The 57,671-nt window shown below is 49.3% G+C and carries 30 protein-coding genes, 6 tRNA genes and 1 pseudogene (1 of these 37 only partly in view); 2 read left to right on the top strand and 35 right to left on the bottom strand.

All coding sequences use genetic code 11. The features are described from left to right. From ACOMG9_RS11455 to ACOMG9_RS11375, 17 genes and pseudogenes are all read right to left on the bottom strand, one after another. On the bottom strand, positions 1-9,097 hold the start of the coding sequence (locus ACOMG9_RS11455) for a VCBS domain-containing protein (protein WP_494530269.1). Its footprint begins 10,703 nt before the window's first position; only the first 9,097 of its 19,800 coding nucleotides appear in the window; it begins with the start codon at positions 9,095-9,097; its stop codon lies off the left edge, out of view. Positions 9,098-9,469: 372 nt separating this feature from the next. Further along, a complete protein-coding gene (locus ACOMG9_RS11450) occupies positions 9,470-10,858 on the bottom strand; it encodes a type I secretion C-terminal target domain-containing protein (RefSeq protein WP_448216991.1) in 1,389 nt (462 codons plus the stop codon). A 382-nt stretch (positions 10,859-11,240) separates the two neighbouring features. Further along, positions 11,241-16,853, bottom strand: coding sequence for a SwmB domain-containing protein (locus ACOMG9_RS11445; protein ID WP_494530390.1), 5,613 nt, complete (start codon positions 16,851-16,853; stop codon positions 11,241-11,243). Positions 16,854-16,892: 39 nt separating this feature from the next. Then, positions 16,893-19,775, bottom strand: a pseudogene (locus tag ACOMG9_RS11440) (VCBS domain-containing protein); the annotation flags it as partial. A gap of 672 nt (positions 19,776-20,447) precedes the next feature. After that, positions 20,448-20,540: transfer RNA gene (locus ACOMG9_RS11435), tRNA-Ser, on the bottom strand. A 41-nt stretch (positions 20,541-20,581) separates the two neighbouring features. Then, positions 20,582-20,658: transfer RNA gene (locus ACOMG9_RS11430), tRNA-Arg, on the bottom strand. Positions 20,659-20,680: 22 nt separating this feature from the next. After that, positions 20,681-20,757: transfer RNA gene (locus ACOMG9_RS11425), tRNA-Arg, on the bottom strand. A 19-nt stretch (positions 20,758-20,776) separates the two neighbouring features. Then, positions 20,777-20,869, bottom strand: a tRNA-Ser gene (locus ACOMG9_RS11420). Positions 20,870-20,908: 39 nt separating this feature from the next. Next, a tRNA-Arg gene (locus tag ACOMG9_RS11415) sits at positions 20,909-20,985 on the bottom strand. A 174-nt stretch (positions 20,986-21,159) separates the two neighbouring features. Next, positions 21,160-25,017, bottom strand: coding sequence for an autotransporter outer membrane beta-barrel domain-containing protein (locus ACOMG9_RS11410; RefSeq protein ID WP_494530268.1), 3,858 nt, complete (start codon positions 25,015-25,017; stop codon positions 21,160-21,162). A 1,226-nt stretch (positions 25,018-26,243) separates the two neighbouring features. Next, a tRNA-Ser gene (locus ACOMG9_RS11405) sits at positions 26,244-26,336 on the bottom strand. Between the two features lie 209 nt (positions 26,337-26,545). After that, positions 26,546-26,749, bottom strand: coding sequence for a carbon storage regulator CsrA (gene csrA, locus ACOMG9_RS11400; RefSeq protein ID WP_422133656.1), 204 nt, complete (start codon positions 26,747-26,749; stop codon positions 26,546-26,548). Positions 26,750-27,158: 409 nt separating this feature from the next. Then, a complete protein-coding gene (locus tag ACOMG9_RS11395) occupies positions 27,159-28,403 on the bottom strand; it encodes an aspartate kinase (RefSeq protein WP_422133655.1) in 1,245 nt (414 codons plus the stop codon). Between the two features lie 124 nt (positions 28,404-28,527). Next, entirely contained in the window at positions 28,528-31,149 is a 2,622-nt protein-coding gene (alaS, locus tag ACOMG9_RS11390) for an alanine--tRNA ligase (RefSeq protein ID WP_448218636.1), read from the bottom strand. A gap of 132 nt (positions 31,150-31,281) precedes the next feature. Then, positions 31,282-31,734: a regulatory protein RecX gene (locus ACOMG9_RS11385; protein WP_422133654.1), complete on the bottom strand. Its 453-nt coding sequence runs from the start codon at positions 31,732-31,734 to the stop codon at positions 31,282-31,284. A gap of 3 nt (positions 31,735-31,737) precedes the next feature. Then, entirely contained in the window at positions 31,738-32,793 is a 1,056-nt protein-coding gene (recA, locus tag ACOMG9_RS11380; RefSeq protein WP_422133653.1) for a recombinase RecA, read from the bottom strand. Between the two features lie 97 nt (positions 32,794-32,890). After that, positions 32,891-33,385 carry a CinA family protein gene (locus ACOMG9_RS11375; RefSeq protein ID WP_422133652.1) on the bottom strand — a complete coding sequence of 165 codons (495 nt, stop codon included), beginning with the start codon at positions 33,383-33,385 and terminating at the stop codon, positions 32,891-32,893. A gap of 179 nt (positions 33,386-33,564) precedes the next feature. Here ACOMG9_RS11375 and mutS point away from each other — a divergent pair, with 179 nt between their 5' ends. Beyond that, complete coding sequence (mutS, locus tag ACOMG9_RS11370) at positions 33,565-36,171, top strand: DNA mismatch repair protein MutS (RefSeq protein ID WP_448216989.1); 2,607 nt, start codon at positions 33,565-33,567, stop codon at positions 36,169-36,171. Between the two features lie 187 nt (positions 36,172-36,358). After that, a complete protein-coding gene (gene fdxA / locus ACOMG9_RS11365; RefSeq protein ID WP_257281113.1) occupies positions 36,359-36,682 on the top strand; it encodes a ferredoxin FdxA in 324 nt (107 codons plus the stop codon). A gap of 136 nt (positions 36,683-36,818) precedes the next feature. Here fdxA and rpoS read toward each other — a convergent pair whose 3' ends face one another. The 18 genes from rpoS to lpxA form a co-directional block, all read right to left on the bottom strand. Further along, positions 36,819-37,850 carry an RNA polymerase sigma factor RpoS gene (rpoS, locus tag ACOMG9_RS11360; RefSeq protein ID WP_448216988.1) on the bottom strand — a complete coding sequence of 344 codons (1,032 nt, stop codon included), beginning with the start codon at positions 37,848-37,850 and terminating at the stop codon, positions 36,819-36,821. A 100-nt stretch (positions 37,851-37,950) separates the two neighbouring features. Further along, positions 37,951-38,736 carry a peptidoglycan DD-metalloendopeptidase family protein gene (locus ACOMG9_RS11355; RefSeq protein ID WP_494530267.1) on the bottom strand — a complete coding sequence of 262 codons (786 nt, stop codon included), beginning with the start codon at positions 38,734-38,736 and terminating at the stop codon, positions 37,951-37,953. A 331-nt stretch (positions 38,737-39,067) separates the two neighbouring features. Beyond that, positions 39,068-40,003 carry a polyprenyl-phosphate transporter gene (locus ACOMG9_RS11350; RefSeq protein ID WP_448216987.1) on the bottom strand — a complete coding sequence of 312 codons (936 nt, stop codon included), beginning with the start codon at positions 40,001-40,003 and terminating at the stop codon, positions 39,068-39,070. A 103-nt stretch (positions 40,004-40,106) separates the two neighbouring features. Next, positions 40,107-40,775, bottom strand: a complete 669-nt coding sequence (locus ACOMG9_RS11345; RefSeq protein ID WP_448216986.1) for a protein-L-isoaspartate(D-aspartate) O-methyltransferase — start codon at positions 40,773-40,775, stop codon at positions 40,107-40,109. Position 40,776: 1 nt separating this feature from the next. Next, positions 40,777-41,520, bottom strand: a complete 744-nt coding sequence (gene surE / locus ACOMG9_RS11340; RefSeq protein ID WP_448216985.1) for a 5'/3'-nucleotidase SurE — start codon at positions 41,518-41,520, stop codon at positions 40,777-40,779. Next, positions 41,501-42,559, bottom strand: a complete 1,059-nt coding sequence (truD, locus tag ACOMG9_RS11335) for a tRNA pseudouridine(13) synthase TruD (RefSeq protein ID WP_448216984.1) — start codon at positions 42,557-42,559, stop codon at positions 41,501-41,503. The genes surE and truD overlap by 20 nt, the downstream gene beginning before the upstream one ends. Before the next feature lie 34 nt (positions 42,560-42,593). After that, entirely contained in the window at positions 42,594-43,094 is a 501-nt protein-coding gene (ispF, locus tag ACOMG9_RS11330) for a 2-C-methyl-D-erythritol 2,4-cyclodiphosphate synthase (RefSeq protein WP_422137104.1), read from the bottom strand. Then, positions 43,094-43,825 carry a 2-C-methyl-D-erythritol 4-phosphate cytidylyltransferase gene (gene ispD, locus ACOMG9_RS11325; RefSeq protein ID WP_448216983.1) on the bottom strand — a complete coding sequence of 244 codons (732 nt, stop codon included), beginning with the start codon at positions 43,823-43,825 and terminating at the stop codon, positions 43,094-43,096. Before ispD ends, ispF begins: the two co-directional genes overlap by 1 nt. A 185-nt stretch (positions 43,826-44,010) precedes the next feature. Then, positions 44,011-44,283: a septum formation initiator family protein gene (locus ACOMG9_RS11320; protein ID WP_422133643.1), complete on the bottom strand. Its 273-nt coding sequence runs from the start codon at positions 44,281-44,283 to the stop codon at positions 44,011-44,013. Positions 44,284-44,465: 182 nt separating this feature from the next. Further along, positions 44,466-45,758 carry a phosphopyruvate hydratase gene (gene eno, locus ACOMG9_RS11315; protein WP_448216982.1) on the bottom strand — a complete coding sequence of 431 codons (1,293 nt, stop codon included), beginning with the start codon at positions 45,756-45,758 and terminating at the stop codon, positions 44,466-44,468. Positions 45,759-46,294: 536 nt separating this feature from the next. Further along, on the bottom strand, positions 46,295-47,149 hold the full coding sequence (gene kdsA, locus ACOMG9_RS11310) for a 3-deoxy-8-phosphooctulonate synthase (protein WP_422133641.1): 855 nt from the start codon (positions 47,147-47,149) through the stop codon (positions 46,295-46,297). 8 nt (positions 47,150-47,157) lie between these two features. Further along, positions 47,158-48,789, bottom strand: coding sequence for a CTP synthase (pyrG, locus tag ACOMG9_RS11305; protein WP_448216981.1), 1,632 nt, complete (start codon positions 48,787-48,789; stop codon positions 47,158-47,160). Between the two features lie 138 nt (positions 48,790-48,927). Further along, positions 48,928-50,337: a tRNA lysidine(34) synthetase TilS gene (gene tilS / locus ACOMG9_RS11300; RefSeq protein WP_494530266.1), complete on the bottom strand. Its 1,410-nt coding sequence runs from the start codon at positions 50,335-50,337 to the stop codon at positions 48,928-48,930. Beyond that, complete coding sequence (gene accA, locus ACOMG9_RS11295) at positions 50,337-51,287, bottom strand: acetyl-CoA carboxylase carboxyl transferase subunit alpha (protein WP_422133638.1); 951 nt, start codon at positions 51,285-51,287, stop codon at positions 50,337-50,339. Before accA ends, tilS begins: the two co-directional genes overlap by 1 nt. 82 nt (positions 51,288-51,369) lie before the next feature. After that, positions 51,370-54,879, bottom strand: a complete 3,510-nt coding sequence (gene dnaE / locus ACOMG9_RS11290) for a DNA polymerase III subunit alpha (protein WP_494530265.1) — start codon at positions 54,877-54,879, stop codon at positions 51,370-51,372. Between the two features lie 68 nt (positions 54,880-54,947). Next, positions 54,948-55,565, bottom strand: coding sequence for a ribonuclease HII (gene rnhB / locus ACOMG9_RS11285; protein WP_448216978.1), 618 nt, complete (start codon positions 55,563-55,565; stop codon positions 54,948-54,950). Beyond that, complete coding sequence (lpxB, locus tag ACOMG9_RS11280) at positions 55,552-56,709, bottom strand: lipid-A-disaccharide synthase (RefSeq protein ID WP_494530264.1); 1,158 nt, start codon at positions 56,707-56,709, stop codon at positions 55,552-55,554. Before lpxB ends, rnhB begins: the two co-directional genes overlap by 14 nt. Before the next feature lie 53 nt (positions 56,710-56,762). Further along, complete coding sequence (gene lpxA, locus ACOMG9_RS11275; RefSeq protein WP_448218635.1) at positions 56,763-57,530, bottom strand: acyl-ACP--UDP-N-acetylglucosamine O-acyltransferase; 768 nt, start codon at positions 57,528-57,530, stop codon at positions 56,763-56,765. Between the last annotated feature and the right edge of the window lie 141 nt (positions 57,531-57,671).

Raw genomic sequence — 57,671 nt, 5'->3', positions numbered from 1 at the left:
TGATAGTAGGTGCATCGTTGGTGCCGGTTATTGTGATAGTCACCTGCTGATCAACGGTACCACCTTCCCCGTCATTAACAGTGACGGTGTAAGTCTGGTTTAAGGTTTCACCGGCACTCAGGTAATCAATGTCGGCATCATCAACACTGAAACTCCAGTCGATCCGGCCACTGCCGTCACCCTGGGTGTCATCCGCCACGGTAGCCGTCAGGCTACCCAGATAACCATTGGCTCCGGCACTGACGCTGACCGTCTGCTGGTCTGAAAGATCGACATCAGCAATGGTGAACGAGCCGGTGTCAGTCAGGCTGTTGCTGTTTTCACCGGCACCACCGTCGACAATCTCGGTGACCGCCCCGGCAACATCGGTGGCACTCGTGATAGTAGGTGCATCGTTGGTGCCGGTTATTGTGATAGTCACCTGCTGATCAACGGTACCACCTTCCCCGTCATTAACAGTGACGGTGTAAGTCTGGTTTAAGGTTTCACCGGCACTCAGGTAATCAATGTCGGCATCATCAACACTGAAGCTCCAGTCGATCCGGCCGTTGCCATCACCCTGGGTGTCATCCGCCACGGTAGCCGTCAGGCTACCCAGATAACCATTGGCTCCGGCACTGACGCTGACCGTCTGCTGGTCTGAAAGATCGACATCAGCAATGGTGAACGAGCCGGTGTCAGTCAGGCTGTTGCTGTTTTCACCGGCACCACCGTCGACAATCTCGGTGACCGCCCCGGCAACATCGGTGGCACTCGTGATAGTAGGTGCATCGTTGGTGCCGGTTATTGTGATAGTCACCTGCTGATCAACGGTACCACCTTCCCCGTCATTAACAGTGACGGTGTAAGTCTGGTTTAAGGTTTCACCGGCACTCAGGTAATCAATGTCGGCATCATCAACACTGAAACTCCAGTCGATCCGGCCGCTGCCATCACCCTGGGTGTCGTCTACCACGGTAGCCGTCAGGCTGCCCAGATAACCGTTGGCTCCAGCACTGACACTGACACTCTGCTGGTCATTCAGATCAACATCGGCGATGGTGAAGGAGCCATTGTCAGTCAGGGTATTGCTGTTCTCACCGGCACCACCATCGACAATCTCAGTGACCATCCCGGCGACATCGGTGGCACTGCTAATAGTTGGTGCATCATTAGTACCGGTCAGGGTGATAGTCACCTGCTGATCGACGGTACCGCCTTCGCCATCGTCAACAGTGACGGTGTAAGTTTGGGTCAGGGTCTGACCGGCAGCCAGGTGATCGACGTCGGCATCATCAACACTGAAACTCCAGTCGATCCGGCCACTGCCGTCACCCTGGGTATCATCGGCTACGGTAGCAGTGAGGCTGCCAAGGTAACCGTTGGCTCCAGCACTGACACTGACACTCTGCTGGTCATTCAGATCAACATCGGCGATGGTGAAGGAGCCATTGTCGGTCAGGGTATTGCTGTTCTCACCGGCGCCACCATCGACAATCTCGGTGACCATCCCGGCGACATCGGTGACACTGCTAATAGTTGGTGCATCATTAGTACCGGTCAGGGTGATGGTCACTTGCTGATCGACAGTACCGCCTTTGCCATCATTAACAGTCACGGTGTAAGTTTGGTTCAGTGTCTCACCTGCACTTAGGTAATCGACGTCGGCATCATCAACACTGAAACTCCAGTCGATCCGGCCGCTGCCATCACCCTGGGTGTCATCCGCCACGGTAGCCGTCAGGCTACCCAGATAACCATTGGCTCCGGCACTGACGCTGACCGTCTGCTGGTCTGAAAGATCGACATCAGCAATGGTGAACGAGCCGGTGTCAGTCAGGCTGTTGCTGTTTTCACCGGCACCACCGTCGACAATCTCGGTGACCGCCCCGGCAACATCGGTGGCACTGGTGATAGTAGGTGCATCGTTGGTGCCGGTTATTGTGATAGTCACCTGCTGATCAACGGTACCACCTTCCCCGTCATTAACAGTGACGGTGTAAGTCTGGTTTAAGGTTTCACCGGCACTCAGGTAATCAATGTCGGCATCATCAACACTGAAGCTCCAGTCGATCCGGCCGTTGCCATCACCCTGGGTGTCATCCGCCACGGTAGCCGTCAGGCTACCCAGATAACCATTGGCTCCGGCACTGACGCTGACCGTCTGCTGGTCTGAAAGATCGACATCAGCAATGGTGAACGAGCCGGTGTCAGTCAGGCTGTTGCTGTTTTCACCGGCACCACCGTCGACAATCTCGGTGACCGCCCCGGCAATATCGGTGGCACTGGTGATAGTAGGTGCATCGTTGGTACCGGTTATTGTGATAGTCACCTGCTGATCAACGGTACCACCTTCCCCGTCATTAACAGTGACGGTGTAAGTCTGGTTTAAGGTTTCACCGGCACTCAGGTAATCAATGTCGGCATCATCAACACTGAAACTCCAGTCGATCCGGCCGCTGCCATCACCCTGGGTGTCGTCTACCACGGTAGCCGTCAGGCTGCCCAGATAACCGTTGGCTCCGGCACTGACGCTGACCGTCTGCTGGTCTGAAAGATCGACATCAGCAATGGTGAACGAGCCGGTGTCAGTCAGGCTGTTGCTGTTTTCACCGGCACCACCGTCGACAATCTCGGTGACCGCCCCGGCAACATCGGTGGCACTCGTGATAGTAGGTGCATCGTTGGTGCCGGTTATTGTGATAGTCACCTGCTGATCAACGGTACCACCTTCCCCGTCATTAACAGTGACGGTGTAAGTCTGGTTTAAGGTTTCACCGGCACTCAGGTAATCAATGTCGGCATCATCAACACTGAAGCTCCAGTCGATCCGGCCGTTGCCATCACCCTGGGTGTCATCCGCCACGGTAGCCGTCAGGCTACCCAGATAACCATTGGCTCCGGCACTGACGCTGACCGTCTGCTGGTCTGAAAGATCGACATCAGCAATGGTGAACGAGCCGGTGTCAGTCAGGCTGTTGCTGTTTTCACCGGCACCACCGTCGACAATCTCGGTGACCGCCCCGGCAACATCGGTGGCACTCGTGATAGTAGGTGCATCGTTGGTGCCGGTTATTGTGATAGTCACCTGCTGATCAACGGTACCACCTTCCCCGTCATTAACAGTGACGGTGTAAGTCTGGTTTAAGGTTTCACCGGCACTCAGGTAATCAATGTCGGCATCATCAACACTGAAGCTCCAGTCGATCCGGCCGCTGCCATCACCCTGGGTGTCGTCTGCCACGGTAGCCGTCAGGCTGCCCAGATAACCGTTGGCTCCAGCACTGACACTGACACTCTGCTGGTCATTCAGATCAACATCGGCGATGGTGAATGAGCCATTGTCGGTCAGGGTGTTGCTGTTCTCACCGGCGCCACCATCGACAATCTCGGTGACCATCCCGGCAACATCGGTGGCACTGCTGATAGTTGGTGCATCATTAGTACCGGTCAGGGTGATGGTCACTTGCTGATCGACAGTACCGCCTTTGCCGTCATCAACAGTCACGGTGTAGGTCTGGGTCAGAGTCTCGCCGACGCCCAGATAGTCAATGTCGGCATCATCGACACTGAAACTCCAGTCGATCCGGCCGCTGCCGTCACCCTGGGTGTCATCCGCTACGGTAGCGGTGAGGCTGCCAAGGTAACCGTTGGCTCCAGCACTGACACTGACGCTCTGCTGGTCATTCAGATCAACATCGGCGATGGTGAAGGAGCCATTGTCAGTCAGGGTGTTGCTGTTCTCACCGGCGCCACCATCGACAATCTCGGTGACCATCCCGGCAACATCGGTGGCACTGCTGATAGTTGGTGCATCATTGGTACCGGTCAGAGTAATGGTCACTTGCTGATCGACAGTACCGCCTTTGCCGTCATCAACAGTCACGGTGTAGGTTTGGTTCAGTGTCTCACCTGCACTCAGGTAATCGACGTCGGCGTCATCGACACTGAAACTCCAGTCGATCCGGCCGCTGCCGTCACCCTGGGTGTCATCCGCTACGGTAGCGGTGAGACTGCCAAGGTAACCGTTGGCTCCAGCACTGACAATGACGCTCTGCTGATCACTCAGATCAACATCGGCGATGGTGAAGGAGCCATTGTCGGTCAGGGTGTTGCTGTTCTCACCGGCGCCACCATCGACAATCTCGGTGACCATCCCGGCAACATCGGTGGCACTGCTGATAGTTGGTGCATCATTAGTACCGGTCAGAGTAATGGTCACTTGCTGATCGACAGTACCGCCTTTGCCGTCATCAACAGTCACTGTGTAGGTCTGGGTCAGAGTCTCGCCGACGCCCAGATAGTCAATGTCGGCATCATCGACACTGAAACTCCAGTCGATCCGGCCGCTGCCGTCACCCTGGGTGTCATCCGCTACGGTAGCGGTGAGGCTGCCAAGGTAACCGTTGGCTCCAGCACTGACACTGACACTCTGCTGGTCATTCAGATCAACATCGGCAATGGTGAAGGAGCCATTGTCGGTCAGGGTGTTGCTGTTCTCACCGGCGCCACCATCGACAATCTCGGTGACCATCCCAGCAACATCGGTGGCACTGCTGATAGTTGGTGCATCATTACTACCGGTCAGAGTAATGGTCACTTGCTGATCGACAGTACCGCCTTTGCCGTCATCAACAGTCACAGTGTAGGTTTGGTTCAGTGTCTCACCTGCACTTAGGTAATCGACGTCGGCATCATCAACACTGAAACTCCAGTCGATCCGGCCACTGCCGTCACCCTGGGTGTCATCCGCTACGGTAGCGGTGAGACTGCCAAGGTAACCGTTGGCTCCAGCGCTGACACTGACGCTCTGCTGGTCACTCAGATCAACATCGGCGATGGTGAAGGAGCCATTGTCGGTCAGGGTGTTGCTGTTCTCACCGGCGCCACCATCGACAATCTCGGTGACCATCCCGGCAACATCGGTGGCACTGCTGATAGTTGGTGCATCATTAGTACCGGTCAGGGTGATGGTCACTTGCTGATCGACAGTACCGCCTTTGCCGTCATCAACAGTCACTGTGTAGGTCTGGGTCAGAGTCTCGCCGACGCCCAGATAGTCAATGTCGGCATCATCGACACTGAAACTCCAGTCGATCCGGCCGCTGCCGTCACCCTGGGTGTCATCCGCTACGGTAGCGGTGAGGCTGCCAAGGTAACCGTTGGCTCCAGCACTGACACTGACACTCTGCTGGTCATTCAGATCAACATCGGCAATGGTGAAGGAGCCATTGTCGGTCAGGGTGTTGCTGTTCTCACCGGCGCCACCATCGACAATCTCGGTGACCATCCCGGCAACATCGGTGGCACTGCTGATAGTTGGTGCATCATTAGTACCGGTCAGAGTAATGGTCACTTGCTGATCGACAGTACCGCCTTTGCCGTCATCAACAGTCACAGTGTAGGTTTGGTTCAGTGTCTCACCTGCACTTAGGTAATCGACATCGGCATCATCAACACTGAAACTCCAGTCTATCCGGCCGCTGCCGTCACCCTGGGTGTCATCCGCTACGGTAGCGGTGAGGCTGCCCAGGTATCCGTTGGCACTGGCGCTGACACTGACGCTCTGCTGATCACTCAGATCAACATCGGCGATGGTGAATGAGCCATTGTCGGTCAGGGTGTTGCTGTTCTCACCGGCGCCACCATCGACAATCTCGGTGACCATCCCGGCGACATCGGTGGCACTGCTGATAGTTGGTGCATCATTAGTACCGGTCAGGGTGATGGTCACTTGCTGATCGACAGTACCGCCTTTGCCGTCATCAACAGTCACGGTGTAGGTTTGGTTCAGTGTCTCACCTGCACTTAGGTAATCGACGTCGGCATCATCAACACTGAAACTCCAGTCGATCCGGCCGCTGCCGTCACCCTGGGTGTCATCCGCTACGGTAGCGGTGAGGCTGCCAAGGTAACCGTTGGCTCCAGCACTGACACTGACGCTCTGCTGGTCATTCAGATCAACATCGGCGATGGTGAAGGAGCCATTGTCGGTCAGGGTGTTGCTGTTCTCACCGGCACCACCATCGACAATCTCGGTGACCATCCCGGCAACATCGGTGGCACTGCTGATAGTTGGTGCATCATTAGTACCGGTCAGGGTGATGGTCACTTGCTGATCGACAGTACCGCCTTTGCCGTCATCAACAGTCACGGTGTAGGTTTGGTTCAGTGTCTCACCTGCACTTAGGTAATCGACGTCGGCATCATCAACACTGAAACTCCAGTCGATCCGGCCGCTGCCGTCACCCTGGGTGTCATCCGCTACGGTAGCGGTGAGGCTGCCCAGGTAACCGTTGGCTCCAGCACTGACACTGACGCTCTGCTGGTCACTCAGATCAACATCGGCGATGGTGAAGGAACCATTGTCGGTCAGGGTGTTGCTGTTCTCACCGGCGCCACCATCGACAATCTCGGTGACCATCCCGGCAACATCGGTGGCACTGCTGATAGTTGGTGCATCATTAGTACCGGTCAGGGTGATGGTCACTTGCTGATCGACAGTACCGCCTTTGCCGTCATCAACAGTCACGGTGTAGGTTTGGTTCAGTGTCTCACCTGCACTTAGGTAATCAACGTCGGCATCATCAACACTGAAACTCCAGTCGATCCGGCCACTGCCGTCACCCTGGGTGTCATCAGCGACGGTAGCTGTCAGGCTGCCTAGGTATCCGTTGGCTCCAGCACTGACACTGACGCTCTGCTGGTCATTCAGATCAACATCGGCAATGGTGAAGGAGCCATTGTCGGTCAGGGTGTTGCTGTTCTCACCGGCGCCACCATCGACAATCTCGGTGACCATCCCGGCAACATCGGTGGCACTGCTGATAGTTGGTGCATCATTAGTACCGGTCAGGGTGATGGTCACTTGCTGATTGACAGTACCGCCTTCGCCGTCATCAACAGTGACAGTGTAAGTTTGGGTCAGGGTCTGACCGGCAGCCAGGTAATCGACGTCGGCATCATCAACACTGAAACTCCAGTCGATCCGGCCACTGCCGTCACCCTGGGTGTCATGAGCAACGGTAGCGGTGAGGCTGCCCAGGTATCCGTTGGCTCCAGCACTGACACTGACGCTCTGCTGGTCATTCAGATCAACATCGGCAATGGTGAATGAGCCGTTGTCGGTCAGGGTGTTGCTGTTCTCACCGGCGCCACCATCGACAATCTCGGTGACCATCCCGGCAACATCGGTGGCACTGCTGATAGTTGGTGCATCATTAGTACCGGTCAGCGTAATGGTCACTTGCTGATCGACAGTACCGCCTTCGCCGTCATCAACAGTCACGGTGTAGGTCTGGGTCAGAGTCTCGCCGACGCCCAGATAGTCAATGTCGGCATCATCAACACTGAAACTCCAGTCGATCCGGCCACTGCCATCACCCTGGGTGTCATCAGCAACGGTAGCTGTCAGGCTGCCAAGGTAACCGTTAGCTCCAGCACTGACACTGACGCTCTGCTGGTCACTCAGATCAACATCAGCAATGGTAAAGGAACCAGTGTCGGTCAGACTGGTGCCGTTCTCCCCGGCATCGCCGTCCATAATTTCAGAGACAGTCCCGGCCACATCAGTGGCACTGGTGATGGTGGGTGCATCGTTGAGGCCTTCAATTGTCATTGAGGCAGTCTGGTTAACTGTTCCTCCTCGACCGTCGTCAACTTGATAGCTGTACTCAACTGTTTCCGACTCTCCTGCCGCCAAATGCTGATAGGCGGACGAATCCAGAGATAGGCTGTTGCCATCTTCCGAGATGCTGATGCCAACCGGATCACCAGCAGTGAGTCGGAGGCTCATAACATTTAAAGTATCTGTCTGATCCTCATCGCTGGCACCTGCCAACAAATCAATATTTTGTAATGGCGAGTTCTGGTCAGCCCTCAACAAAATTGCATCTTGAACCACGGGGTCATCATTACTTCCTGCCAGTGTGATGCTGGCGGTTTGAATCGTAAAATCTCCCTGCGAATCCGTTACGCGGTATTCGTAGGTAATGGTTTCCGTCTCTCCAATGGCCAGGTACTTATAGGCTTCCGGATCAATAATCACCTCTGAGCCATCTTCAGCCACACTAACACCAGCCTCATTACCAGAAACCAGACGAAGGCCAGTAACAGACAGATCATCGTTAAGGTCTGTATCACTGGCGTTCTTTAAAAGGTTTAAACTAATACCGGAATCATTCTGGTTGACATCAAGAGCAATCGGGGCATCTACTTCAGGTGTATCGTTAACACCTTCTACCGTGATATCTACGGATGCCTGACTTTTGTTCCCCTGTGAATTAATAACCTCGAAAACAAAAGTAACCGTCTGGTTTTCACCCGCAGCCAGATAATCAAACTCTGCCCCTGGTTTGAACTCAAAAGAGCCATCGCTATCAATATTGATTGAGCCTGCTTCTGGTGCAGATATCAGTGAGTAGGTGAGTGCGCCACCACCGGCATCCGTCGCAGACAGCTGCCCCTGCAGAACCGGTGCATCTTCACTACCAACCATTGAAGATACCTGAGCGACAGGCTGGTACGAAACGACAACAGGCTCTGCCGACCCCGCTTCACTCTCTGCCCTCTCTGCCTCCTGTTGTCGCTGAACAATGTTGCTGCTGGCAGACCTGCTGTTGGCATTCAGAATTTCTGAAGACTCGACCGCTGAATCCTGATCTGCCTGGTCATCGCTTTCAAGGGTAATAACAGGCATATCCGGAGGTGCGAGTCTGGACTCTGTTTGTTCAGAGCCTGGCTCTTCTGAAGCTTTTTCTTCTACCGCTGGAGTTTCTGCCACGGAAGCGGGGTCAACCCCTTCGGTAATGGCATCCCGCCCCCCTTCGTCAGCTTGATTTTCATCAGCCTGTTCTTCATCAGCTTCAGAGCCCTGGCCGGACAACACACTGTCGGTCAGTGTAAGTGGTTGCTGTCCACTCAGCTCCAGAACCTGATTATTCGCTGTCGTAATGACAACAGGCTCACCGTTTTCCGATACCACCCGGTCATTAAGAAAAACCTTATCTCCTGGTTCAAGAATTACCTGAGTTCCATCCGGCTTTATGGCAATAACCTTACCTGATGCCGCTGTGATCTCACCAATGGCGGGTGCAGAATTTCCTGAGCTGGAATTCATATTTTTGTACTCTCTCCGAATCCTGAGGGAGCAGCGGAAAATCGACTTAGGTACTGTGCGGTCAATGCAAACACAGAATAAAGCGAATTCCTTTCGCTCCTGTATCACGAAAAACCAGTTTAAAAGCTTATTAGTTACAGGATAGACAGATTAAAACGGCTCTGTTGTAACACTCAGCCATTTTGGTCTCAGGATGACAATTGACAGATACGGTGAGAGTGAATCCATTAAACAAAATGGATACTTTATGGATCACTAAGAAAAACAAGTTTAGAAATTACCCGATATAACAGCATTTTGTCGTCAGATCCGTGAGATCATAGATAGGATCACAAGACGACAAAATGTGCCAATCGAAAAAAATAACAGGCTTTAGGAGCCATGATCCAGATTATTGTTATCCATCAGGTTGTTAAGAATATCAGCATCACTTCCGCCCAGGGCGAACAGATCAACATCTTTGAACCTAACTTTCTTCGTAACATCACCATTGGCGGTATCACTGATCTCCATCACGGTATCATTGCCGCTGGCAACAAAATGAAAATGCTCATCAAGGCTGTCACTTGGATCCACCAGAATATCATCCAGCTTCAGCACATCGCCTTCATCGGTGTTGAAATCGGTAATAATCAGCTCGGCAGGGTTTTGCGCTGTGCCGGTGGCATTAAAATCAAAGATATCAGCCCCCAGACCACCAGAAGCAGTGACGTCGTCATGGTCAATAGTGAAAATATCGTCCCCGATATCGCCAATCAAAGTATCCAAACCCGCACTGGAACTATGGTCAAAGCCTGCCACCCGGTCGCTGATGGTAACCACATCATTACCACTGCTGTCACTCAGGCTACTGCCGGTGTAGCTGAACAATAACTGTTCTGAGCTGTCAATCTGGGCGCCATCAAAGGTCACGGTAACTTCCTGACCGTTTATGGCAACGCCAGTCACCAGACGTGCACTGCCATCAATTTGAACGGTAAAGTCAGAGTTTGAGGGCGAGCCGGAAATGGCTTCGGAGAAACTCAGCACCAGCTCGTTACTGGAAGCCAGAGATGAGGTTAAATCAGGCGCTTTCAGATCCGACTGGGTCACACTACCTGCAGAGAGCGCATCGGTGGTTGACACGTTGCCCGCCAGATCCTTGATAAACCCGGCGGAGATATCCAGCGCATCATCGCTATAATCACCACCGGAGTTAGTTTCGATACTGTCAGCCTTGGCCGCTGCCAACTCAATAATAAGTTGGTTGTTGTCAATCACTTTGGCAGACAACACGTCATCTTCACTGAAGCTCTCAGTCAGTGAGCCGTTGACCTTGTAGCTGAGCTTGCTCCAGTCCAGCACCAGCCTTAACTCGGTGCTGTCAGCCGGGGCGTTAGCACTAAGGATACTGTTAAAGTCGTTGCCATCAAGAACGAGCATATTACTCTCAGGATCGTACTCGGCCGACGATATCGTCGTTGCCGGAGCAGTAGTGTCAATATGAATCTCTTTAGCTCCGGCCATAGTGTCTTCAATGTCCAAACCGTTGATAACAGAAGAAGACACATCCACGGTACCATTGTTGGGGCCACCGCCACCATAAAAACGGCCACCATTGGTATTAATACTGGTAACATCCAGGTCATTCACCAAGTCCCCGGCCTGGACGGTATAGGAAAAATTAAAGACCCTGGCCTTAGTACCACCTGATTCCACCAAGGTTGCCGTCTGGCCATTGCTCAGAGTTAAGGTCGGCGTACCACTACTGGTATCCACCATCACTTTCTGGCTAAAGCCGACGGTGATATTGATAACGTCACCTGCCTTGTAAATGCCATTTGCCGTACTGGCTGTGATAGATTCCAGGTGGGTGGCATATTTTGAATTATTCTCTTGCCAACCTGAAGCTTCAAGTGCACTCTGACTCCAGGTAAAGGTCGATAAATTACCCGCCGAATCAGCAAGCCAACCTTGATCGACCCTTATATCTATATCAGAGAACTCATTATTGTTTCTGAAGTAGGAATAGCCCTGCCACGAAACTAAACGCTCATACCCTTGATCTGAAAGTGATATTACCCCTGTTGAGGAAGAACCACTATGAACTTCAAATGAACCAACATCACTTTCCTGAAAGTAAAAACTGGTGCTTTGGCCGAAATTATCGGTACCAGTCAGTACAAATTTTGACCAACCAATTCCGAACTCGTCCGTTAAATCCCCCCCCTTTAGGCGTTACGAATGAGCTGGAGGCATTAAATTCAAAAACATGCCCCCACATAAAAATTCTTGTGATCGATTGCGTGGGAGCAATGGTATCAATTTCAATATCCGACTGACTAGCCAGCGAATCACTGTCGTTACCAGTGGGTAGAGTGCTGGTATCCAAGTCATTTCCGGCCTGGTCCTGTATGCTGCCCCCCGACAATGAAATGCTCGATACATCCAGGTCAGAATCGTTCTCCCCCGACGAAATCGTGTAATTAAATATCAGCTTGTCTGTGCCGGAACCACTTGCATAGGTGGCCTGACCACCGCTATCTAGATTCAGGATCGGGGAGCCGGTCACATTGACCGCCTCGCTCATAGAGACCTCTATTTGGATCAGCTTCCCTTCGCTGTACTCACCATCCGCTGTCAGGCTGCTGATTTGCAGAATTTCTGGGGCATTAACATCAATGATGGCGCTGCCCGTCTGGGCCAGGGCATCGTTACTGCTTACCGGAGGCAGTGTGGTGAGCATGCTATTCCCTGCGGAGTCAAAGACCATGACTCCGGCAGGTACGGTCAGCGCTGTATCAGAGGCATAGTTAAGCCCTTGGCTGTTTTCACTATTACCCGCACCAACTGTATAGACAAACCTTAATGTATCGCTTCCTGCACCACTGTCATAGGTGGCTACTGCGCCGTTGTTAAGAGCCAGAGTTGGGTAAGTGCTGGCATCGGAAGCATCAATGCCACTGACGCTCACAGCTTCACTAAGCTGAACAAGAATGACCACCTGTTCTCCGATGGAGAAGTGACCGGGATCTTCAAGCCGTACCTGCACGACTGTCGGAGCAGCAATGTCGGCGTAATCCAGGGTCAGGTCACTGACAGCCGCTGCCCCTTCGTTACCCGCCAGATCCCTCAGGAATCCCGCCTGGATATCAACACCGTCCTCCGAGCCTTTGTAGCCAAAAATACCCTCAAGTTCAGCAGCCTTGGCGTCAGTCAACTGGATCGACAGGGTATCCGTTCCTGCCAAACGGGCAACCGTCACATCACTGGCAGAGAAGCTGACGTTTTGTGTGATACCGTCATCCTTGTCGATATCAATCACCAGCTTGCTCCAGTCCAGCCTGCCCGAAAGATCGGCGGTGGCACTTTCGCTGTTGTTCAACAGTTGATCAAAATCCGCTCCCTTCAGCAGGAGCTGGTTGTTGCTTTCATCGTAGGCGGCACTGGTGATGGTGGTGGTAGCTGCATCTGTGTCAATAACAATGTTACTGTTACCGGCCAGTGATTCAGTGCTGGCGGTTCCGGGCAATGTCAGGCTGACATTACTGCCTGCACCGTTGACCAGGGAGCCTGCAGACGGGAATCCTGAAATGCCGGTACTGAACGTCAGGGAACTGGTATCACGATAGTTAAGGTCATCAATGTTTTCCCCGGCACTCACGGTATGGCGGAACACAAATTCCCTGGTACCATCACCGGAGACATAAACGGCATTCCCCCCATAAGGATCAGCCTGGGTCGGCTGTCTGTCATTAAGCAACAACAAGAGAGGGTCATTATTAGGGTCGTAATTTTGCAGCGAGACCTTTTCACTGAACCGTACGCGAATCAGAATCTCATCACCGGCCTGATAGCTTCCATCTACGGTGTCGGAGGAAACATTAAGAACCGTAGCGCCGTTGCTGGTGACAGTAACCGCCTGATCCGCAAGAGCATCGGTAGTCGATCGGTTGCCCGCCCGGTCAGCCATAAAGCCTTGACTGATATCCAGTGCTGTGTCCCCTGATACGGTACTGAAACCATTGTTGTCCAGTACCTTGTTGACGCCTTCATCAATAACAATCTCAAGCCGGTTACTGTGAATCTCTACTGAACCAATATCCGAGGCGCCAAGACTGACACTTTCAAAGCTGCCATCAGGCTGTTTCAGTTTTATAGAGAGCTTGCTCCAGTCAAACCGTGACAGCGCATCTCCTGTCAGGCTCAGGCCAACGGATTCGCCACTGCCCAATAACGCATCAAAACCACTGCCATTGATGGTCAGCTTTTGATCATTGGCGCCTTCGGGAGCCAGGGTAACCCCGGTAATAGACACATCTGGGGCGGAGCCGTCGATCATGATATCCGCGGTACTGGCCAGCGAGTCGCTATTGGCAGCAACAGGAACCGTCAGCACAGCGGCATTGCCCGATAAGTCTTTGATGGTGCCGCCATTAAGCTGCAGGGCACTGGCACTCAGTACATCCAGGTCCGGTGCCTCATCCCCTGGCTGAACAGTGTACTCAAACACCAGCTCCTGGGTACCAGACCCGGAACTGAACCGGGCAGCAGAGATATTGTCACCAGTGCCCAACAACAGTACCGGTGTACCCGTCACCTCCACGGCTTCATCAAAGCTCACCTGCAAACGGATAACGGAACCCGTTGCGTACTCCCCATCTGCCGTCAGGCTGGTGATACTGCTGACAGAAGGTGCAATACCATCAGGAGGCAGTATGAAGATCTCCACGCCAGCGCTGTTGCCATCATTCATGGTGTTACCAGCCGCATCCTGGAAGAAGCCATCACTGGTAATCCGGATCAGATCCTGACCTTCCTCATTACCATAGCCTGAAGTGGCACGCATGGTGGCAAGCTTGCTACTACTGAACTTAATGTTCAATTGCTGATCATTAACGGCCAGGGCGGACTCAATATCAGCAGCGCTAAAGCTGATATCCGTGTTACTGCCGCTATTGTCTACAACCCGCCATGAAAGTTTTGACCAGTCCAGTCTGCCAGTCAGATCGGTATCGGTAGACTCACCTGGTGACAGCAGTGAGCTGAAGCCATTACCGGAAAGCGTCAGAATGCCCGCTGAACTGGCTGAGCTGCTGCTGAGCCCTACGGTCGGAGACACAGTATCAATCCTGATGTCGTTTTGTTGAGCCAGGGCCCCGGCTTCATTCAGCTCCGGCAGGAGCAAGTCTGCGTTGTTACCTAAAAGGTCGGTGATTGTACCGCCACCAAGATCCAGTGCGGAGGTGGATAATGCATTGAGGTCGGCGGACTCATCGGGGTTAGACACAGTGTAAGTAAACGACAGGACATTCGTTCCTGTGCCACCACTGTACGAAGCAAGGCGGTCAATGGTTCCTGTTTCCAGCTGCAGGGTTGGATTCCCTGTCACCTGAACTGGCTCAGAAAACTCTACCTTGACGGTAATGGTGTCACCATCGCGATACCACTGATCCGCGTCATCACTGTAAAGGCGCACGACTTCCGGGTTACCACCGCTGTTGGTCACGTTGTCGACGGAGAAGCTGGCTATCGAAGCCGTGTCATTGCCGACAAGGTCTTCCAGACGTTCGTTGTCCAGGGCACTGCCAGCAGCGGGCGGAGTGTAATCCAGAGTAACCGACTGGCCATCCGAAATCGCTTTGGAAAGCGTCAGGGTCAGTTGCTGGCCGTTGATCGCAAGGCTGCTGATCGGTTCACTCTGCCCATCAACGGCAATTCTAAACAGGGATGGATTAATGGTGGCATTACCATTCAGTTCCTCACTGAACGTTAATGTAACGGTATTGCCATCCACCTCGGCGGTGGACAGGCTGGGTGAAATCGTATCCGTGATATTGCTGACGGTCAGGTCACCATGATTGAGGGCAGCGGCGTCAAAACCCCGCAAATCTTCAATCCGGTCGTTATTATTACTGCTATCTGCACTGGATGGGCTATAGCTGAACGTCACCGACTCCCCGTCTGCCACGGGGCTGGCCAGCTGCACCGTTACCTGATTACCACTGATTGAGGTACTGCTGACCGATCTGCTGGTACCTGCTACCTCAACATTTAGAATACCGCTCAGGCTGACACTTTCGTTCAGATCCTCTGAATAAGTCAGGGTGAGAGTATCACCGTCCACCACGGCACTGTTTATAGTTGGTACTGAGGTGTCTGTATTATTCTCAACCAGCGCACTACTGAAGCTACTACTGTCATTTCCCTGGTCATCCTGAATGGGGCCACCGCCATTATTGCTGGCATCTGCCACGTTATAGGACAGCTTAACAATATCTGCATCGCCAACCGGGCTGTCCAGGGTCAGTGTCATTCGGCTACCGGAAATACTGACGTTTGATACCGTGCGGCTGCCGCCACCCACCAGAGACAGGTTGAAAGCGCTGACATCAGGAACACTGGCGGGATCAAGTGCTTCATTGTAATCAATGACTAGCTGGTCACCCTCCACAGTCATGCTCTGACGAACTGCGGCAGAAACATCGGGCGTCACTGTGGCAGAGAAACTGCTTAATGCGGCAAATGGGTTAATTCCCACCTGTTCCTGAAGGGCATGACTGCCTGGCGTATAATCAAGCGTCACACTGCCCGAGGGACTGACCACTGTGTCCAGACTAAGGCGAATCTGGGTATCGTTGAGGTAAGAGACATTAAGAACATTGACGGCACTGCCATCAATAGCCACATCAAAGTCAGCCAGGTCAGGGACACGACTCCTATCCATATTTTCACTAAAAGTCAGTACCAGATTCTGTGTATTGGCCACGATTTCAGCAGAGGACAGGGTGGGGGCGGTACCGGAGAAGATGACGGTTGAAGTATCCGTCGTGATGTTTCCAGCACTGTCAGTCTGGGTAACGGTAATATCCAGCGTCCCGTCAGACAGGGCACTGACATCCAGTTCACTGCCCGCCAAACTCCAGGTGCCATCCAGTCCAACCGTGACGGTGGCAGAGACAGTCGCAGCTGATGTGTCTTCAATTTCGACCTGAATGGAAGCACCGGGCTCACCAACACCGGAAACGAGAACGGCACCTTCTTCGGCAGCGCTGATCTGGTTGTCACCCATTATGTTGTTATCAATGGTAATGGTTCGGGCAAGGGTGAGCTGACCATCGCTCAGTAGCTGCTCAATAATTTCCTGATCGGTGTTGCCCAAGGACGAGAGATCCGTGTTTTCCAGCACAATCTGCTGAACTATATCGCCACCGGCCACCGTGCTGATATCAATAATGGAGTCACTACCTTCTACACGGAACTGGATAAACTGATCAGCCGAAGTACTTTCTTCACCACTGAGCAGGGCGTGCAAATCGAGAATATCACCACCGGCACCAACGGAAAAATCTGTAACATGGTCAACAGCCGGGTCGGCAGCGGTGCCACCATCACCAGCTTGCCAAACCAACCGATCCTGACCACTGCCACCTGTTAACCAGTTATCGCCCTCACCACCAATCAGAACATCAGCGCCTGCCTCACCGTACATAAAGTCAGTATCGTTGCCACCCGTCACAGTATTACTCTGTGGATCACCCCGGCTGACATCTGCGCTATAAGTGGTCGCAGAACTGGCAACACCACCTGCTTCCGTCGAGGTAACACTGATATTCAGCGGATCACCGTCGTTCAGTGTTAACGAGGGCGTGAAGCTCCAGTTACCATCACTGCCAACCGATGCACTGTAATTGTTACCATTGATAGTAAAATTCAGCACTGCATCTGGTTGACCGGTACCGGTGATTACGGGCTGGAAACTGCCATCTAGCATCACCGAATCAATTTTAGGCGGTGTATAAAAGTCAATGGTATAGGCACTGCTCTCCAGCGCACCATCACTCACCTTGAAACCTACACTGCCATGATGGCTACCGTTAATGCTGGCATCTGCGGTAAATTCCAGGTTGGGAATATCACTGGCACTGACTACCTGGTTAATGGAGACGGCACTGCCGTTTAATGTCAGGCTTCCCGAAGCAGGCAGGGACGTCAACGTAATGGAAGCAAGGCTATCCCCTGAATCCACATCGCTGAAGCCAAATTCAGCAAGAGTAAAAGTATGCTTTCCCGCTTCACTGAGACTCAGATTGTTATCAGCTGCAATGGGTGCGTCGTTGGTGCCGTTAATGGTAATCACTATATCGCGGGTGGTGCCATCCAGAGACCTCACCGTAATGGTTTCATTCAGGCTGTCACCATCCCCCAGAGCCTGAATAGCTGACTGACTGTTATCCGCTGAATAGCTCCAGCTGCCATCGGTGTTCATGGTCAGTGAACCATAGGTGCCAGATATAGTCTCTCCGGTAAAACTCCCCTCGCCGTTATCTACATCGTTCACACTCAGGCTTCCTGTTGCAGTCAGGATATTACCAGCATCTTCAGCAACACTACCGGTGTCTGTACCACTGATCACCGCAGCATCGTTGGTGCCAGTTATTGTGATAGTCACCTGCTAATCAACGGTTCCGCCTTCGCCATCGTCAACTGTGACGGTGTAGGACTGAGTCAGAGTCTGACCGGCGCCCAGGTAATCGATGTCGGCATCATCAACGCTGAAACTCCAGTCAATCCGACCGCTGCCGTCGCCCTGAGTGTCATCCGCCGCGGTGGCCGTCAGGCTGCCCAGATAACCATTGGCCCCGGCACTGACGCTGACAGTCTGCTGGTCATTCAGATCGACATCAGCAATGGTGAACGAGCCAGTGTCGGTCAGGCTGTTGCTGTTTTCACCGGCACCCCCGTCGACAATCTCGGTGACTGCACCGGCAACATCGGTGGCACTGGTAATAGTAGGTGCGTCGTTGGTGCCGGTCAGAGTGATAGTCACCTGCTGATCGACGGTACCGCCTTCGCCATCGTCAACTGTGACAGTGTAGGTCTGAGTCAGAGTCTGACCGGCGCCCAGGTAATCGATGTCGGCATCATCAACGCTGAAACTCCAGTCAATCCGACCGCTGCCGTCGCCCTGGGTGTCATCTGCCACGCTAGCCGTCAGGCTGCCCAGATAACCATTGGCCCCGGCACTGACGCTGACAGTCTGCTGGTCACTCAGATCGACATCAGCAACGGTGAACGAGCCAGTGTCGGTCAGGCTGTTGCTGTTTTCACCGGCACCCCCGTCGACAATCTCGGTGACTGCACCGGCAACATCGGTGGCATTGCTAATAGTGGGAGCGTCGTTGAGGCCTTCAATGGTTATTGAAGCACTCTGGCTAACCGTTCCCCCATGACCATCGTCAACTTCGTAGCTGTAATCAATTCTTTCTGATTCCCCTGCCGCCAAATAGTTATAAGCGGACGAATCCAGAGATAGGCTGTTGCCATCTTCCGAGATGCTGATGCCAACCGGGTCACCGGCGGTGAGTCGGAGGTTCACAACATCTAAGGTGTCGGTCTGATCAACATCAGTACTCCCTGCCAACAAATCAATACTATTTGATGGCGAATTCTGGTTAGTCCTCAATAAAATTGCATTTTGAACTACCGGGTCATCATTACTTCCTGCCAGGGTGATGCTGGCGGTTTGGGTCGTAAAATCTCCCTGTGAATCCGATCCTTGATATTCGTAGGTGATGATTTCCATCTCGCCAACGGCAAGGTACTTATAAGCTTCCGGATCAATAACCAGCTCTGATCCTTCTTCGGTCACACTGACGCCAGCTTCGTTACCAGAAACCAGACGAAGGCTGGTAACAGACAATTCATCGTCCAGATCCTTATCACTGGCTTTTTGTAAAAGATCCAGACTAATGCCAGAGTCATTCTGATTTAGATCAAGAACAATCGGAGCCTCTACTTCAGGCGTATCGTTGACACCTTCTATCGTGATACCTACGGATGCCTGGCTTCTGTTTCCCTGTGAATTGATAACCTCAAAAACAAAAGTAACAGTCTGGCTTTCACCCTTTGCCAGATAGTCAAAGTCTGCTCCAGGCTTGAACTCAAAAGAGCCGTCACCACTTATATTTATTGAACCTGCTTCCGTTGCAGAAACCAGAGAGTACGTCAATGCTCCGCCAGCACCACCACTATTATCTGTCGCAGAAAGCTGTCCCTGAAGGATCGGTGAATCTTCATTACCATCCATTGACAATGCCTGAGCGACAGGCTGGTACGAAATAACGACAGGCTCTGGAGTCTCCGATTCTTTCTCAGATTCTTGTTGTTGAACAACTGCGTTAGTGACAGGCCTGCTGCTGGCAGTCAGGATCTCAGAAGACTCGGTAATGGATTCCTCATCTAACTGGTCATCAGTTTCAAGCGTGATAACAGGGATATCTGATGGGGCAAGCCTGGGTTCTGTCTGGTCAGGACTTCTCTCTTCGGAGGTATCTTCTTTTGCCGCTGAAGCTTCTGTTGGAGAACCGGGATCTGCTCCTTCAGCAACAGCGTCCCGAACCTCTTCATCAGCCAGCTCTTCCTCGGCCTGTTCTTCATCGATATCAGTATCCTGACCGGACAGCACACTATCTGTAAGAGTAAGTGGCTGCTGACCACTCAGTTCCAGAACCTGGTTATTCGATGTTGTAATGACAACGAGATCACCATTTTCTGAAACGACCCGATCATTAAGAAAAACTTTGTCCCCTGGCTCGAGAACTATTTGGGTTCCATCCGGCTTTATGGCGATCACTTTACCAGACGCTGCTGAGATCTCACCAATAGCAGGTGCAGAGTTTCCTGAGCTTGAATTCATATTTCTGTACTCTCTGAATCCTGAGGGAAAAGAGGAAACTCGATCCAAGTGCTGTGCAGCCAACTCAAGCACAGAATAAGGCGAGTTCCCTTCGCTCTTATATTCACGAAAAAACAGTTTATAGTTTATTAATCTCAGGGGAGACAGAATAAAGCAGCTTTGTTGCAATGCTCCGACATTTAGCTTTTAAATCTCTTTAAGAGGTCTTTATAGCAGAGGTTACACCTTCGTAACTATGCACCTATAGGCAAGTTAACAACTTTTAAACGACTTCTTATTGAAGATAGAATCATTTCTAATAAATAAAGTTCATCTGGGAAATTGATATGATTTCTCACTACTGTCCGGCTAAACATACCCAAGCTCCAGCCCCCTGATTCATGAGTAAATTGACTCTCATTTTCTCAGTTGGATTATTGAATAACTCCATCAAAGAACGGCGGCTGATCAGATTAGGGCTGATTCTCCATGCTATTTGTTGTAAGTAGAACTTGAAAGCCGTTGTATTCTGAGCAACGCGTAACAGAAGTGAATCACTTTCAGCTCAGAGCCAAAATTTATATGGCAAGGCTAAAAGCTTCTCTGAGGCACTTGAAAGAGGTTGCTAACTGCGTAACTTGAGTTGTTTAAATAGTCAAGCATTGATAAATCAATGAGTTAAGAGATACAGAATGGCGGTGAGGGAGGGATTCGAACCCTCGATACGGCTACAAACCGTATACTCCCTTAGCAGGGGAGCGCCTTCAGCCTCTCGGCCACCTCACCGTCATATTCTTTGTTTTGATGGGGTTACCCAACTTTCAAATTGGCGCGTCCGGGAGGATTCGAACCTCCGACCGCCTGGTTCGTAGCCAGGTACTCTATCCAGCTGAGCTACGGACGCTCATATTTGAAAACTTCTTAAATGGCGCGCTCGGGAGGATTCGAACCTCCGACCGCCTGGTTCGTAGCCAGGTACTCTATCCAGCTGAGCTACGAGCGCGTAATACTAACTTGTTCACTGGCGGTGAGGGAGGGATTCGAACCCTCGATACGGCTACAAACCGTATACTCCCTTAGCAGGGGAGCGCCTTCAGCCTCTCGGCCACCTCACCGGTACAACTTATACTAGCGACACTTGCCGTTTTAATGAGTGGCGCGCTCGGGAGGATTCGAACCTCCGACCGCCTGGTTCGTAGCCAGGTACTCTATCCAGCTGAGCTACGAGCGCGCTGCATCAACGGGAGCGAACTATAGAGATTTAACCCCGAGGAGTCAACGGTATTGTGGCAATTTTCACATTTGAACAACAACGCACAACAACAAAAAAGCCCCACACAGGCAGGGCTAAAAAAGTTCAGGTCCAACTAAAGACGCTGGTGGTTAGACGTTAGTTTGCAACCAATCAAAAATCATAACGGATAGTTGCATTCAAGCTATCCGCCTTGAAGCCCCCCATCCAGTTATTGTCATAATGCAGACTCAAGCTCAGGTTGTTTTCCATTTTGTAGTTAACACCCAAACCGGCCAGGAAGCGATTTTGCTCACGTTCAGCTCCCGTGAATGTCAAGGTTTTACCGCCTTGAAGGATTGTCACCGTTGCTTCAGGCTTTTCATCCTTAAAGTCATGGTAACCCATCAGAACAAACTCAGGTTGGAGAATACCTCGACCCAACTCGAAATCACCCATAAGCTTCAAACCTGCACCCAGTTCCATGACTTCGAATTCCTTCATCTTACGCTTCTGAGCCCAGTCACCTGTTTGCTTTTCAGTGAGATCATCAAATTTAACACTGTTATAGCCAAAGGTGACCTGAGGCTGAAGAACCCACTGATTTATCTGATAGTTATAGCCAGCTACTAAACGTGCCCCCCAGACAGTGCTATCGGCTTCGCCTCTGTAAGCAGTCTTTTCCAGCTGAACTTTACGCTTGTATTCATTGACTCCCTTACCATAACTGAACATTGAGTCCAGGAAGTAATTATTTTGATTCCATCCAGTATAAAGGGTGCCCATATAAGTATCGGTCGCTGTTTCACGATGTATGTCGTTAGTTTCAACCTTTGTATTACCATAAGTGAAGGCAAAACCGACCGTCATCTGATCATTAAGCGTGGTATCAGCACCAAGAGTGACTCCATTAACTCTGGCTTGATAACCTTTTAGAACTTCATCATTATCAAGCTTTCCGTTATTGAAAATATACTCGGCCCAAAACCCCTGAGACTGATACATATCGCCAGCATTAACTCCAGTACGGTTACTGTTGAGACGACGACCAATCGACTCATTAACTTTATTTTGCAAAGTTACAGAAGCACGACCCACTGCGTTATTGAGATCGGGCAACTGCTGGTCAGCAAACAACTTGATGTCCTGCTGCTCCGCCATTGTTACAAGGTTGAACATAGACTGTGATGAAACCATATTGTCAGTAGACAATGCCGATTCATAGGTAGCAATGTACATTTTTGCCTGATCTTCAGACAGACTATATTGAGAGCGCAATTTCTGAACCGGATTGTCATCATACTTCACATTAATAGAGTATACAGACTTGCCAGTCTTCTCACTCTTCGCAAATCCACTGTCTGAAGCATCAATGAATACGGTACCTGTATCGGGAGCAACAAAGCTACCCTCTACTTTATCGGCCTCAATAACTGCAATCGAAGTAGTCAAAGGCTTACCAGACTTGGCTTCTTCATAAAGATTTTTGGCATTTTCAAAACGTTTCTTACTGTCAATGCTATTGGTCAAATCAAGTTTGATCTGGTTCTGTCCCTGCAACTTCAAAGAACCATCAACACTGACATAGGGGACAGACGACAGTGATTTATCATCACCATCCACGACAAGGAACAGGTTAGCACCTTTCTCAAGTGTTTTACCCTTCGTTGCCAATAATGAAGGTGCTGACTCAAGAACAGGGGTATTTTTCTCATCCAGCTTGCTTTGCTTAAACGTCTTAAAGAGTTTCAAACTACCTTTGGAATCGACAACCAAAGGAGCAACCACTTTGACCTGCTTGAGTTCAGTAGATTGAAAGATAGGCATTTGAGACTTTTTAGTAGCTACCCTATCCAAAGTTCTCAGCTCAGTAGTGCCGGGCTTAACATCAATCTGACCCGTTACAAGCACTTCCTTTAGGTGCCCTCGCTCTTTCCCATCAACAACGCCGCCAATCTCACCACCCTTCAAAGTACCTTTTTTCAGAGTAACTGTTGAACCAGTGAAGCGTTCAGGATCTTTCTCATCGCCATTTTCAGCAGCAAAGCCTTGTAGGCTACCTTCTAAAGTACCACCGTCCAAAATAAAGTGTCTGAAACCATGAATATCCTTGGACACTTCCTGCCCGACAGCCAGAGTTACATCTGCGTCTCTACTAACGAAAACAGGCTGCGCATCATTAGACATTGATCGAACGGTCGCTTTTCCTCTCAGGTCAAACGAGACCAGTGGCCTTTCGAGCGTACTGACTTCGTCGGCATACAGTTGACCATCTTCAATCAGAACCTTCTCAATATCAGTAAGGCTGACGTGTGAGACAGAGCCTTTCCTAACCTCAAACACATCAAGTACATCTTCAGCTTCAACATCAACAACGTGCTCTGCAAAACCATCAATGGAGCCTTCCATTGCCTTCTGAGCATTAAGACCTTTAACGGGAACAGCCTTGATTTCAGTAACCGTAATTGAATTTGGCTGTTTCATTTTCCTAGTGTTGTCATTACCTTCTAACTCATCAGAAATAATGCTTTCCAGAGCAATCTTGTTCTCTTCCTGCATACTCAGATGAGTATTACTCAGAACGATATTCTGACCAGCCACAACGCCTTTTCCAGCATTTGCTGTATCGTCGGACCCTGCATCAAGAGTTATATCACTGTCTGTGATAGTGACATTAGCGGATGCTGGAGTAACACCATCTTCCGCAACACCGATTTGTCGAACAACTAACCTGGAGCCTTTGATCTCTATATCTTCATAGCCTTTCAGATTGACAGTACCTTTTTTAGCCCCATCGATAACTGCTACCGCAGCTTTTCGTGCAATTGGCTTATGGACCTTTTTACCATGCTTATTCATGGCTTCTTCCATAATTTCCAATTGCTCTGGTAGTATTCCTACCAAGTCTAAAAAAGTATCAACAGTCTTGGTTTTTTTTCCGTCAACTTCGACATCAACACCCGTTACATCATCAACACCTTTCAGATAGATGATCGTAGATCGGATAGCACCATCTTTTGCGATACGTACCGATGTACCTTCTTTGGCAACAAATGCATCAAGTGCTCGTTCACTTGTGCCGAAACCTTCATGCACCGCACTGGATCTTCCAGAAAGAACAACTGTGCCATATGCCTTAACATCAGCCTCGTCTTCAGTTGCAGCTGATGCTACCACTGGTACTCTTTCTCCCTCTTTAAAACCACTGCTGACATCCGCCAGTTCCAACACTCTGGTTTTAAAGCCCAGCCCGGTCACTTTACCATTGCCATTTGTCTTTAATTCAAAGACTTCTTCAACATTGGTCAGCTTTTCAAGAACTGTTTTTCTGACACCCCCGTCAGATAAATCGATACCTTTCAGTATGATTGCATCCGGAGCCACCTTAACCTTTTTCGTTTTCCTGGTAGATTCATCCACAACTTCTTTTTCAACGAGAATGGCATCACGAAGTGCTAAATTTTCAAGTTCTACCAATCTTTTAACGTAGGCGTTCCTGGCTTCATTAAGGCTTTGACCGTCTTTTTTAAAAAGGTGTTTATCAAGCCCATAATCTTGACCACTAAAGCTCGATTGCGTCTCTGCTGCAGCCAAAGACTCAAGTGCACTATGCGCTCTCCCCAAAACGGCCCTTTCCCGCTTAACCAAAGACTCTGACTCTTTTGGCTTGCGATCATCGGCAGATACACTTCTTTCACTTAACAATAAAAAATCAGGTGCATCTATTTCAAGCTGCTTCCAGAAACTGGCATTGATGAATAAACGCTCTGCATCTGTTTGTTTTTCATCATGTTTAACTTTATAGACTTCATAACGTTTAACTGCCTTATCAGCCTGTTTAATCAGTGGATCATCAGAAAGCATTTCATTCCGAACTTTTACCATTCCGGAAAGATCTACTTTTTCAACTGTTTTAAAGAAATCTTTGTTATTCACGAGGAATTGAGCCTGTGAACATTTACTATAACCCCCAAGAGCCGTGACCACGGCTATGGAAAGCAGTGTCTTATTAAACACCTGAACCTGTCTCATTACTGCAACTCCAACCTCTTTTCTGGATGTTCTTTTCGTTGAACTTTCTCATTTATAAGTTTTCAAATTAACGGACATATCAGACATAGGAGCCTGAAGGCAAGGTATCGTACAGATGGCAACAAGTAATATTAAATACTTTTTCAGAATTAAAAGTGATATTAATTTTTCTATAGATTCTATAGATATAAAGATTCTTTCTTTTAGAAACCTGCAACTAACCCCCAGCGCCTATTAATTAAAACATTGGTAAATTTTTCGTATATTTTTTAACAAACACAACAGTATCAATCAAAAACTGCCAGGTTAAGTCACTATATTAGGGAGCTAAGCTTCCGATAAATAAAAAGGTACATTAGTTCTAAAAAATACTTGCCTATGAAGCACATTCTTTTAATACTTTCTTTCAGCCTTATTTTCTCTGGCTGTCACTCCCCTGCTCCTTTTAATACCACTACCACACAACTTCTGGCCAACTCGAAAAAGCTGTCCTCTGTGGAAATATCCACTTCAACCCACACCCTCAAGGCATGGCTATCTGAAAACGCCAGAAAAGAAAGATTAAGGGTCTATATAGAAGGAGATGGTAAAGCCTGGCTAAAGAGGGGTACACCCTCTTCCGACCCAACACCGGTCAATAGACTGGTTCATAGCCTTATGTTGAAGGATCCATACTCCGATATCGCTTATCTGGGCAGACCTTGCCAGTACATCATGACCAAGTTCTGCAATAAATCAGTCTGGACTTTTGGCCGCTACGACAAGGCTTCTCTGACAAGCATTAACGAGGCTTTAGATTATTTGAAGAAAAAGGGTAATTATAGAGAACTCGAGCTGATTGGTTACTCGGGAGGGGCCACTCTGGCTCTGTTATCAGCGGCCCAAAGGGATGACGTGGCCTCAATCTTGACGGTGGCTGGCAACCTCGACCCGTTTTTCACCAACCAGTTTCATAAAGTCAGCCCAATGCCTTCTGCTCTGAACCCGTTAGATTTTCGAGATAAACTCAGAGACATTCCTCAAAGACATTTTTATGGCAGCAAAGACCCCATAATCCCCTATCAAATTTCAAAGCATTATCGAAATTCACTGAGCAACGATAAGTGTATTTCAATCGTTAGAGTTGAAGGAGCATCACATCACAAAGGTTGGAGCAGAGCATGGAGCAGATTGATAACAACCAGCCTGCCCTGTGATCTTAATGAGAAAGGAAACATTAAAGAATCTGGCGGTGAGGGAGGGATTCGAACCCTCGATACGGCTACAAACCGTATACTCCCTTAGCAGGGGAGCGCCTTCAGCCTCTCGGCCACCTCACCGCATGCGCAATTAATACTACTGTTCGCACCCTGGAATGCAAGCTTTTTCTTCTTACTTACGACCAGAGACTTTTATAAAGGTTCTAAAGTTTGTCACCTTATCGGCAAACGCATTATCGCTCCTTAATCGAGACATTTTTCATAGATAAAAAAATACCCGGGCTGTTAGCCGGGTATTTTTCACTGAATTCGGTGTTAAAACCAGATACTCAGTAAGGCTCAGAGGCAGACGGAACACCCCCGTGCTCTTTCTCTTTCTGAATTCTCTGGTAGATCTCTTCACGATGAACGGCAACTTCTTTTGGCGCATTGACTCCAATACGCACCTGGTTACCTTTAACGCCCAGCACAGTGACAGTGACCTCGTCCCCGACCATCAGGGTCTCTCCTACGCGGCGAGTCAGAATCAGCATTACAATCTCCTTATTTACATCTCTGTAAGTCAACGACCGTCAATCCTGAGCACGGTGATGCTTTGCTTGATTGACCTTAGCCCCAAATACGGGAACACTTTCTCAGCAAGGCAGCTACTGCCAGATCACCGTTTCATGCTTGAGAAGCTCTCAGCCAACAGAGTCTAGCCACCGAACCCAACATTTCCATGCGTATTTTTACTAGCAGAGAAATGTAGTCATCAAAAAAATCACATTTTGTAAGTTTTTAACAGGCACAACCCATTCTAGTTGAAGAATCCATGCCTGACGGGAATGACGGTGTATTTGTCCGATATTCCTCCTGACTGTTGATCAAACCAGTCTCAGAGCCATTCGGGTTTAGCACGTTGAACTGCAGCATTCCCTTTTCAAGATACCCTACTTAACCTTAGACTTCGCTACTCTCTACAGGTTCCCTATCCAGTTCAAATACAGAGTGAAGAGCCCTTACAGCCAACTCGAGATACTTCTCTGCGATAATAACGGAAACTTTGATTTCAGAAGTTGAGATGATCTGAATATTGATACCTTCTGCAGCCAGAGCCTGAAACATCCGGGTGGCGACACCTGCGTGGGATCTCATACCCACACCGACGATAGAAACTTTAGCGATTTTTTCATCACCGTCATATTCGCGTGCACCCAATTCCTTACAGACTTTGGCACAAACATCAAGAGTGTTCTGATAATCATTACGGTGCACAGTAAAGGTAAAATCAGTGGTACGATCATCTGACACGTTCTGAACAATCATATCCACTTCAATGTTGGCCTGACTGACAGGACCCAATATTCGGGATGCGACACCTGGAATGTCAGGTACACCTTTAATAGTAACTTTCGCTTCATCCCTGTTAAAGGCTATACCAGATACTACCGGTGATTCCATAGCTACATCCTCATCGTCGATCGTAATTAGAGTTCCAGGGCCTTCCTGCATGGAATGCAGTACCCTCAGTTTGACATTATATTTTCCAGCGAACTCAACCGCCCGAATCTGCAAAACTTTTGAACCCAGACTGGCCATTTCCAGCATCTCTTCAAAAGTAATCTTGTCCAGTCTTCTTGCCCCCTCCACAACTCGTGGATCGGTTGTATAAACACCGTCGACATCTGTATAAATCTGACACTCATCTGCCTCAAGAGCAGCTGCCAAAGCAACGGCTGTAGTATCGGAGCCGCCTCTTCCAAGAGTTGTAACATTGCCTTCAGCATCACACCCCTGAAAGCCAGCGACGATCACTACACGACCCTGATCAAGGTCAGCCCGCACCTTCTCTGTATCTATATGCTGTATACGAGCTTTTGTGTGAGCCTGATCCGTAACAATGGAAACCTGACTACCGTTATAAGAACGGGCAGGACAGTTACGCTCATTAAGAGCCATTGCCAGAAGGGCTATTGTGACCTGCTCACCGGTGGAAAGCAGAACATCCATCTCTCTGGGTGTGGGTTGTTTTTGAATACTGGACGCAAGATCAGTCAGTCGATTGGTCTCGCCACTCATTGCTGAGACAACGACAACGACATCATGCCCCTTATCCCTGAACCCTTTCACCTTGTCAGCTACTCCCTGGATGCGATCCAGGTCCCCAACAGAGGTGCCGCCAAATTTTTGTACTAACAGCGCCATGTTTATATCGTTCTACGTCAATCAGCCAACGCCGGAATTTAACACGAATAGCTTTATTAAAAAAAGCTTACGATAAAAAAACGAGCCATATGGCTCGTTTTTTTATCGGGGTAAATCGATCACATTACAGACGTTCTTGTAACCATGGTACTATAGATTCAAGCGCTTCTTTGATTTTGGAAGCATCTGAACCACCACCCTGAGCAAAGTCTGGACGACCTCCACCACGACCATTGACCTGACTGGCAACCATTTTCAACAAGTCACCCGCCTTCACCCTATCAGTAAGATCTTTGGTTACTCCCGCTACCAGAGGGAACTTAGAGTGGCCAGGGACAGCCAGAAATACGATACCTGTCTGGAGCTTACCTTTCAGCTGATCGACCATGTCACGGAGAGACTTAGGGTCTACTCCCTCTAACTCAGTAGCCAGCAACTTCACACCATCGACATCAATTGTCCTGGACAGAAGGTCAGCACTGTCGGCAGAGGCCAGCTTCTGTTGAAGTTTATGAAGCTCTTTCTCAAGTTCTTTATTCCGATCGAGAAGAGAAGAAACTTTATCTTGTAAATTGTCCTGAGAACCTTTTACCAGACTTGCGACCGATTTCAGGGTATCTTCCAGTTTTTCCTGATAATCAATCGCAGCTGCACCTGTTACAGCCTCAATGCGTCGCACACCCGCTGCAATACCGGACTCAGAAATAATTCTGAATGAACCGATATCACCCGTACGACTAACGTGAGTACCCCCGCAGAGTTCAACAGAGAAGCCTTCAGAACCCATAGAAAGCACGCGAACCTCTACACCGTACTTTTCACCAAACAGAGCCATTGCGCCTTTAGCCTGAGCAGCTTTCATATCTAACAGCTCGGTTTCCACCTGACTATTATTACGGATCTGCTGATTAACCAGTCTCTCTATAGCCCGGAGTTCTTCTGGCTTAACCCCTTCAAAGTGGGAAAAGTCAAAGCGAAGTTTGTCATGATCTACCAGAGAGCCTTTTTGAGTAACATGCTCACCCAGAACCTTGCGAAGTGCAGCATGAAGCAAATGGGTGGCAGAGTGATTCTGCTCCGTTGCCTTTCGGGCTTCAACATCAACGTAGGCACTCACAATATCACCAACTTTTAATTTACCTTGGGATACTTCTGAGATATGAAGATGACTGTCGCCCTGTTTCTGAGTGTCCAGCACTTTAACCTCGCCACCCTCAAACCTGAGCGAGCCGCTATCACCCACCTGACCACCAGATTCTGCATAAAAAGGTGTTGACTGCAGAACGACCGTCGCCTGTTGACCTTCAGAAATAAAATCAACTGACTGTCCATCAACAAACAGAGCAGTGACTTCAGCTCCGTCCTGAAGACTTTCATAGCCCGTGAAATCAGTAGCTCCCTCAATAACCAACTGTTCGCTGTAGTCCACGCCAAATTTGCTGGCTGCGCGGGCCCTTTCTCGCTGAGCCTCAAGTAACTGCTCGAAACCTTCTTCATCTACCGCCAGCTTACGCTCTCTGGCAATGTCACTGGTCAGATCAACGGGGAAACCATAGGTATCGTAAAGCATGAACACTACATCACCAGGAATAACACTATCCTCAAGCCCCTGGAGCTTGCCTTCCAGCAGTTTCATTCCCTTATCGAGCGTTTTAGCAAACTGCTCTTCTTCCTGTAGCAATATTCTCTCTATCTGCGCCTGATTTTTTGCAAGATCAGGATAAGCATCACCCATCTCACGCACCAGAGAAGCTACCAGCTTATAGAAGAACGACCCAGTGGCTCCCAATTTGTGTCCATGGCGACATGCGCGACGGATGATACGTCTGAGTGTGTATCCGCGACTTTCGTTAGACGGCACGACGCCATCGGAAATGATAAATGAGCTTGAACGGATATGATCGGCAATAACGCGCAGTGAAGCCTCTGGTGTTGGTACACCACCCAGAATTCCGGAAGCATCATTCAACAGGTTCTGGAAGATATCAATATCATAGTTACTATGCCCTCCCTGCATAATCGCAGAAATCCTTTCCAGCCCCATACCTGTATCCACCGATGGCTTGGGCAAAGGTTCCATCAGTCCATCCACCTGACGGTTGTATTGCATGAAGACAATGTTCCAGATTTCAATAAAACGATCGCCATCTTCGTCCGGAGTTCCGGGTCGACCACCCCAGATATGATCACCGTGATCATAGAAGACTTCTGTGCAAGGTCCGCAAGGACCGGTATCTCCCATCTGCCAGAAGTTGTCAGAGGCGTATGGAGCTCCTTTGTTGTCACCAATACGAATGATATTTTCAGCAGCAACACCGATCTCATTAAGCCAGATGTCATAAGCCTCATCGTCTGATTCATAAACCGTAACACAGAGACGCTCAACGGGCAGTTGCAGTTTTTCAGTCAGGAAAGTCCAGGCAAAACGAATGGCGTCCTGCTTGAAATAGTCACCAAAGCTGAAGTTACCCAGCATTTCAAAAAAGGTGTGATGACGGGCAGTGTAGCCCACATTTTCAAGATCATTGTGCTTACCACCAGCACGAACACACTTTTGGGACGAGGTTGCTCGTGTATATGCTCGCTGTTCCCTGCCGAGGAATGCTTCCTTAAACTGGTTCATACCTGCATTGGTGAACAGCAGGGTTGGATCGTCGTGAGGCACCAGAGAACTACTGGGTACGACTTCATGCCCATTTTCTCTGAAGTATTCAAGAAAAGCAGAGCGAATCTCAGCACTTTTCATATATTTCACACGAGTCATACAAGTCTTCCAAACGGGAGATTAAACAGCAATCTATAAAAGACGGACATTATATAGAAGGGAAAGAAAAACAGCCATGCAGACTCTGTTTAAGTTAAATGTTGTTCATATGAGCTAAGTTAAAAATAGCTGCTTTAGACAATTTGAAATCTGAAGACTGGTAAAGCCTCTCTGCGCCAGAAACCGATACTGTTTAGATCTTTCCCCCGCTCCAGCGGGCAAGTTATTACCAAATTTGCGACACCTACTGGATCTTGCCATCTCCAGCCAGACATCATCGTCCTCAAACAGAAAAGATGAGATTACTTGATCAGCAAGGCCTTTCCTGCGCAAATCAGAGCGTATTCTGACGGGGCCATATCCTTTTTCTGTTTTTGAACGAACATAACTCTCGATAAAGCGCTCATCACTTTGGAGACCTTCGTCTTGCAATCTCTCAAGTGCAGGAACCACATCAAAATCAGGGTAACGCCGACTGAGCTTTTGCTGAAGCTCCTGAAAACTGTGTTCACGGCGTGCCAGCAAATCCATGCCAGCACGGCGAATATCTTTGTCAAAGACTTCCAAAACTTATTCCGTCAGAAGTTCATCCTGATGCTTTGCATCTGATTTTGCAGAGGCTTCAGACCCAGGTTCTGCAGAACCCAACAATTCAGCTCGAATCTGTGCTTCTATCTCTTCAGCAATCTTTGGATTGTCGGTCAGATATTGAGCAGCATTGGCCTTACCCTGACCAATTTTCGTACCTTTGTAGGAGTACCAGGCGCCGGATTTCTCGACCAACTTCTGTTTAACGCCCAAGTCAATCACTTCACCCATGTGATAAATACCCTGACCGTAAAGAATCTGGAACTCAGCCTGACGGAAGGGAGGAGAAACCTTGTTCTTGACCACCTTGACCCGGGTTTCATTACCAGTAATTTCATCACCCTGCTTCACTGCACCGGTTCTGCGAATATCCAGACGAACAGAAGAATAGAACTTAAGAGCATTACCACCCGTGGTAGTCTCGGGGTTACCAAACATTACACCAATCTTCATACGAATCTGATTGATGAAAATAACCAAACAGTTTGCCTGTTTGATAGAACCCGTGATTTTTCGCAGAGCCTGAGACATCAAGCGTGCCTGAAGGCCGACATGAGAGTCACCCATATCCCCCTCGATTTCAGCTTTGGGAACCAGAGCCGCAACGGAGTCTACAACAATGACATCAACCGCACCGGAACGAACCAACATGTCCGTAATTTCCAGTGCCTGCTCTCCGGTATCAGGCTGCGAAACATAGAGGTCATCAACATCCACACCCAGCTTGCCAGCGTACTGAGGATCCAGAGCGTGCTCAGCATCTACGAAAGCACAGGTAGCACCCTGCTTCTGAGCTTCTGCAATTACACTGAGCGTCAGTGTGGTCTTGCCAGAAGATTCAGGACCAAAAATCTCAACTACACGACCCTTTGGTAGCCCCCCTATTCCCAACGCTATGTCCAGTTGTAATGAGCCTGTAGAGATAGCTGGAATGGCTTCCTGCTTCTGGTCACCCATGCGCATGACCGTTCCTTTACCAAACTGGCGGTCAATCTGACCCAGAGCCGCCGTTAATGCTTTCTTTCTGTTCTCATCCATTATTCAAATCCACCTTTTAGTACAGGCCACTATTCTTTAAGTATTCAAATCTTTAGATACTGTATATTTAAACACTATCTGTATATTTGTCCAGCATTTATCTGGAAATTCTATCCGCCAGTTTAATCAAGCCGTCCAGAGCGACATCAACGGCCTGTCTTCTCACTTGCTCCCTGTCTCCGGAAAAGTGAAAGACCTCAGTCGTTACCTGATCGTTAAAACACCAGCCAACCCATACTGTACCCACCGGCTTTTCATCAGTCCCACCTTCAGGGCCAGCAACGCCAGAAATGGAAACACTCAAGGGTACAGAAAGGCGCTTGACAGCACCCAATGCCATGCTTTCCACAACAGGCTGACTGACAGCACCGTAACGATCAATCAGCGCAACAGGCACACCCAGAAACTTGTGTTTCATAGCATTGGAGTAGCTGACAATGGCGCCTTCAAACCAGGATGAACTACCGGCAAGAGAAGTAAAAACCTGACTGAGCCAGCCACCAGTACAGGATTCAGCAGCAGCCACTTTCAAGTTTCCAGCCTGAAGTTTTCCAGCCAGCAGCAGCAGCTTTTTGTCAAAATCTCCGGACATCAATTTCGCCTCTGGGTCAAATAGGAAGAGTTTTTTTGAATCGGGTCAGACATACATTCAACTGCCCGCAGCTGCCAATAGCTAAAGATAAACCATTGCTGCCATGAAAACAGCCAGCTTTTCATAGTAAAATGACAGATTGTTTGTCAGCAACCTGAATTCAAGGCTTACCCTCATCTATGAGCCAGCGCAAAGACACCCAGAGTCAGCATACACCAATGATGCAGCAATACCTGCGAATCAAACAGAAGCACCGGGAGCACCTGGTATTCTATCGCATGGGAGATTTTTACGAGCTCTTCTATGACGATGCCCGTAAAGCTGCGGAGTTATTGGATATAACCTTGACAACCCGTGGACAGTCCGCCGGTGAGCCCATTCCCATGTCAGGTATCCCTTACCATGCTGTAGAGGGTTACCTGGCTCGCCTGGTCAGACTGCGCGTTTCTGTCGCCATTTGCGAGCAAGTTGGCGACCCGGCTTCATCAAAAGGCCCTGTTGAAAGAAAAGTCGTCCGGATCCTGACCCCTGGTACAGTGAGTGACGAAGCACTGCTGGACGAACAGCAGGACAATCTTCTGACCGCACTGACCCGATCAGAAAATCGATATGGAATAGCCTCTCTGGATATCAGCAGTGGTCAATTTACAGCAGTAGAAGTCGAGGGTGAAGAAGCGCTGATGGCAGAAGTTGAGCGTATCAACCCTGCCGAAATTCTCATCAATGACAGTGTTGAATGGCCAGTCCGAATTGTTGAACGTCCGGGGACAATCAAACGCCCGCCCTGGGACTTTGATCGTGACAGCGCCTATGAAGGATTAACCCGTCAGTTTCAAACCAAAAACCTGCAAGGATTCGACTGCGAATCATTAACAGTCGGTCTGGAGGTGGCAGGCTGTCTGTTGCAATACGCCAAGGAAACACAGAGAACTGCCCTGCCCCACATTCGAAGCATCCGGCAGGAAGTTCGCGAAGAAAGCGTAGTCCTTGACGCAGCCAGCCGAAAAAACCTGGAACTAACCCAGAACCTCAATGGTGGCCGGGATCACACACTCTTGTCAGTACTTGATAAAACAGCGACCGCTATGGGCAGCCGATTACTTTCAAGATGGCTGAATCGCCCCCTGAGAAATCTTTATAAGTTACAAAAACGCCAATCCATTCTCTCAACAATAAAATCTGGCTATTACTTCGAGCAGATTCAACCCTTGCTTCGCGGCATTGGCGATATTGAGCGTATTCTTGCCAGAGTAGCATTAAAATCAGCCCGTCCAAGAGATTTGGCTCGTCTGAGAGATGCTCTAAATCAGCTGCCTGAGCTGCAATCCATTCTCAAAACGATCGACAATGAGGACATTCATAAGCTGGCTGAAGCCATCAGTGAACACCCTCAGGTTACAGATCTACTGAGCCGGGCCATTATCGAAAATCCGCCCGTCATCATCAGAGACGGCGGCGTCATTGCGGAGGGCTTTGACACAGAACTGGATGAGTTTCGTGCTCTCAGTCAGAACGCAGGCGATTATCTTGTTGAACTGGAAAAAAGAGAGAAGGAGAAAACAGGGCTACCTAGCCTGAAGGTCGGCTTTAACAGGGTTCATGGCTATTACATTGAGCTCAGCCGAAGAGAGTCTGAAGACGCTCCGGTAGACTACATACGTCGCCAGACACTGAAAAATACAGAACGTTTCATCACACCGGAATTAAAAGAGTTCGAAGATAAGGCTCTGTCCAGCAAAAGCAGAGCGCTTTCCAGGGAGAAAGCACTTTACGACGAATTACTGGTTAATCTTCTGGAAGCACTGGGCCCTCTTCAGGAAACAGCCATGAGCATCTCCGAACTGGACGTTCTGAACAACTTGTCAGAAAGAGCTGAGACTCTGAACTTCTGCCAGCCAGAACTGAGCCCGGATCCTGGCATTCATATTGAAGATGGTCGCCACCCGGTTGTCGAACAGGTGTTAACTGAGCCCTTTGTCGCCAACAATGTAGACCTGCATGCAACAAAAAGAATGCTTGTTATCACTGGTCCAAACATGGGTGGTAAATCGACCTATATGAGGCAAACGGCACTGATCGTCTTATTAGCCCACGTAGGGAGTTTTGTTCCTGCCAACCACGCAAAAATTGGTCTGGTAGACAGAATATTCACCCGAATAGGCTCATCCGATGACCTGGCCGGGGGACGATCCACGTTTATGGTGGAAATGACTGAAACAGCCAATATTCTGCATAACGCCTCAGCAAGCAGTCTGGTTTTGATGGATGAAGTGGGTCGGGGAACCAGCACATTCGATGGCTTGTCACTGGCCTGGGCCTGCGCTCATCACCTGGCCGATACCGTCAAGGCATTCACACTGTTCGCCACTCACTATTTTGAGCTGACTCAACTACCAGACGAGTGCGGCTCAGTTGCCAACGTTCATCTGAATGCTACAGAACACGACGATAAAATTGTATTTTTGCACTCGGTTCAGGATGGCCCTGCCAGCCAGAGTTACGGTTTACAAGTGGCTCAGCTAGCTGGCGTCCCGAGAAATGTAGTCTCTCAGGCGCGATCCAGGTTGCAACAATTGGAAGAAGGCTCAACTGATCAGGCTATGCGACAACCCCCAAAACAGGCCAAAAAGGGTTGTCATGAGAACCCGACTCAGGCAGATATGTTTGCAGCTTCACAACCACATCCGGCCGTCGAAGCACTCAAAGATCTCAACCCTGACAACCTGTCACCCCGTCAGGCTCTCGGGTTGCTGTACGATCTCAAGTCACTGATTGCGCAAAACTGACTATGCTCATAACTGGTTAAACTACTACCTTAGAAACAATACTGGTAGACTTGTCGCCTCGACTGGTTAGGCCTTGCGTCAAACCAGTCAGGGATATGCGATTGGAAATGTCATTCCTGATGGTGACATTTCATGAATGTATTGTGACTGACTTATCATCAGCCTGAACAAACGGAGTGTAACCATCATGACTTTCGTAGTGGGTGAAAACTGCATAAAGTGCAAATACACCGATTGCGTGGAAGTGTGTCCCGTAGATTGTTTTTACGAAGGACCCAACTTTCTGGTCATCCACCCGGACGAATGTATCGACTGCGCCCTCTGTGAGCCTGAGTGCCCAGCCAATGCGATCTTCTCCGAGGATGAGGTACCGGAAGATCAGCAGGAGTTTATTGAACTCAACGCCGTACTTGCTGACGTCTGGGATAACATTACAGAAAAAACAGATGCACTCCCCGACGCGGAAAAATGGGATGGCGTTAAAGGTAAGCTTGAACATCTGGAACGATAGAACCAAGAAGATCACTATAGGAAAAGTGTGCAGAACGACCTTGATTACTGCTTTCAATGGTTCGGGCGTTGACTCTTTCCCAAACAAAAAGCCATGACCCCAAGATCATGGCTTTTTTATTATCAAGGCACTGCTATCAGCTAAAAAGAGACTCCCCGGACAACCCCTGTTTCTCAAGGATCGAGCGCAATCGCTTAAGAGCCTCAACCTGTATTTGCCTGACTCGCTCTCTTGTCAGACCAATTTCCTTACCCACTTCTTCAAGGGTACTGGTTTCGTAGCCCCTTAAACCAAACCTTCTGGCCACCACTTCACGCTGCTTTTCAGAAAGCTCTCCCAGCCACTTGTCCAAACTGTCATTAAGATCAAGATCCTGAAGCAATTCCGCTGGATCAGACTCCTTCTCATCAGAGATGGTATCAAGGATGGACTTATCAGAATCCGGACCTAATGGGGTATCAACAGAAGTGACACGCTCATTAAGCCCCAGCATCCTTTTAACGTCATCGACTGGTTTATCCAGCAGTTGCGCAATTTCTTCCGGGGTAGGATCATGGTCCAGCTTTTGAGTCAGCTCTCGAGCCGCCCTGAGGTAAACATTGAGTTCCTTGACCACATGAATAGGCAGACGAATGGTGCGCGTCTGATTCATGATGGCCCGCTCAATTGTCTGACGAATCCACCAGGTGGCGTATGTTGAAAAACGGAACCCACGCTCAGGATCGAATTTTTCAACCGCCCTGATGAGACCCAGATTTCCTTCTTCAATAAGATCCAGTAGTGTCAGTCCACGATTCACATACCGCCTTGAGATCTTTACAACCAGGCGCAAGTTACTTTCAATCATACGACGCCTGCCCGCTTCAACACCTCGACGGGCAAGACGCGCATAATGCACCTCTTCCTCTGGTGTTAGCAGAGGTGAAAAGCCTATCTCGTTGAGGTAGAGCTGAGTGGCATCAATGGATTTATAGAAACCGTCATCATCACGACGGGCCCTACTGTAATCTGACGCGCTCGGTGTAAGTGTCTGCTGTGCAGGCTCTTTCTCTTCAACTTCTTCATTTTCATTGAGATCAGAGTCCAACACGTTATCAATTTCACTCTTTCCCTGGGTAAAATCCTCAGCAAAATTATTTTGCTCTGAGTCTTCCCTCTTTGCTGCCATAAGAGTCAGTCCTATCCGAAAGCCCCACTGTCTGTCGAACAACCAACTGAGAGTTGAGTCGACACCCGTGAGATCCCTCTACCGACACCGCAGAATGAAATCAGCGTACAGGCAGGAATCGCATCGGGTCGACCGGTTTGCCATTATGCCGAATTTCAAAATGCAGCTTAGGCTCTGTCGTTCCTGTAGAACCTATTTCGGCTATCTTCTGGCCTGCTTTAACTGAGTCTCCTTCACGCACAAGCAACTCCTTATTGTGAGCGTAAGCGCTCAGATAGCTGTTGTTATGTTTCATAATGATCAGCTTGCCATAGCCAGCGAGCTCACTACCCGCGTAAACCACCTCACCAGCGGCAGCTGCACTTACAGGCTCTCCCAATTTGCCTCTGATATCAATCCCTTTATTCAGCCCATTGCCGTTGTGGTATCCCTGTACCACTTTTCCATTGGCCGGCCAGCGCCAACTTGAAATATTGGATGATCGTTCTACCTTCACAGGCATTTTTACTGTTGTTTTTTTAACCGCAGCAGACTTGGATGAAATGGCTGTGCTCTTTATTACAGGACCTGGAGAGTGAGATACATAGCTCGAGGAAGTCAAATTGATATGTTGGCCCGGAAAGATCGTGTAAGGTGAACGTATTCCATTGACAGCAGCTAACTCTTTGTAATCTCTACTATAAAGCCAAGCTATTGAAAAAAGAGTTTCGCCGCCACGAACAATATGACTACCACTAACTACTTTGGGGGGTAACCTGAGCTCTTTAACCTGAACTGAGGAAGGGTCATGAGAACACCCTGACAGTAACAGAGTCAATACTATCCAACCGAATATTCTTGAGCAAACACTCAAATTAATTTCTTGCCCAAGACGATCACCTGTCATTGACTCTGCTCCATACTCAGCCTCCGAGGCACGTCCCACAATATAATAAATTAGGATATATTTAAATTTTCTTAATCTAAAAAAATATATCAAAAAAAGTGATAACGCCTATATCTCAGCGCAGTTTACCTACAAAGGATCATCAGTACCGAAACATTCTTTTCATATCAGCCACCTTCCAGACTGTCTGTCAGGAATGTATTTAGTTCGTGAGACCAGGACACCAACACACAATTCTGCAAAGAATCTTTAGAACAGCCGGGAGCAGCAACCAACCCTTGACAACTATTAAGAATTAATTGCTCACTTATGCAGCAAGAGAGCCCAATAGTTAATTTTCAGTAAAACGATTACTGAATTTCTCAAGCAGAACAACCAGCAAAATACCTGAGAACATTAAAGTAATGGATGGCAACAGGTAAGCCGACTGACCAGAAAGCGCTTCATACGTCCAGGGAGAAATATTTCTTTCCAGGAAAGGAACTTCCTGCCCCGAACTGTTTATTCTCGTTTCCAGGGTTTCTTTCCACGGCCATACTTTTCCCAAGGCACCGAGCATCAGCCCTGTCAGATAAGACAGAGTCAGATCACGATGCTGCTTTAACAACCAGGAGAGGATATGAGAAAATGTCAGCAACCCGACAATGCATCCAGATCCAAAAATCACCAGCACCAGAATATCCAGATCTTTCACGGCAGCCAAAACAGCAGGGTATAATCCCATCAATAACAGGATAAAACTGCCAGAAATGCCCGGCAAAATCATCGCAGAAATAGCAATGCAACCAGCAAAGAACAACATCAGATAAGAAGGAGTCAGAGATGTAGGCGTCAGCGTCCCGATAAAATAGGAGACACCACAGCCAAGCATAAGAAGTATCATAGAAGCGACAGTCCAATGCTTTATCTGTTTTAGCATATGAACCCCTGAAATCAATATCAGACCAAAGAGGAAAGACCATATGAGTTCCGGGTAACTTTCCAGCAGGTACGTAATAAGATGCGAAAAACTCACTATACTAATCAACACACCGCCAAACAGCAGAACCAGAAAACTCCCATCTATATGCTTCCAGCATTCAGCAACCCCTCCGGATTTGAGCTTGACCAGCAAACCGGGATTGATACTCTTCAAAGCATTTAACAGACGATCATAGACACCAGTGATAAAAGCAATAGTACCTCCTGAAACCCCGGGAACAACATCGGCAGCCCCCATCGCCACCCCCTTGAGCAGAATACCCAGACTTTCTTTCATCTTTGACATAATCCAACCTGTCTTATTCTGTAATGCATAAATCAGCAAGAGACCCGTTTATCTTTTAAGAGCGACCCGACTGGTTTTCATTCTTGAGATACAAAGGAGTGTATTACTTCTGAATCCCATCCAGTAATGGCACAAACCGCACAGCTTCAAGCATTTCTTTCTTGAAGGTATCTCCCTGACGGGTGATCCGCAATAAATCCTGAACACTGCGACCTCCAACAGGAATGATGAGACGACCATTATCTTCGGACAACTGCTGTAATAGCTCTTCAGGTATCTGATCCGGGGCAGCTGTCACAATGATTCCATCAAAGGGGCTCATGACTGACCAACCCATACCACCGTCGCTAAGTTTAAACTGAGCATTGTGAATAGAAAGTGCTTTAAGCAATTTCTTCGCTCGTTCATGGAGGGGTTTGATACGCTCAACGGAGTATATTTTTTTTACCAGCGGCGATAGGACCGCTGTCTGGTAACCGGAACCCGTGCCTATTTCAAGTACTCTGTTGAGTGGACCTGCTGCCATGAGAGCCTCTGTCATTCTGGCCACAATATACGGCTGCGACAGTGTCTGCCCGAAACCAATAGGCAAGGCAGTATCTTCATAAGCTCTGTGGGATAGCGCTTCGTCCACAAACAGATGTCTCGGTGTATTTCGAATGACCTCCAGAACCTCGACAGAGTCAATCCCCTGATCTGAAAGTCGATGGATAAGACGCTCCCGGGTTCTCCGGGAGGTCATTCCTATACCATGAATATCAACCTCTTTCATATCATCTGCCCAGCCATTCACTGAGCGCAGAGAGCGTTGCATGATGAGTCTGGTCGTACTGAAGGGGTGTTACTGAGACTAAACCTTCAGCAATTGCATGGAAATCAGTACCCTCACCCGCGTCCTGTTCTTTACCAACAGGAGCAATCCAATAGACATGCTTTCCCCTGGGGTCCAATACTTTAACAGGTTTTTCAGGCCTTTCCCTGTGCCCCAAACGAGTCACTGCCAGCCCCTGGAGCTTTTCATAAGGCCTATCGGGCACATTAACATTTAAAATGGTTCCTTCTGGCAGAGATAATTGCTCAAGTCTGGGGATCAATTCTCTGACCACCCTTCCTGCTGTGATGAAGTCTTGTTCACTTTTGCCACAGGCAGACACAGCAATGGCAGGTAAGCCCATGAAACGACCTTCCATAGCAGCACCTACTGTCCCTGAATAAAGAACATCATCACCCAGGTTGGGGCCATGATTGATGCCTGAAACAACAATATCCGGCTCTTGTTCCAACAGCGCATTGACCGCCAAATGAACGCAATCAGCCGGAGTTCCATCAACACTGTTGAAACCATTGGAATGCTCAGTCACCCTCAGGGGACGACCCAGGGTCAATGAACTGCTCAAGCCCGAACTGTTCCTATCAGGAGCAAAGACAATTCTCTCACCCAGGCCATCGAGCGAACTGTACAGGGTGGATAACCCAGTAGCTAAAACACCATCATCGTTACTGAGCAGTATTCTCACCGAAACATCCTTCTATACATTCTAAAGCTTCCCTCAATACTGCTGTTGCAAAACAGCCTTTTGGAAGAGAAAATTCAAGTTGAACACAATCATCTGATAACCATTTCCAGCTCATGGCTGCAGGTATCAGACGGATGGCCCTTCTCTCCTGCTTTATACCTGCCTGCTCCAAACCTTCACACAACAACAGGTTGCGTGCAGAAATCTCTTCTTCCATCTTTCTGCAATCCGATCCTGAAAGCAACTCCCCTCGACCCCAGAGAGGCGCGGTCAATGAGACTTCTCCCGATTCAATTCTTGTCATCAGGTTCTGGTCATGGTCCCGCAGAATTAAACTACCACTGTCCTGAAAACCGGGTACATCTCCTTCAAGGTAGCGGGTCCAGTTGTGCTGACTGACACGTTCAGAAACGACCTGATTAAATATCCAGGAACGTGCTGCAGACAAATACATTGCGCGTTTGTTTCTGTGAGCCTTGAAACTGTCGGTAAACATCAGCAATGCCCGATCAACATTAGCGCCCTCATGACCAAAGCGTTGCTCTCCAAAATAGTTGGGCACACCTCGACCGGCGATCAACTTCAAGCGTTCTTCCAGCAGCACCTGCGGCACATTTACATGCCTTAAAGTGATGATAAAGTGATTACCTTTCAATGCTCCGGTCTTGAGCTTTTTACCATGTCGGGTCGCGGCAATTATAAGCAAAGATTCGCTATTCAGCTGCGACCATTCCGGGGAGTCCTGCCCGGGCAGCCAGACACTAAACCACTGACGTGTAACACCATGGCGATCCTTTCGTCCTGCATAGCTGACTGCAGAGCGTTTTACACCAGCGAATCTGGAAAGCCGCCCTGCTACCCAATCGGTATTTTCTCCGGTTTTCTGAACATTGATATAGGCATGCTCCCCTTCACCTTCCGGAAGAAAGGGCAGCTCTTCTTCAACGATGAAATCCTCAGGCAGAGACTTGAAAGCGCACTGCCCCAGTGGACCACCCCAGCAATAAGACCAGGATGGTGTGTAAGAAATTTGATTCATTAAACAATAATCTTTCGGGTATAGCGCAAACGGATCAACAAAAAAGGCCTTTGCTATGAGTCAGAAGCACCACCGCATGAACTGCTATACCTTCTTTTCTCCCGGTATAGCCCAACTTCTCAGTTGTCGTTGCTTTTACATTGACAGCTTCAGTTTCGATCTGAAGATCTCTGGAGATATTTTCTTTCATGGCAGGAATATAAGCAGCCATTTTTGGTGTCTGGGCAACAATAGTGCTGTCGACGTTGACTACCTGGTAGCCATTCTCATGAATCAATGTCACCACATGCTTGAGAAGCTGTCGGCTGTCGATTCCCTTATACCTTGGATCTGTATCCGGAAAATGCTGACCGATATCACCCAGAGCAGCCGCTCCCAGTAATGCATCACAAACGGCATGAAGGAGAACATCGCCATCAGAATGGGCTAAAAGCTTATGGCTGTGTTCAATAGTGACCCCGCCCAGCACAATGCTGGCATCAGCCGCCACTTCATCGGAAAAGCGGTGCACATCAAAACCGTGACCAATTCGCATCATACTGTCTCAATCAGTTTATCTTGCTGTTGAATGTAGAGGGCTGCAAGTGTCAAATCAGCGCTACGGGTCACCTTGATATTATCGCTGTGCCCTTCGATCATCAGCGGCTTGAATCCAGCGTATTCAATAGCACTGGCTTCATCCGTGACGGGCATTCCGTCATCCAGCGCTTTTTTGAGTGCATCGTAAAGCAGCTTCATTCTAAACATCTGCGGGGTCAGGGCATGCCAAAGCTCATCCCGATCCACGGTCTCAGTCACTTCGCCAGAAGAAGAAGTGCGCTTCATAGTATCTCTGACAGGCATTCCCAACAAACCGCCGGTGGCGTGGCCAGCTAACTGTTTCACAAGCCACTCCAGATCGGAATGACGAATACAAGGTCTGGCCACATCATGCACCATCACCCAATCCTCGGCATCTGCCAACTCGGACAAAGCTTTCAGCCCATTCAAGACGGAATGGTAACGCTCATCCCCTCCCTGCACCAACATAATTCGCGAATCCCGCAACATCTCAATATTTTTGTAGTACTCATCTTCAGCACCAATCACAACAATCAGTTTCTCCAACACAGAAAAACCCAGCAGACGTTCAAGGGTGTGTTCTATTAAGGTGCGACCATGAATCTCAAGATACTGCTTGGGGATTGTACTCTGCATTCTACGCCCCACTCCAGCGGCAGGAACAATTGCCCAAAAACGGGGCTCAAGAGGGGTACTCGTACTCACATTGTCACCTACGAAAGGTCATAAGGAACCTTTTGCAAACAGAATATGTTTCAGTCTGTTATAAATCTGAAACGCCACTTAAATAGCCGATCAGGAACCTCCCCCGATCTATAAAATAGCTGCAATGATGAGCGTTGTGGAATTTTTTGCCCGGTATTGAGCCAGTATTAAAGTAGCTGGAACACTCAGTCATATATCAGATAAAACGTTTCATCTTTCTTGATCATCCCCAAATCAAGACGTGCGTGCTCTTCCAGGGTTTGCAAACCGTTTTGCAGCTCAATAACTTCGGTAGCGAGCAAGCGGTTTCGCCGATACAAGCGCTCGTTTTCCCGCTCCTGCTGCTCAATCTGTTTTTTGATCGCTACCATTTCGGCCACACTTCCCTCTCCCGTCCAGAGTTGAATCTGAAGGACCAACAGCGCCAGAAGAAGTAATGTATGCACCAGCTTTAGCATCTGAATCTCTCATTGTTTCAGCCATTGAGTCTATCAAAGCCTGTAAAATGTGCCCACGATGAAAACAGAAAAAACTAGAATACCCGAAAAGTGATCATAAAAATAAAAGCAAAGGCTCGTTACACAGAACAAAGGGAGACATTAAAAGCCTCCCTTTATTGACGCGCTAATCAAACAACCTGTCAGGCACGCTTGAATTCAGCGAGACCACGATATGGAGCTTTTGTACCCAGCTCTTCTTCAATACGGAGCAGCTGGTTGTACTTGGAAATACGGTCAGAACGGCACAGAGAACCGGTCTTGATCTGACCTGCAGCAGTTCCCACAGCCAGATCTGCAATAGTAGCGTCTTCTGTTTCACCGGAACGGTGAGAGATCACCGCAGTGTATCCAGCATCTTTGGCCATCTTGATAGCCTCCAGCGTTTCAGTCAGGGAACCGATCTGGTTGAACTTGATCAGGATAGAGTTAGCGATACCTTTCTCAATACCTTCCTTGAGAATCCTGGTATTGGTTACAAACAGGTCATCACCAACAATCTGGATCTTGTCGCCCAGAATTTCAGTCTGATATTTGAAACCGTCCCAATCAGACTCGTCCAGACCATCCTCGATAGAGATAATCGGGTACTCTTCACAAAGATTGGCCAGGTAGTCAGAAAACTCATTGGAAGAGAAAATTTTGCCTTCACCCTTCATATTATATTGGCCGTCAACATAGAATTCTGATGCCGCACAGTCCATCGCCAAAGTAATATCAGTACCCAGCTTGTAGCCAGCTGCTTCAACTGCTTCTTTAATGACAGCCAGCGCGTCAGCATTAGAAGCGAGATTGGGCGCGAAACCACCTTCATCACCTACCGCAGTATTCAAGCCTTTGGCAGACAGAACTTTCTTCAGGGCATGAAATACCTCAGCACCCATGCGCAAACCTTCAGCAAAAGTCCTGGCAGCGACTGGCTGGATCATGAACTCCTGAATATCGACGTTGTTGTCAGCGTGCTCACCACCGTTGAGAATGTTCATCATAGGAACCGGCATGGTGAACTGGCCAGAAGTGCCGTTCAGGTCAGCAATATGCTGGTAGAGAGGTATTTTCTTATCTGCAGCAGCGGCTTTTGCTGCGGCCAGGGATACTGCAAGAATGGCATTGGCGCCCAGAACACTCTTGTTCTCGGTACCATCCAGCTCAATCATGGCCGCATCCAGTCCACGCTGATCAGTGGCATCACGCCCCAGCAGAGCTTCACGGATAGGTCCATTGATGTTGCCCACAGCCTTCAGGACCCCCTTACCCAGGTAGCGAGATTTGTCTCCATCACGCAGCTCCAGAGCTTCACGGGAACCGGTAGAGGCTCCGGATGGTGCAGCAGCACGCCCCATGGCACCCGATTCCAGAATGACATCGGCTTCTACGGTTGGGTTACCGCGAGAATCCATGATTTCGCGGCCTTTGATTTCAACAATTTTTGCCATAATAGCTTTCTCTCTACACAAATGCCGATAGACGATGAAAAGTACGTTGCTTCACTCTTGTTGCACAGAAAGACAAAAATACTTTTCACAACACCATGTCTATGAAGGGAAATATACCTGACCTGACCGGGCAGTGAGGAATCTTACTGTAGACCGATGAAGTCTGAGATCCAGATCTTCCCAACCCAACCATCTCAGCCCGATTAGATAATAATACTGATTCAATTTTCCAGTGCCATTATCCAATTGGACTGTTTTTAGCTTCCCAGACGCTGCAGTGCGGACACTATACCAACTCCCGGCGGGTTATCAACTATTGCACACAGCAACACCGAAGGCGCAAAGATTAAACTTGAATTCAATGGAAGCCCTTGATATCACAGTGATGAAAAACGGATAACAATGAGCGAATGAAGCTTGATAAAAAAACGAACCCCAGCCTCTTAAAGACAGAACCCTTTGCCGCCATCAAAGAGATTATTTTTGACAAAAAAAACCGCCGGAATTCGGCGGTTTTCTTACATCGAACGGAACACTCAATGGGTATCCAGCTCGGGCATTGACTTAACAAGATCGTCAATAGCCTTCACCTGTACCAGAAAGCCTTCCAACTGAGAGAGACGCAGCGCTGAGGGACCATCACAACGAGCTGCATCCGGATCAGGATGGGCTTCCAGGAAAAGACCTGCCAAACGGGTCGACATACCGGCCAGAGACAGCTCAGTCACCTGATGACGACGACCGCCGGAAGCCGCTCCCATTGGATCTCTGCACTGTAGTGCATGTGTTGCATCAAAAATAACGGGAGACTGGCCACTCACCTCTTTCATGGTACGAAAGCCCAGCATATCAACCACCAGGTTGTCGTAACCATAAGAAGATCCACGTTCACAGAGAATAACCTGCTCATTGCCCGCCTCAGCAAACTTGTCGACAATATTACCCATCTGCGAAGGACTCAGAAACTGAGGCTTCTTGATGTTGATCACAGCACCGGTTTTGGCCATGGCAAACACGAGATCGGTTTGACGCGCCAGAAAAGCTGGCAACTGAATAACATCAACCACTTCAGCTACCGGTTGGCACTGATAAACTTCATGAACATCGGTGATCAACGGCATTCCGAACGTCTCCTTCAGCTCCTGAAAGATCTTCAGACCTTCTTCCATGCCCGGCCCACGATAAGAGTGGATGGAAGAACGGTTCGCCTTGTCAAAGGAAGCCTTGAAAATATAAGGAATACCCAGCTTCTCTGTAACAGCAACATAGTGCTCTGCTATTTTCATAGCCATGTCACGAGACTCGAGCACATTCATGCCACCAAACAGCACGAACGGCTTGTCGTTAGCTACCTGAAGAGAGCCTACAGAGACTGCTTTCTGTTCAGACATACGCGCCCTTAATCCTGTTTAGCCTGATAGTTTAAAGCCGCTTCAATGAATGACTTGAAGAGCGGATGCCCATCCCTCGGCGTAGAAGTAAACTCGGGATGAAACTGGCAGGCCACAAACCAGGGGTGCTCCTTGACTTCTACCATTTCAACCAGAGCATTGTCTTCAGAGCGCCCGGAAATAACCAGACCAGCATCCTGGAGCGTTTCGAGGTAATTGTTATTGACCTCATAACGATGACGGTGCCGCTCAATAATAATGTCTTTAGCGTAAGCAGAGTGAGCCTGTGTACCAGAGATGAGGTTACACTTCTGGGCCCCCAACCTCATAGTTCCCCCCAGATCGGACGCTTCGGTGCGAGTTTCTAAAGCACCATCGGAAGCCAACCACTCAGTAATCAGACCTATCACCGGATGCTCGGAGTTTTGATCAAACTCTGAGCTGTTGGCTCCTTCCAGACCTGCCTTGTTACGAGCGTATTCAATAACAGCGACCTGCATACCCAGACAGATACCCAAATAGGGAATCTTCTTCTCACGAGCATGACGAACCGCCTGAACCTTGCCTTCCACACCACGGTGACCAAATCCACCAGGCACCAGAATCGCACTGACACCTTCCAGACGACTCAGTCCCTCCTGCTCAAGCAGTTCGGAATCAACATAACGGATATTGATCTTGGTACGGGTTTTCAATCCGGCATGGCGAACCGCTTCAATCAGGGATTTATAAGCATCCAGAAGCTCCATATATTTGCCCACCATGGCAATAGTCACTTCCTTTTGCGGGTGGGTGTCACGATCCACAACATCTGCCCACTCAGACAAATCTGCAGCCGGAGCATCCAAACCAAACTTGTCGACAACAATCTGGTCCAGTCCCTGCTCATGGAGCATCTGGGGAATGCGGTAGATAGTATCTGCATCTTCCAGAGAGATAACCGCACGCTCTTCAACGTTAGTAAACAGGGAGATCTTGCGACGGGCAGAGGCTTCAATAAACTGTTCGCTTCGGCAAACCAGAATGTCTGGCTGAAGACCAATGGATCGTAGCTCTTTAACAGAGTGTTGGGTAGGCTTGGTCTTGGTTTCGCCCGCAGTCTTGATAAAGGGCACCAGGGTCAGGTGCATCAGCAAAGCACGGGAAGAACCCAGCTCAACTTTCAACTGGCGAATCGCTTCCAGGAATGGCTGAGACTCAATGTCACCCACAGTACCACCAATTTCAACCATAGCTATATCTGCGTCACCAGCCCCCTGAACAACGCGACGTTTGATTTCATCGGTAATGTGGGGAATAACCTGAACCGTACCGCCCAGATAATCACCACGACGTTCTTTACGAAGAACGTCCTGATAGACTCGACCCGTGGTAAAGTTGTTGCCCTGCTTCATGGTGGTGCGCACAAAACGCTCATAATGGCCCAGGTCGAGGTCGGTCTCCGCACCATCTTCAGTAACAAACACTTCACCATGTTGGAACGGGCTCATGGTGCCAGGATCAACGTTGATATAAGGATCCAGTTTGAGCATCGTCACCTTAAGACCGCGTGCCTCAAGGATAGCTGCGAGGGAAGCTGAAGCGATGCCTTTGCCCAATGAGGAAACAACACCACCCGTGACGAAAATATAACGCGTCATTGTTATCTGCTGACTCTTAAATGCGGGAAAAAAATGAATACTCAAGATGGGAGATCAGGATACCAAAATCGCTGCTAAACGTAAAACACATACTGAGAAAATGCCTAGAAAGTTTGGTTTAAGTCCTGCTGACCAGACTCAGACATCGGGACACCAGGACAGACATCTGCCAGCGCCCGGCTCACAGGCGAACGTGTCTGTGACAAAAACCCCCGGTAACGCCACCAGCTGATCCCCATAAAAAACAAATGGAACAGACTCCCTGACCCAAGGGGGAACTTTGTAGTCCTGCAACCAACGTTTGATCGTCTTACGGCCGTCACGACCTTTCACAGCGACTTTTAGCCCCGCAGGCAGCTCAGAACGAAACAATATACGCAATGCCGTTTCCGGGAGCCGGACATCCCCTCCCTCTTCCAGCGCTAAACGCCCCCCCGAAAAAGGCAGCTTGATGACTTGCTCCGCACGCCACTGCCAGTCAAAACCTTCTCTCTCAATAGGCTCAGGTTTACGAAGCAGCACCAGCTTTCCTGCAAAGCGGCGTAACTGAAAAGCACCTATTAAGACAACAGGCTCAGCATCCTCTGCCGCTTCAATCAAATCTGTGAACAGAGCGTTCAGTCGGATTCTGTCTGGCATTTGGACCTGATGAGAGGCCAGCCAATAGCGAACCACTCTCCGGGCTGCAAGACCATTAATAAGCTTGAGCGCCTCCAGATCTAAAACGCTGCGTTCACCCCAAAGTCGGGATGGCGGTGCTTGAATAATCGGCCGGGCATAGTGCTCTGTTTGCTCAAGGAGCATCTGATTTAGTTCAGAAACATCCTCGGAAAACTGTGCCAGCCGGGCTGCAACACCTGGCCAGACGGCCTCAATCTGCGGCATTAGATTTAGCCTCAGGAAATTACGCCGAAACCTCTGATCTTGATTGGATTCATCTTCGACAAAAGCCAAACCATAATTTTCTGCATAGTTTTCAATGGTTTGCCTGGAAGTATTAAGCAGAGGTCTTAGTAATATCCCACCACCTAACTGTCTTGAAGCAGGCATACCGGCCACACCATCCAACCCGCTGCCTCGCAGCAATCGAAAAAGCACTGTTTCCGCCTGATCATCCTGATGATGACCCATCAACAGACAACCACCATCAGGCAGACGGTCTTCAAAAACGGCATAGCGTGCTTCACGGCCCTGTCGTTCAATATCCGAGGATGACTCAATAGCAACTTTGACCACCTCCAGAGGAACCTGCCATTGTTCACAGAGGGACAGGCAATGCTCCGCCCATGAGTCGGCGTTCTCACTGAGCCCGTGATGAATATGAACTGCCGAGAGAGACTTAATCTTCCCCTGTTCACGAAGAGACACCGATAAATGAAGAAGAACGGTAGAATCCAATCCACCGCTAAACGCCACTAAAACTGGCTTCCCTGCAATGCCTCTGATTTGCTCAGAAAGATGCTCTGTTAAGGAGAAAAATCTTTCGTCACTGGATGAAATGAAAGACTTTTTCAATCGTCGATTCTTTTCGAAAGGCTGATCCGCCATCAGACAGCGCCGTAATCCCTGATGCGCTGGTAACGACTTTCTATCAATTCATCAGCGGCCATTGTCTCCAGCTTCCGGAGTTCCTCCTCCAGGGCAACACCCAGTGTAGAAGCCATCACTTCTGGCTGACTGTGAGCACCACCCAGAGGCTCCATGACCAGACGATCAATGAGCCCCAACTCCATCAGCCGGGATGCAGTTACACCCATGGCTTCTGCGGCTGTGGAAGCATATTCAGACTTTTTCCAGAGAATCGATGCACAGCCCTCCGGAGAGATCACCGAGTAGATGGAGTTCTGCAACATCAGCAGCTGGTCACAGACACCAATAGCCAGCGCGCCACCGGAGCCCCCCTCTCCGATAACAGTAGAGATAATGGGCACTTTCAGGCGAGACATAACGGCCAGATTGTAGGCAATGGCCTCACTCTGTCCACGCTCTTCCGCGCCAATGCCCGGATAAGCACCCGGCGTGTCGATAAAAGTCATGATGGGCATTTTGAAGCGCTCGGCCATCTCCATGAGCCGACAGGCCTTCCGGTAGCCTTCGGGCTTGGGCATACCAAAATTACGAAGCACTTTGTCCTTGATTTCACGGCCTTTCTGATGACCCATGACCATCACCGGACGACCATTGAATCGGGCAATGCCACCGATAATTGAAGGATCATCTGCAAAGTGACGATCACCATGCAGCTCATCAAACTCGGTAAAGAGATGTTGAATATAATCCAGAGTGTAAGGACGACGCGGATGTCTTGAAAGCTGAACTACCTGCCAGGCAGACAGATCAGAAAAAATCTGCTCAGTCAGGGTCTTGCACTTTTCTTGCAGGCGGCTGACTTCATCAGTAATGTTCAGTTCGGCATCGGTGCCAACCAGTCTTAGCTCTTCGATCTTGGCTTCCAACTCAGCAATCGGCTGTTCAAAATCCAGATAATTCGGGTTCATAGATTCCACTTCAAGAGTTCCGCATCAGCTGAAAAATACGTAAAAGCGATCAATATGTCGAGTTAATAAGAGTAAGCGTCTGTTACTGATACTCTACTTTGGCGGACTCTTTGCCCAGCCATTGCCTTAAACCCATCACCAGGTCATCACTGGGACTAACATTCCATTTTTCGCCCAGCTGGATACTGGCCGAAGCATCGTCACGGGTGTAGTTGACCTGCACCGGGAGCTGACCCGGATGCTGTCCGAGCAAGCCGGACATTTTGGCATGAAACGCATTGTCCACCTGCCCACTGCTTAAATCCACCAGCAGCCTGCGGGCATAGTAACTTCGGGCATCAATCAGGTTGAGAGCTTTCTTGGCTCTGACCTTGAGGCTACCAGAGTAATCATCAAAGCTGACCTCCCCTTCAAAGACAATCACCGTATCCATCTTGATGAGCGCCTGACACTGCTCAAAAACATCGGCAAAGATCGATACTTCGATTCGGCCAGTACGATCATCCAATGTCACAAAACACATTTTGTCGCCGCGTTTGTTATTCATGGTCCTCATGGCCACCACCAGGCCTGCTATGTTTTGACTTTCGCCTCTGGCTGGCTGAAGGTCCCGGATACGGTTGCGAATAAAGTGTTTGATCTCCTGCTCATATTCATCAATGGGATGACCGGTCAGGTACAGACCCAGAGTGTCTTTTTCGCCACTCAGCCGAACTTTATCGGCCCACTCTTCGACATTGCCGTACTTATCGTAGACATCCTCTTCACCGGCGGGCACCAGTGCACCGAACAGATCACCATGGCCAGAGTCAAAACTCTTGGCGGCCTGGTCTGCCGCTTTCATGGCTTCAGATTGGCTGGACTCCAACACCGCGCGGTTAAAATTGTATCGGGCCTTTTTACCCGGTGCAGGCCCCAGCAGATCAAGGGCACCGGAACGAGTCAAAGCCTCCAGAACCCGTTTATTGATACTCTTGGCATCAACACGTTCACAAAAATCAAAGAGGTCCTTGAATGGACCGCCTGAGTTTCTGGCTTCAACAATGGATTCGATAGGCCCCTCACCAACGCCCTTGATGGCACCCAGACCATAAACAATATGCCCGTCGTCATTCACGCCAAACATATAGTCACCACTGTTTACATCCGGTGGCAGCAGCGTAAGTTCCATTTCCCGACACTCTTCAATAAACGTCACAACCTTGTCGGTATTCTGCATATCGGAACTCATGACCGCCGCCATAAATTCTGCCGGGTAATGGGCTTTCAGCCAAAGCGTCTGATAAGAGACCAGGGCATAGGCAGCTGAGTGAGATTTGTTAAAGCCGTAACCGGCAAATTTCTCCACAAGGTCGAAGATTTTCATCGCCAGCTCGCCATCAATCCCCTGTTTGATAGCCCCTTCTTCAAAGACTGCTCTCTGCTTGGCCATCTCTTCGGGTTTTTTCTTACCCATGGCTCGACGAAGCATATCCGCACCACCCAGGGTATAACCTGCCAGCACCTGAGCGATCTGCATGACCTGCTCCTGATACAGGATGATGCCATAGGTAGGCTGCAGAATCGGCTGAAGCCACTCGTGCTGATATTGAGCATCCGGATAGGACAACTCTTCCCGGCCATGCTTACGATTAATGAAGTTATCTACCATGCCCGATTGCAGAGGCCCCGGGCGAAAAAGGGCCACGAGAGCGATGATATCCTCAAAACAATCGGGCTGAAGACGCTTGATCAGATCCTTCATGCCCCGGGACTCAAGCTGGAAAACCGCAGTGGTCTCAGCCCGCTTGAGCATGTCGTAGGAGAACTTGTCCTCCAGATCGATCATCATGATGTCAAGCTCATCCTCGCCACGTTGCTGGCGGCGGGGGTTGATCATTTTCAACGCCCAGTCAATGATGGTCAGAGTTCTCAGCCCCAGAAAGTCAAACTTCACCAGACCGGCAGACTCAACATCATTTTTATCAAACTGGGTAACAACACCGCCACCGGCTTCATCACAGTAAAGCGGTGCAAAATCGGTCAGTTTGGTCGGTGCTATGACGACACCGCCAGCGTGCTTACCGACATTGCGGGTAACCCCTTCAAGTTTGAGCGCCATATCCCAGATTTCCTTGCCATCTTCATCGATATCAAGAAAATCCCTGATAGTAGCTTCCTGCTCGTAAGCTTTACCGAGGGTCATACCGATCTCGAAGGGAATCATTTTCGAGAGCCGGTCTGCAAGACCGTAGGACTTGCCCTGGACCCTGGCTACATCCCTGACCACCGCCTTAGCAGCCATGGTACCGAAAGTAATGATCTGGGAGACCGCATCACGACCATAGGTTCTGGCGACATAGTCAATCACCCTGTCTCTGCCATCCATACAGAAGTCGACATCGAAGTCAGGCATGGACACCCGCTCCGGATTCAGGAATCGCTCGAACAGCAGGTCATACTGAATAGGGTCAAGGTCGGTAATTTTTTGCGCGTAGGCCACCAGTGAACCAGCACCGGAACCACGCCCCGGCCCGACCGGTATGCCGTTACTTTTAGACCACTGGATAAAATCCATTACGATCAGGAAATAGCCCGGAAATCCCATCTGGAGAATAATATCCAGTTCGAAATCGAGACGATCCCGATACACTTTTTCTTTACTGACATAGTCAGAATCAGCAGGGTCCAGAATAGTTTGCAAACGTTCAGTCAAACCATCATGGGAAAACTTCCTGAAAAAGGCATCCATCGTCATCCCCTCAGGGATGGGAAATTCTGGCAGAAAGTACTCGCCCAGATGCACATAAACCGAGCAGCGCCGGGCAATTTCCACTGAATTTTCAAGCGCTTCAGGGATATCGGAGAAGAGTTTACACATCTCTTCTTCCGTTTTCAGATACTGCTCTTCGCTGTATCTTTTGACCCTGCGCGGGTCGTCCAGGGTTGAACTTTCACCGATACACACCCGGGCTTCGTGGGCTTCGAAGTCTTCTTTATTGATGAACATGACATCGTTGGTGGCCACTACCGGGCAATCGTATTTTTCAGCCAGCGCGACGGAGCCATGCAGGCAATCCTCATCACCCGCTCGGGATGTTCTGTGCAGCTCAAGATAGTAACGCCCCGGAAAAGCTTCCATCCATTCAGTCAAAAGCTCACCCGCCAGCGCTTCATTGCCATTAAGAATGGCCTGACCTACATCCCCTTCTCTGGCACCTGATAGCGCTATCAGGCCTTCAGATTTTTCCTGAATCCATTCTCTTTTAACAATGGCTTTGCCATGCTGCTGATTCTCCAGAAAGGACCGGGAAATCAGCTCTGTGAGGTTTCTATAGCCCTTCTCATTCATAGAAAGCAATACAAGTCTCACAGGCTCAAGAGCCGGATCAGAATGCGTAACCCATAAGTCAGCGCCACTGATCGGTTTAATACCCGCCCCCTGGGCACTGTTATAAAACTTTACCAGCGAGCAAAGGTTCGACTGATCAGTAACGGCCACCGCAGGAAAACCCAGCTCTCCGGCTGCCTTAATCAGTGGCTTGATGCGAACCAGGCCATCGCTCAGGGAAAATTCTGTATGAAGTCTCAGATGTATGAAACGTGCAGGCATGAGAGAAGGTAGACCGATTGATGGTGATTTTTAATTCTAACAACGGAGCCATGTTAACTGCCAGCTCGTTATAACCCCGATGCCTCCAATGCATCACGGACAGGCTTGAACGAACGACGATGGATAGGCGTCGCTCCAAGCTTTTTCAGGGCATCCATATGAACTCTGGTTGGATAACCTTTGTGACCGGCAATCCCGTAACCGGGATAGTGCTTCTCCAACTCAACCATTTCACGATCACGTGTTACTTTTGCCAGAATAGAAGCTGCCCCAATCTCCGGAACAGAACCATCACCTTTCACCACAGCCTCAGCAGGACAGGGCAGATCAGGACAACGATTACCATCGATCAGGGCCAGTTCCGGCTTCACTGAAAGGCCTGCAACCGCTCTCTGCATGGCCAGCATAGTGGCATGAAGAATATTCAGTTCATCGATCTCATGAACTTCAGCCCTGCCGATGGACCAGGCCAGTGCTTTCTCTTTGATTTCTTTAAAGAGCGCATCACGTTTCTTTTCAGACAGTTTCTTGGAATCATTAAGCCCGGCTATGGGATTATCAGGGTCCAGAATGACAGCGGCGGTCACCACCGGACCGCAGAGTGGGCCCCGACCCACCTCGTCGACACCACAAACCTGTGTAACGGTCTCGGGGACAGCAAAAAAACCCAGCTCATTTTGTTGCATCGTATTTTCCTACTACCGACATCACCGCATCATAGGCCAGAGCACTGGCATCACGTTTGAGGGTTTTATGAATCGCTGTAAATTCCTGAACCAGATGACTTCGCCACTCCTGATCGTCTAATGCCCTGGCCATGGCTTCATGAAGCTTTTCAGAGGTCGCTTCGTCTTGCAGCAGCTCAGGTACACAGGGCTCGCTCGCCAACAAATTCGGCAGGCCAACATGTTCAACTTTTACCAAACGGCAGAGAATCGCAAAACTCAGTGACGCCATTCGATAGCTGATCACCATAGGCCTCTTATGTAAAGCTGCCTCCAGAGTAGCCGTTCCTGAAGCGATCAAAATCGCATTGGCTGCCGCCATCATCTCAGAAGTTTTACCGACGGCAACCGTGACATTCAGATCTGGAAAATCTTCCAGCATGGGTAGCAACTGCAACTTTCTCTTTTCATTGGCACAGGGAATGACGAACCGAATATCGGGATGGTCTTTCTTTAGCAGGCGCGCAGTGTTTAAAAAAAGCTCCCCCAAACGGGATACTTCAGCTTTTCGACTGCCCGGCAATAAGGCGACCACAAGCCCTTCTTCATCCATTCCCAGTGAGCGCCGAGCTGCAACCGCGTCCGGCTCCCAGGCCACTTGATCGGCCAGCGGATGACCAACAAAAGTGACCGGAACCCCATGCCCCTGATAGTAATCTGCCTCAAACGGGAGAAGCGCGAGCATATGATCAACGGCACACCGAATTTTCTTCAATCGGCCTTCTCGCCATGCCCAAACCTGAGGACTTACATAATGAACTGTAGGTATCTCATTGGATTTAAGGTACTTTTCCAAAGCCAGGTTAAAGTCAGGCGCATCAATCCCGATAAAAACGTCTGGTTTTTCTGCCATGAAAGTTTCTTTCAGCTGCTTGCGAATACCTAATAGCTCTCTCAGCCGCCCCAGCACCTCAACAAGCCCCATTACTGAAAGCCTCTCCATGGGGAAAAGACTCTCAAACCCTTCAGCGATCATCATTGGACCACCAATCCCATAGCATCGGGCATCGGGGTGATGGCATTTGATCTTTCTGATCAGCGCTGCTCCCAGCAGATCACCCGAGGCCTCCCCGGCCACCAGAGCAAATGACAGTGTTCTGGACATTCCTATTTACCGTGAAAAATATGTGGCTGGCAGGGAAAGACTGACTTCGAAAATCAGCGCGTGATACCTCGGGTTGACGCTTTCAAAGAGTCAATAAGCAACTGGATTTGGGGCTGTTTTTTCATGGATTCAAGCCTGTCCAGTGCCTCATTAGTCCGCAGACCCTGCCGGTAGATCAACTTGTAACATTGACGCAATTCACGGATCAGTTCCGAACTGTAACCACGACGCCTCATCCCCTCAAAATTCATGCCGTGAGCCTTGGCCGGGTTACCACTGACCATCACGAATGCAGGAACATCCTTGAAGAGAGCTGTATGAGCAGCACTCATACTGAAATCACCAATAACACAAAACTGATGCACGGTGGTGAACCCTCCCAGGATGACCCCATCACCAATCCTGACATGACCGGCCAGCGTAGCGTTATTGGCCAGGATAATGTTATTACCAACGATGCAGTCATGGGCCACATGAACGTAGGCCATCAACAGGTTATTGCTGCCAATGCGGGTAATCGAATTATCCTGGGAAGTCCCCCGATGAATAGTACAACCCTCACGGATCACATTATTGTCACCAATTTCAAGCCAGGTCGTTTCGCCTGCGTACTTCAGGTCCTGACAATCTTCACCAACACTGGCGAACTGGAAAATGCGGTTATTTCTGCCTATTTTGGTGTGCCCCTTGACAACAGCATGGGCATGAATTTCTGTTCCAGAGTCAATTTCAACGTTTGCACCAACAATGGCATAGGGTCCGACCTTTACGTCCGGTGCCAAAGCAGCACGCGGATCAATAATGGCTGTCGGATGGATCAATTCATCCAGAACAGCATTTGATTCTTGGCTGGAACGGGAATCAATCAAGACTATAGTTCCTTTCTTGCACAGGTTATTTCAGCACAGCGGGCTATCTTACCATCAACCTCCCCCTGACAGGAGAACTTCCAGACATTTCTT

It is taken from the genome of Endozoicomonas sp. PH6C, assembly GCF_059322965.1.
The sequence above is the reverse complement of the archived record's forward strand: the minus strand, read 5'-3'. Positions and strand labels throughout refer to the sequence as shown.

What these genes read in the sequence shown, in the direction of transcription:
- ACOMG9_RS11450 (WP_448216991.1), bottom strand. Translation starts at nt 10,858, where the DNA reads ATGGTGGATACCAGTAGTGGTACGCCGACCTTAACTCTGAGCAATGGC.
- ACOMG9_RS11410 (WP_494530268.1), bottom strand. Translation starts at nt 25,017, where the DNA reads ATGAGACAGGTTCAGGTGTTTAATAAGACACTGCTTTCCATAGCCGTG.
- csrA (WP_422133656.1), bottom strand. Translation starts at nt 26,749, where the DNA reads ATGCTGATTCTGACTCGCCGCGTAGGAGAGACCCTGATGGTCGGGGAC.
- ACOMG9_RS11395 (WP_422133655.1), bottom strand. Translation starts at nt 28,403, where the DNA reads ATGGCGCTGTTAGTACAAAAATTTGGCGGCACCTCTGTTGGGGACCTG.
- alaS (WP_448218636.1), bottom strand. Translation starts at nt 31,149, where the DNA reads ATGAAAAGTGCTGAGATTCGCTCTGCTTTTCTTGAATACTTCAGAGAA.
- recA (WP_422133653.1), bottom strand. Translation starts at nt 32,793, where the DNA reads ATGGATGAGAACAGAAAGAAAGCATTAACGGCGGCTCTGGGTCAGATT.
- ACOMG9_RS11375 (WP_422133652.1), bottom strand. Translation starts at nt 33,385, where the DNA reads ATGTCCGGAGATTTTGACAAAAAGCTGCTGCTGCTGGCTGGAAAACTT.
- mutS (WP_448216989.1), top strand. Translation starts at nt 33,565, where the DNA reads ATGAGCCAGCGCAAAGACACCCAGAGTCAGCATACACCAATGATGCAG.
- fdxA (WP_257281113.1), top strand. Translation starts at nt 36,359, where the DNA reads ATGACTTTCGTAGTGGGTGAAAACTGCATAAAGTGCAAATACACCGAT.
- rpoS (WP_448216988.1), bottom strand. Translation starts at nt 37,850, where the DNA reads ATGGCAGCAAAGAGGGAAGACTCAGAGCAAAATAATTTTGCTGAGGAT.
- ACOMG9_RS11355 (WP_494530267.1), bottom strand. Translation starts at nt 38,736, where the DNA reads ATGACAGGTGATCGTCTTGGGCAAGAAATTAATTTGAGTGTTTGCTCA.
- ACOMG9_RS11350 (WP_448216987.1), bottom strand. Translation starts at nt 40,003, where the DNA reads ATGTCAAAGATGAAAGAAAGTCTGGGTATTCTGCTCAAGGGGGTGGCG.
- ACOMG9_RS11345 (WP_448216986.1), bottom strand. Translation starts at nt 40,775, where the DNA reads ATGAAAGAGGTTGATATTCATGGTATAGGAATGACCTCCCGGAGAACC.
- truD (WP_448216984.1), bottom strand. Translation starts at nt 42,559, where the DNA reads ATGAATCAAATTTCTTACACACCATCCTGGTCTTATTGCTGGGGTGGT.
- ispF (WP_422137104.1), bottom strand. Translation starts at nt 43,094, where the DNA reads ATGCGAATTGGTCACGGTTTTGATGTGCACCGCTTTTCCGATGAAGTG.
- ACOMG9_RS11320 (WP_422133643.1), bottom strand. Translation starts at nt 44,283, where the DNA reads ATGCTAAAGCTGGTGCATACATTACTTCTTCTGGCGCTGTTGGTCCTT.
- eno (WP_448216982.1), bottom strand. Translation starts at nt 45,758, where the DNA reads ATGGCAAAAATTGTTGAAATCAAAGGCCGCGAAATCATGGATTCTCGC.
- kdsA (WP_422133641.1), bottom strand. Translation starts at nt 47,149, where the DNA reads ATGTCTGAACAGAAAGCAGTCTCTGTAGGCTCTCTTCAGGTAGCTAAC.
- pyrG (WP_448216981.1), bottom strand. Translation starts at nt 48,789, where the DNA reads ATGACGCGTTATATTTTCGTCACGGGTGGTGTTGTTTCCTCATTGGGC.
- tilS (WP_494530266.1), bottom strand. Translation starts at nt 50,337, where the DNA reads ATGGCGGATCAGCCTTTCGAAAAGAATCGACGATTGAAAAAGTCTTTC.
- accA (WP_422133638.1), bottom strand. Translation starts at nt 51,287, where the DNA reads ATGAACCCGAATTATCTGGATTTTGAACAGCCGATTGCTGAGTTGGAA.
- dnaE (WP_494530265.1), bottom strand. Translation starts at nt 54,879, where the DNA reads ATGCCTGCACGTTTCATACATCTGAGACTTCATACAGAATTTTCCCTG.
- rnhB (WP_448216978.1), bottom strand. Translation starts at nt 55,565, where the DNA reads ATGCAACAAAATGAGCTGGGTTTTTTTGCTGTCCCCGAGACCGTTACA.
- lpxB (WP_494530264.1), bottom strand. Translation starts at nt 56,709, where the DNA reads ATGTCCAGAACACTGTCATTTGCTCTGGTGGCCGGGGAGGCCTCGGGT.